General features: G+C 52.9%; 47 protein-coding genes, 1 tRNA gene and 1 pseudogene (2 of these 49 cut by a window edge). 26 read left to right on the forward strand and 23 right to left on the reverse strand.

All coding sequences use genetic code 11. The annotated features are described in order from the left end of the window. The 3 genes in view from KR51_RS08135 to hisD are tightly spaced (at most 32 nt apart) and all read right to left on the reverse strand, a layout consistent with a single transcriptional unit that may run on beyond the window. Positions 1 to 75 carry the 5' end (the start) of an HAD family hydrolase gene (locus KR51_RS08135; RefSeq protein WP_022606654.1) on the reverse strand. 1,056 nt of this gene lie to the left of the window's left edge, so the window shows 75 of its 1,131 coding nt (coding positions 1-75); it begins with the start codon at positions 73 to 75; the stop codon falls past the left edge of the window. 32 nt (positions 76 to 107) lie between these two features. Then, complete coding sequence (locus KR51_RS08140; RefSeq protein WP_022606656.1) at positions 108 to 1,355, reverse strand: phosphotransferase; 1,248 nt, start codon at positions 1,353 to 1,355, stop codon at positions 108 to 110. Between the two features lie 32 nt (positions 1,356 to 1,387). Continuing rightward, positions 1,388 to 2,716 carry a histidinol dehydrogenase gene (hisD, locus tag KR51_RS08145; protein WP_022606658.1) on the reverse strand — a complete coding sequence of 443 codons (1,329 nt, stop codon included), beginning with the start codon at positions 2,714 to 2,716 and terminating at the stop codon, positions 1,388 to 1,390. 271 nt (positions 2,717 to 2,987) lie between these two features. Here hisD and map point away from each other — a divergent pair, with 271 nt between their 5' ends. Together map and KR51_RS08155 are read left to right on the forward strand one after the other, a co-directional pair. Then, complete coding sequence (gene map, locus KR51_RS08150) at positions 2,988 to 3,773, forward strand: type I methionyl aminopeptidase (protein ID WP_022606660.1); 786 nt, start codon at positions 2,988 to 2,990, stop codon at positions 3,771 to 3,773. Between the two features lie 255 nt (positions 3,774 to 4,028). Further along, the gene (locus KR51_RS08155) at positions 4,029 to 4,268 is read left to right on the forward strand and encodes a hypothetical protein (protein WP_040655629.1); all 240 of its coding nucleotides are present in this window, start codon (positions 4,029 to 4,031) and stop codon (positions 4,266 to 4,268) included. Between the two features lie 77 nt (positions 4,269 to 4,345). Here the strand turns inward: KR51_RS08155 and KR51_RS08160 are convergent, their stop codons facing one another. After that, positions 4,346 to 5,335 carry an integron integrase gene (locus KR51_RS08160; RefSeq protein ID WP_040655666.1) on the reverse strand — a complete coding sequence of 330 codons (990 nt, stop codon included), beginning with the start codon at positions 5,333 to 5,335 and terminating at the stop codon, positions 4,346 to 4,348. A gap of 476 nt (positions 5,336 to 5,811) precedes the next feature. Between KR51_RS08160 and KR51_RS08165 the strand changes: the two genes are divergently transcribed. From KR51_RS08165 to KR51_RS20630, 13 genes and pseudogenes are all read left to right on the forward strand, one after another. Continuing rightward, positions 5,812 to 7,080 (forward strand): TIR domain-containing protein, encoded by a 1,269-nt coding sequence (locus tag KR51_RS08165; RefSeq protein WP_022606665.1) that lies wholly within the window; start codon positions 5,812 to 5,814, stop codon positions 7,078 to 7,080. A 756-nt stretch (positions 7,081 to 7,836) separates the two neighbouring features. Beyond that, entirely contained in the window at positions 7,837 to 8,811 is a 975-nt protein-coding gene (locus KR51_RS18235) for a caspase family protein (protein WP_022606667.1), read from the forward strand. Positions 8,812 to 9,123: 312 nt separating this feature from the next. Continuing rightward, positions 9,124 to 10,614, forward strand: a complete 1,491-nt coding sequence (locus KR51_RS08170; RefSeq protein ID WP_022606669.1) for a TIR domain-containing protein — start codon at positions 9,124 to 9,126, stop codon at positions 10,612 to 10,614. 435 nt (positions 10,615 to 11,049) lie between these two features. Continuing rightward, positions 11,050 to 14,121: a type I restriction endonuclease subunit R gene (locus KR51_RS08175; RefSeq protein ID WP_040655630.1), complete on the forward strand. Its 3,072-nt coding sequence runs from the start codon at positions 11,050 to 11,052 to the stop codon at positions 14,119 to 14,121. 130 nt (positions 14,122 to 14,251) lie between these two features. Then, positions 14,252 to 15,466, forward strand: a complete 1,215-nt coding sequence (locus tag KR51_RS08180; RefSeq protein WP_198016730.1) for a restriction endonuclease subunit S — start codon at positions 14,252 to 14,254, stop codon at positions 15,464 to 15,466. Further along, positions 15,463 to 16,710 carry an ATP-binding protein gene (locus KR51_RS08185; protein WP_022606675.1) on the forward strand — a complete coding sequence of 416 codons (1,248 nt, stop codon included), beginning with the start codon at positions 15,463 to 15,465 and terminating at the stop codon, positions 16,708 to 16,710. Before KR51_RS08180 ends, KR51_RS08185 begins: the two co-directional genes overlap by 4 nt. 8 nt (positions 16,711 to 16,718) lie before the next feature. Further along, positions 16,719 to 18,347, forward strand: a complete 1,629-nt coding sequence (locus KR51_RS08190; RefSeq protein ID WP_022606676.1) for a type I restriction-modification system subunit M — start codon at positions 16,719 to 16,721, stop codon at positions 18,345 to 18,347. Positions 18,348 to 18,693: 346 nt separating this feature from the next. Next, a complete protein-coding gene (locus KR51_RS08195) occupies positions 18,694 to 19,200 on the forward strand; it encodes a hypothetical protein (protein WP_022606678.1) in 507 nt (168 codons plus the stop codon). 218 nt (positions 19,201 to 19,418) lie between these two features. Then, positions 19,419 to 19,601, forward strand: a pseudogene (locus tag KR51_RS08200) (IS256 family transposase); the annotation flags it as partial. Positions 19,602 to 20,072: 471 nt separating this feature from the next. Continuing rightward, positions 20,073 to 21,002 (forward strand): endonuclease/exonuclease/phosphatase family protein, encoded by a 930-nt coding sequence (locus KR51_RS08205; RefSeq protein ID WP_040655632.1) that lies wholly within the window; start codon positions 20,073 to 20,075, stop codon positions 21,000 to 21,002. A 355-nt stretch (positions 21,003 to 21,357) separates the two neighbouring features. Continuing rightward, on the forward strand, positions 21,358 to 21,627 hold the full coding sequence (locus KR51_RS21245) for a DUF4236 domain-containing protein (RefSeq protein ID WP_084202427.1): 270 nt from the start codon (positions 21,358 to 21,360) through the stop codon (positions 21,625 to 21,627). 212 nt (positions 21,628 to 21,839) lie between these two features. Next, positions 21,840 to 23,087 (forward strand): hypothetical protein, encoded by a 1,248-nt coding sequence (locus tag KR51_RS08210; protein WP_156915031.1) that lies wholly within the window; start codon positions 21,840 to 21,842, stop codon positions 23,085 to 23,087. Between the two features lie 123 nt (positions 23,088 to 23,210). Continuing rightward, positions 23,211 to 23,558, forward strand: coding sequence for a hypothetical protein (locus tag KR51_RS20630; RefSeq protein WP_156915032.1), 348 nt, complete (start codon positions 23,211 to 23,213; stop codon positions 23,556 to 23,558). A 224-nt stretch (positions 23,559 to 23,782) separates the two neighbouring features. Here the strand turns inward: KR51_RS20630 and KR51_RS21250 are convergent, their stop codons facing one another. The 3 genes from KR51_RS21250 to KR51_RS08225 all read right to left on the reverse strand — a co-directional run bounded on the left by KR51_RS21250 (position 23,783) and on the right by KR51_RS08225 (position 25,654). Beyond that, on the reverse strand, positions 23,783 to 23,977 hold the full coding sequence (locus KR51_RS21250) for a nitrous oxide-stimulated promoter (RefSeq protein ID WP_022606686.1): 195 nt from the start codon (positions 23,975 to 23,977) through the stop codon (positions 23,783 to 23,785). Beyond that, positions 23,974 to 24,849, reverse strand: a complete 876-nt coding sequence (locus KR51_RS08220; protein ID WP_022606688.1) for a three-Cys-motif partner protein TcmP — start codon at positions 24,847 to 24,849, stop codon at positions 23,974 to 23,976. The genes KR51_RS21250 and KR51_RS08220 overlap by 4 nt, the downstream gene beginning before the upstream one ends. Positions 24,850 to 24,934: 85 nt before the next feature. Beyond that, entirely contained in the window at positions 24,935 to 25,654 is a 720-nt protein-coding gene (locus tag KR51_RS08225; RefSeq protein ID WP_022606690.1) for a DUF5131 family protein, read from the reverse strand. A gap of 494 nt (positions 25,655 to 26,148) precedes the next feature. On the opposite strand from KR51_RS08225, the gene KR51_RS08230 reads away from it, so the two are divergent. Further along, complete coding sequence (locus KR51_RS08230; RefSeq protein ID WP_156915033.1) at positions 26,149 to 26,568, forward strand: hypothetical protein; 420 nt, start codon at positions 26,149 to 26,151, stop codon at positions 26,566 to 26,568. A 605-nt stretch (positions 26,569 to 27,173) separates the two neighbouring features. Here the strand turns inward: KR51_RS08230 and KR51_RS08235 are convergent. Together KR51_RS08235 and KR51_RS08240 are read right to left on the reverse strand one after the other, a co-directional pair. Further along, positions 27,174 to 27,557, reverse strand: coding sequence for a hypothetical protein (locus KR51_RS08235; RefSeq protein WP_040655634.1), 384 nt, complete (start codon positions 27,555 to 27,557; stop codon positions 27,174 to 27,176). A 590-nt stretch (positions 27,558 to 28,147) separates the two neighbouring features. After that, complete coding sequence (locus tag KR51_RS08240) at positions 28,148 to 29,122, reverse strand: LysR family transcriptional regulator (protein ID WP_198016732.1); 975 nt, start codon at positions 29,120 to 29,122, stop codon at positions 28,148 to 28,150. A gap of 78 nt (positions 29,123 to 29,200) precedes the next feature. Here KR51_RS08240 and KR51_RS08245 point away from each other — a divergent pair, with 78 nt between their 5' ends. From KR51_RS08245 to KR51_RS08255, 4 genes are all read left to right on the forward strand, one after another. Then, the gene (locus KR51_RS08245) at positions 29,201 to 29,743 is read left to right on the forward strand and encodes a redoxin domain-containing protein (protein ID WP_022606704.1); all 543 of its coding nucleotides are present in this window, start codon (positions 29,201 to 29,203) and stop codon (positions 29,741 to 29,743) included. Positions 29,744 to 29,802: 59 nt separating this feature from the next. Continuing rightward, complete coding sequence (locus KR51_RS08250; RefSeq protein WP_022606707.1) at positions 29,803 to 30,183, forward strand: hypothetical protein; 381 nt, start codon at positions 29,803 to 29,805, stop codon at positions 30,181 to 30,183. Positions 30,184 to 30,262: 79 nt separating this feature from the next. After that, complete coding sequence (locus KR51_RS18245; RefSeq protein WP_022606709.1) at positions 30,263 to 30,673, forward strand: MAPEG family protein; 411 nt, start codon at positions 30,263 to 30,265, stop codon at positions 30,671 to 30,673. A gap of 221 nt (positions 30,674 to 30,894) precedes the next feature. Then, positions 30,895 to 31,245, forward strand: a complete 351-nt coding sequence (locus KR51_RS08255; RefSeq protein ID WP_051358124.1) for a GNAT family N-acetyltransferase — start codon at positions 30,895 to 30,897, stop codon at positions 31,243 to 31,245. Positions 31,246 to 32,476: 1,231 nt separating this feature from the next. Here KR51_RS08255 and KR51_RS19515 read toward each other — a convergent pair. Beyond that, complete coding sequence (locus KR51_RS19515; protein ID WP_040655670.1) at positions 32,477 to 32,674, reverse strand: hypothetical protein; 198 nt, start codon at positions 32,672 to 32,674, stop codon at positions 32,477 to 32,479. 860 nt (positions 32,675 to 33,534) lie between these two features. Then, entirely contained in the window at positions 33,535 to 33,774 is a 240-nt protein-coding gene (locus KR51_RS08270) for a hypothetical protein (protein WP_022606713.1), read from the reverse strand. A gap of 676 nt (positions 33,775 to 34,450) precedes the next feature. Between KR51_RS08270 and KR51_RS08275 the strand changes: the two genes are divergently transcribed. Beyond that, positions 34,451 to 34,849, forward strand: a complete 399-nt coding sequence (locus KR51_RS08275) for a hypothetical protein (RefSeq protein WP_022606715.1) — start codon at positions 34,451 to 34,453, stop codon at positions 34,847 to 34,849. Positions 34,850 to 34,907: 58 nt separating this feature from the next. Here the strand turns inward: KR51_RS08275 and gatB are convergent, their stop codons facing one another. The 4 genes from gatB to KR51_RS08290 form a co-directional block, all read right to left on the reverse strand. Continuing rightward, on the reverse strand, positions 34,908 to 36,401 hold the full coding sequence (gene gatB, locus KR51_RS08280) for an Asp-tRNA(Asn)/Glu-tRNA(Gln) amidotransferase subunit GatB (RefSeq protein ID WP_022606717.1): 1,494 nt from the start codon (positions 36,399 to 36,401) through the stop codon (positions 34,908 to 34,910). Between the two features lie 117 nt (positions 36,402 to 36,518). Beyond that, on the reverse strand, positions 36,519 to 36,665 hold the full coding sequence (locus KR51_RS19520; RefSeq protein WP_156915034.1) for a hypothetical protein: 147 nt from the start codon (positions 36,663 to 36,665) through the stop codon (positions 36,519 to 36,521). A 751-nt stretch (positions 36,666 to 37,416) separates the two neighbouring features. Further along, positions 37,417 to 40,353: an aminomethyl-transferring glycine dehydrogenase gene (gene gcvP, locus KR51_RS08285; RefSeq protein WP_022606719.1), complete on the reverse strand. Its 2,937-nt coding sequence runs from the start codon at positions 40,351 to 40,353 to the stop codon at positions 37,417 to 37,419. 412 nt (positions 40,354 to 40,765) lie between these two features. After that, complete coding sequence (locus KR51_RS08290) at positions 40,766 to 42,358, reverse strand: glycosyltransferase family 39 protein (protein ID WP_232214572.1); 1,593 nt, start codon at positions 42,356 to 42,358, stop codon at positions 40,766 to 40,768. A gap of 589 nt (positions 42,359 to 42,947) precedes the next feature. Between KR51_RS08290 and KR51_RS08300 the strand changes: the two genes are divergently transcribed. From KR51_RS08300 to glmU, 3 genes are all read left to right on the forward strand, one after another. Then, complete coding sequence (locus KR51_RS08300) at positions 42,948 to 45,290, forward strand: ATP-dependent helicase (RefSeq protein WP_040655673.1); 2,343 nt, start codon at positions 42,948 to 42,950, stop codon at positions 45,288 to 45,290. Between the two features lie 6 nt (positions 45,291 to 45,296). After that, positions 45,297 to 46,169 carry a tRNA (5-methylaminomethyl-2-thiouridine)(34)-methyltransferase MnmD gene (locus KR51_RS08305; protein WP_040655637.1) on the forward strand — a complete coding sequence of 291 codons (873 nt, stop codon included), beginning with the start codon at positions 45,297 to 45,299 and terminating at the stop codon, positions 46,167 to 46,169. 75 nt (positions 46,170 to 46,244) lie between these two features. Beyond that, positions 46,245 to 47,606 carry a bifunctional UDP-N-acetylglucosamine diphosphorylase/glucosamine-1-phosphate N-acetyltransferase GlmU gene (glmU, locus tag KR51_RS08310; RefSeq protein ID WP_022606729.1) on the forward strand — a complete coding sequence of 454 codons (1,362 nt, stop codon included), beginning with the start codon at positions 46,245 to 46,247 and terminating at the stop codon, positions 47,604 to 47,606. Between the two features lie 392 nt (positions 47,607 to 47,998). Here glmU and KR51_RS08315 read toward each other — a convergent pair whose 3' ends face one another. Beyond that, positions 47,999 to 48,979: a glycosyltransferase family 4 protein gene (locus KR51_RS08315; protein WP_040655639.1), complete on the reverse strand. Its 981-nt coding sequence runs from the start codon at positions 48,977 to 48,979 to the stop codon at positions 47,999 to 48,001. 1,789 nt (positions 48,980 to 50,768) lie between these two features. Beyond that, positions 50,769 to 51,869 (reverse strand): 3-isopropylmalate dehydrogenase, encoded by a 1,101-nt coding sequence (gene leuB, locus KR51_RS08325; protein WP_022606734.1) that lies wholly within the window; start codon positions 51,867 to 51,869, stop codon positions 50,769 to 50,771. Positions 51,870 to 52,173: 304 nt separating this feature from the next. Here leuB and KR51_RS19525 point away from each other — a divergent pair, with 304 nt between their 5' ends. Continuing rightward, a complete protein-coding gene (locus KR51_RS19525; protein WP_022606736.1) occupies positions 52,174 to 52,473 on the forward strand; it encodes a hypothetical protein in 300 nt (99 codons plus the stop codon). Positions 52,474 to 52,630: 157 nt separating this feature from the next. Here the strand turns inward: KR51_RS19525 and minE are convergent, their stop codons facing one another. The 5 genes from minE to KR51_RS08355 all read right to left on the reverse strand — a co-directional run bounded on the left by minE (position 52,631) and on the right by KR51_RS08355 (position 57,143). Continuing rightward, positions 52,631 to 52,891, reverse strand: coding sequence for a cell division topological specificity factor MinE (gene minE, locus KR51_RS08335; RefSeq protein ID WP_022606739.1), 261 nt, complete (start codon positions 52,889 to 52,891; stop codon positions 52,631 to 52,633). A 23-nt stretch (positions 52,892 to 52,914) separates the two neighbouring features. Beyond that, positions 52,915 to 53,709, reverse strand: coding sequence for a septum site-determining protein MinD (gene minD, locus KR51_RS08340; protein ID WP_022606741.1), 795 nt, complete (start codon positions 53,707 to 53,709; stop codon positions 52,915 to 52,917). Positions 53,710 to 53,948: 239 nt separating this feature from the next. After that, the gene (gene minC, locus KR51_RS08345; protein ID WP_022606743.1) at positions 53,949 to 54,743 is read right to left on the reverse strand and encodes a septum site-determining protein MinC; all 795 of its coding nucleotides are present in this window, start codon (positions 54,741 to 54,743) and stop codon (positions 53,949 to 53,951) included. 243 nt (positions 54,744 to 54,986) lie between these two features. After that, positions 54,987 to 56,435, reverse strand: a complete 1,449-nt coding sequence (locus KR51_RS08350; RefSeq protein ID WP_022606745.1) for a hemolysin family protein — start codon at positions 56,433 to 56,435, stop codon at positions 54,987 to 54,989. A gap of 24 nt (positions 56,436 to 56,459) precedes the next feature. Then, positions 56,460 to 57,143 carry a hypothetical protein gene (locus KR51_RS08355; protein ID WP_022606747.1) on the reverse strand — a complete coding sequence of 228 codons (684 nt, stop codon included), beginning with the start codon at positions 57,141 to 57,143 and terminating at the stop codon, positions 56,460 to 56,462. Between the two features lie 139 nt (positions 57,144 to 57,282). Here KR51_RS08355 and KR51_RS08360 point away from each other — a divergent pair. Further along, positions 57,283 to 57,355, forward strand: a tRNA-Ile gene (locus KR51_RS08360). A 220-nt stretch (positions 57,356 to 57,575) separates the two neighbouring features. On the opposite strand, the gene KR51_RS17475 is transcribed toward KR51_RS08360, so the two are convergent. Next, positions 57,576 to 57,671, reverse strand: the 3' end of a protein-coding gene (locus KR51_RS17475; protein ID WP_022606749.1) for a hypothetical protein. 342 nt of this gene lie beyond the right edge of the window; only the last 96 of its 438 coding nucleotides appear in the window; its start codon lies beyond the right edge, outside the window — the gene reads right to left on this strand; its stop codon occupies positions 57,576 to 57,578.

A 57,671-nucleotide genomic window follows, 5' to 3' on the forward strand; every position in this document is an offset into this window, starting at 1 on the left:
GTTCCAATACTTCTGCTCGCTCGTAATGACGCCGTCGAGGTCGAACACGAGCAGCTTTAACTTGTCCCGATTCATCGGAGGCTACCTGTCTGAGACTGACTGAACGGTTAGGACCGATTGTCCCCGATCCCGAGGCGATCGAGTTCGGTATCGAGCCGGCTCGGTGGCTCGCTTACAGCGGCCATTTCCATAGCGATCGCCAAACCGAGCAGTGCGATCTCCGGCGGAAACTTCTGCGAATCGGCGAGGTTCATGGTCAAAAACGGGCAACAGAATAGCGCGAGCTTCAAGTCATCGCGCCAGTTTGGATCGAGCCAGCCCCGCAATCGCAACTCAAATAGGAGCGGTTTGAGAACGTGCTCCAGCTTCGATCGCAGGAAACCGATACGCAGCTCGGACGGCACGAAGTCGTGCTCTACAACCAGCGTTTCGCCCTGTAGTTCCCACCGAATCTCGAGTTCGGCAGCGATTTCGCGCGGGAAGTACATCCAAATTGCAAAGACGTTGTGAAAAAGTGGTTTCGCGAGATCCAAAAACGGCGAGTGGCGCCCGGCAAAGGCGGGGTCGAAGTAGATCAACTCGCCCGATTCGCCCCGATCGCCGTCCCAAAAGACGTTGCCGTTGTGCGCGTCGCCATGCCCGATAATTGCCGGAACGTCAGCGCGGGTTGGGTTCAGCCGGGCGATCGCGCGATCGATGACGGCAGCTAGGGGTTCGGAGTAGGCGCGATCGTTGATGCGCCACTGCCAGCTGGCAATGCGCTCGAAGTCAAATTCCGCGCCGGGGAATGCAATCTGCTTGCCGCAGTAAAATTCTGCATAGCGTCCGCCTGTCAAACGATGGAAAAACAGCTGGTGAACGGGCGATCGCGCGTGCTCTTCTGCAGATAACCAGCTCAGGGTTTGTCGATAGATGTCCCACAAGCAATCGTCGGCGTGCTGCTGGGCGGCGAGGACGCGATCGGCGTCGTAGCGTTTGCCGAGTTCGATTTCCCGCGATACGTCAAACAAAGACGGCGCGCTGAAGTAATCGTAAATTAGCAGTTGTTTGCCCCATTCCGTCGAGCTGTAGATCGGTTGAATGACCGGATAGCCTGCTTCGGCCAGAATCGTCGAGTTGTAGTACTCGTGGATGATGCTCTGTGGCTCGACGTGGGTTTTAAAAAACTGCCGATCGCCATCCGCCGTCGTTAGGAACCCGTTGATCGAATTCAGCGAGACTGCTTGCGGGCGCACGGTCACGTCCGCGATCGCAAACGGCAGCGTTTCGTTCAGGAATTCCTTCAGCAACTGGCTGGCTCGGGCGCGATCGCGAAACTGCAGTTGCTGGATCTCAAATAATGTCCGATCCGACACGATCGCTACCTCACTGCGGCGTTTCGATACAGCTACTTGCTTTGTGCTCGATCTCGGGTCTGCAGCCAGGCATCGCGTTCGCGGATCGCCATCGCGTGGGCCGGGAAGCCTTCGTAATCGGCCAGGGTTTGGGTCGTGTGCTTGAGGCGATCGAAGCCCTCGCGGGTGAGGTAACCCAGGCTCGCCCGCTTGAGGAATTCGTGGACCGAGACAGCAGAATACGATCGCGCGAAGCCACCGGTTGGCAAGATGGCGTTGACGCCGATGCAGTAGTTTGCCGTGGGAATGGGCGTGTAGGGACCGAGCAAAATCTCGCCCGCGTGCTGAATTGCCCCGAGCAAGCTCATTGGATCGGCGGTCAAGATTTCCATGTGCTCGGGCGCATATTCGTTGACGAAGTCGATCGACTGCTGCAAACTCTCCGTCAGCAGGATGCCCCCGTGGGTCGAAAGTCCGGTGCTGCAGAACTGACGCCGCCATTCGGGCAGTTGTTTGAGATATTCCGAGGCGTTTTCGGCTGCCTTCAAGCCCACGGCTTCGCTGTGGGTGACCAGTAATGCTGCCGAATCGGGACCGTGCTCGGCTTCCACCAACAAGTCCAGCGCCGCCAAGCGCGGGTCGGTGGTTTCGTCAGCCAAAATAATCGATTCGCTAGGGCCGGCTGGCAACCCGACGTTCGTCGTGCCGTAGAGCAACCGCTTCGCTGCCGAGCCGTAAACGTTACACGGTCCGGTGATCTTGTCGATTTTCGGCACCGTCTCGGTCCCCAGTGCCATTGCCGCGATCGCCTGAATGCCCCCGAGCTTATAAATCTCCGAGACGCCGGCCATCTCTGCGGCTACCAGCGATGCGGGTTCGACCGAGCCGTCTTTCCCCGGCGGCGTGCAGACGATGATGCGCTTGACGCCGGCCACGACTGCCGGAACGGCGAGCATCAGCATGACCGATGGAAACGCACCTTTACCGCGCGGCACGTACAACCCGGCACTGGCGATTGGAGAAACTTTCTCGCCGGCAAACACGCCGGGAGCGATTTCGCCGAGCTGGATTTCCTCGGGAAGCTGCCGCTGGTGTACCTCACGAATGTTGGCGCAAGCATGGGCGATCGCCGCTTTCAACTCCGGCGCGATCGCCTCGCGAGCGAACGCAAACTCGGCTTCCGTAACCTTAAGATTGCCGGTCTCTGCACCCGGGAAGTCAAACTTGCGCGCGTATTCCAGCACGCCTTCATCTCCATGCTGCCGGATCTTGGCGATCGCCTCACCCGCCACCGAGAGTGCCTGCTCGATATCGACTTCAGCACGGCGCTTGAGCGCACTCAGCTCGTTTGCAGACAGCTCGGCTAGCCGGAGAATTCTCATTGCTTCCTTTTAAGGGTTTCCCGTATATCCAACTCTTGGGATCGCAAAGATTATGGTAGCAAGTTCGCCCGACTGCACGGGATGAAGCCTCAATGTTAATCTCCCCCCTGAAATTCTCCCGAGCGACTAGAACTTAAGCTTTCGTTCGCAGCCAAGCTGTCAGCATCTCGATTCCGGGCTCATCATTCGAACTCACTACAATAGTTTGAGCAGCTCTGCTGGATCGATCGAGCTGCCTAACCACCCGAGAGTACCTAGGAACGCGCGACGCATGGGCAGCGAAACTATTACCCTGCTTTCCAAACGCGAAATCGAGAAGATGCGCCAAGCCGGACGCATGGCTGCTGAGTTACTCGATACCCTTACGCCGCTGGTCAAGCCTGGCGTCAGTACTCTCGAGCTCAATGACATTGCCGAACAGTGGACGCGCGATCGCGGCTATGTCAGCGCGCCCCTGGGCTATCACGGCTTTCCTAAGTCAATTTGCACCAGCGTCAATGAGGTTATCTGCCACGGTATTCCCAACGCCAAGGAAATTCTCAGAGACGGCGACATCATTAACATCGATGTAACGCCGATCGTGGACGGCTACCACGGCGACACCTCGCGCATGTTCTGCGTTGGAACACCCTCTCCGGTCGCGCAGAAACTGGTTGACGTCACCGAGGAATGTTTGCGGCGCGGCATCATGGCTGTCAAGGCGGGCGCTCGTATCGGCGACATCGGAGCTGCCATTCAGGACTATGCCGAATCGATGGGATTTTCCGTCGTTCGTGACTTTGTCGGGCATGGTGTCAGCCGTACATTTCATACCGCCCCGCAAGTTCCTCACTACGGCACGCGCGGTAAGGGCAAGCGCCTGCGGCCGGGCATGGTGTTCACCATCGAGCCGATGATCAACGAAGGGACCTGGGAAGCTGAAATCCAGGACGACGGCTGGACGGCTTTAACCAAAGACCGCAAACTTTCGGCACAATTCGAGCACACGATCGCAGTGACCCCAGACGGAGCTGACATTCTTACGCTCAGCGATCGCAACCCGATCGCGATTCCATAGCTCTGGTAGCGTTTGCAACTCAGCTCCTCTGGCGCCGACCGTGTAGCTTTTTCGAAGCCTTTGTCACTCTGGTCGCTACCGACGAGCGCCTAGTAGTGTTAACAACAGGCGTTAGATCGCGTGCCACGCCAGCACGTCTCCGCATCCGCGTCGAGTTTCCTGTCGCCGGTCTGAACCTGGCAATCTTCTGCCAGAACGTCGAACCCCAACCCGAGTTTGCCAATTCGCGGGGCAGTGGACTGAGCCCGTGTTTGGATGTGCCCGACCTCGAAGCAGGCATCGCCCGACCTGGCTGCCTCGGTGATTCGGTACCGAACGAACCTCTCGACTGCGCGGTGTTATGCATTCGCGGCTGCAAGCTTGTGCGGTGTACTCAGCATCCGCGCGAACTGGGTCAAGGAGGAGGAGTATTTGCGATTTTTGGCCGAGAGCCAGCAACTGCAAGACGCCGAGCAGCCGGTCGTGCGCCAACGCGGCACCGACTCGGCCGGATAGGACGCCGGCGGCGGGGACTGGTCGGTATAAAAACGGTCGCACGTCGGGAATATATCCCCCGCTTATGTTCTGAGAGGTTAGAGGTCCAGCGGACTGCGTACGCCCATTCCCCCTCGGTTGAGGACGTGGGTGTAAATCATCGTGGTTTTGACATCTTTGTGACCGAGGAGTTCTTGGACCGTGCGGATGTCGTAGCCGGTCTGCAGCAGGTGGGTGGCAAAGCTGTGGCGTAAGGTGTGGCAGCTGACTCGCTTGGGGATTTCGGCTTGGCGGGCGGCAGTCTTGAGCGATCGCTGCAGGACACTGTCGTCGAGGTGGTGTCGCCGCACTTCGTTGCTGCGCGGGTCGATTGTCCGTCGCTTGGCGGGGAAGGCGTATTGCCAAATCCATGCCTGCGGAGCGTTTGGGTATTTGCGCGCCAGGGCGTGGGGCAAGTAGACAGCTCCGAAGCCTTGGGCGAGGTCGTCAGCATGCAGTTGCTTGACTTGGACCAGGTGCGCTTGCAGCAGCTCGGTCAGGCTGTCGGGCAGGATGGTGAGGCGATCGCGGTTGCCCTTGGCGTCGCGCACGACGATTTGCGTTTGGGCGAAGTCGATATCTTTCACGCGCAGGCGCAGGGCTTCTTTAACTCGCAAGCCGGAGCCATAAAGGAGCTTGGCAAGGAGTTGGTGAGTGCCGCTTAGGCACTGCAGCAAGCGTCGCGTTTCGTCGACCGACAGGACGGTGGGGAGGTGCTTGGATTGTCTGGCGCGAACGGAGTCAATGGCGTCGTCGGTCAGGGGTTGTTTGAGGACGTGGCGATAGAGAAAGAGCAGGGCGCTAAGGGCTTGATTCTGGGTCGAGGCGGAGACGTTACCTACGACGGCGAGGTGGGTCAGAAATGCTTCGACTTCGGGCGCGCCTATGTCTTTGGGATGGCGTTTGCCGTGGAAGATGATGAAGCGGCGAATCCACTGCAGGTATGTTTCTTCAGTGCGGTAGGCGTAGTGCTTGACGCGCCGGGTGTCGCGGAAGCGATCGAGCAGCTTGGGGGGCTTGGTGGCGGAGTCGGTCCTGGCTAGTGGCAAATGGCGATACCCCAAGTCTATACGGGATAAATGCAGCCTAAGTAACTCGCGATCGCGCAGCTAGAATGGTTGCGAAATCTATGCTGTAGGGGGCTCGCGCTTGGCGAAGTTAGTTTCTAAATCCGCTATTGGTGAAGGGTGGTGACCAGAGTCTATACGGAGCAAATGCAGCCTAAGTACAGCGAAATCGGGCTGCTAGAAGGCTAGAGTTCATATCCCACAAAGGATTTGCAGTTTACGATATCGGTTTCTATATCCGCATCATGCAGGAATTGACATCTAGACATGTGCATGCTAAATTCTAAATAATATTAGTATCTTTGGCTCACAGCGATGGGGAAACTCTTGCTCAGGAGAGGCTTTAGGCTCCGGAATGAGCACTAATTATATTTATCATGGTATCTTATCTGGCATATATATCTCGTGATAGTATCCTCAGTTTTAGAGCAGCAATAAAATTTTCTTACAGTTAGGCTATGAGAGTTTTTGTAAGCTACTCCTCATCCGATCAAAGTCACGTCAATGATGTTGAGCAAGTCTTGAAGACTGTTGGAGTTGAATATTTTCTTGACAAGCGAGATATGCACTGGGGAGATGATATTTCTGCAAGAATAGTGACAGAAATATTGTCCTCTGATGCGTTGCTTGTCTTAGTTTCTCAGTCTAGCTTAAAATCACCTTGGGTACAATTTGAAATTGGTGCTGCTTCCGGGATGGACAAACAGATTCTTCCTTTTCTTGCTGAAGGAGATCTGGATGTTCCCGATTACATTCGGCAATATCACTATGCAACTAACCTCGACGATATAGCCAAATATTTCTCGGATCTAAAAGACGATGAGTCTAACTCCGATGGATGGACAGAGGAACAATTTTCGCGCTTCCAAGAGATCAAAGAACAAATAAAGTTCACAGATAAGTGGAGATTTACATTCTTAATGACTGGAAGGACGGGAGTAGGGAAATCTAGTACTATCAATTCTCTAATGGGTGAAGAAGTGTCACCGAGAGGGCGATATAAAAGAACAACAACTAACGTTTTGTGCCATGAAGGTATCATTGATGAGGTGCCTTACACAATTTATGATTCTCCTGGTCTTGCAGACACAGATAAAAGTAAGCAGACAGATTATTCATACTTACGGCAAATTCAGCGTGTTGTAAAGAAAATAGATTGCATGTTGTTTGTTACAAAATTGAATGACACCCGCCCAGAACAAGGTGATCTGAAAACTATCAGGCGTATCACCAAGTACTTTGGTGCTGACATATGGAAGCACGCAGTTATTGTCCTTACATTTGCAGATAAAGTTCACCCAAAACTCTTCCAAGAAACTTATAATAATCGATCAAATTTAATACGAGCAGCAATCAATAATAATACGGAAGGAAAGTATGCCGCTGATATTCCATTTGTCGCAGCAGCAAACGATGAAATTTCCGGGCAACCTATTCCTCTTCCTGATGGAAACATCTGGCTAGGTGAATTATACACAGAAGTATTTTGTCGCATTAAAGAGGAGAATGCAGCCCCTTTTTTCTTCGCAACTCTTAAAAGATTAAAGAAGAAAAATAAAAAGCATGGGAGTAATAGAAGGGACTCCAATAACAATATTGAAATTGATAAAAATCAAGGTAAACGTATTGGAGATCACTTCTCATCTGCATCAGAGGCATGGGAGGCCACTAAGAAGCTGGGTAGAACTATATACCAAGGTTTTCTATCATTCTTTACAGGGGAATGAGAAAAGATAGAATGCACTTCAATACAGCCTTTACCAGGGTAGTGAGGTACTCATATTTTTTTAGATCGATTGAATAGCAAGGGTTTGAGATGTGAGATTGTACCTCACGAGATTGAGAAATGCTGTAATATAATTTAGGCTATGAGATTGATCAAAAATTTTTTACTAAGCTTGAGATATTAATCCTGAAGTCAGAATTTCCTATCAACATATTGCACACGGATGCTCTATGAACACTACTTCTGCTTCTTTTTTAGCTTTTGCTCGTACCGGTGATTGCGAACGTTAGGCAGCAAAAGAAAATAAACACACATAGAAAATAATGTGATACTATGCCATTACTAAAAACATACCATCTCTTTATTAGCTACTCAAGTAGATATGGAGATGCTTATGATAAGCTTGTCAAATTTTTCAATGAACATCCTAACTTTAAACGAATAGATTATTCTGTGTCCAAACTTGACCCAAATCATAACGCACTAAATCAAACAGAACGTTATAACGCGATTAAAAATCAAATATAACCAGTTAATTGTGTGATCGTGCTTGCTGGAGTGTAGAGTACTTATTCAAAGTGGATTAAAAGGAAATTTAGATATCTAAAAAAGTGTTTAATAAACCAATAGTAGCTGTTGAACCATAGGGCTCCGAAAAAACATCTAGTGTGGTTAAAGAAAGCGAAGATATAAACGTAAAATGGCAGAGTTCTTCTATCGTAAATGTTATTCGTAATCACTCTTTTTAGGTGGAATTGTGAAAAAAGCATTGGTCATTGGAATAAACTACTACGAACACAGCTCTTCTCTATCTGGCTGCGCTAATGATGCCCATGCTGTAAAGTCTGTCTTAGAGAGGCATGGCGATGGTTCCGTAAATTTTGATGTTCAATTATTTACAGGGACAGATTCATCTAATGCTGTTACGAGAAGGCAAGTAAAAGACTATATTGGAAGGTTGTTTTCAGATGATAGTGAAATTGCTCTATTTTACTTCGCAGGACACGGACATATTGAGTCCATTGGAGGATATCTTTTAACTAGCGACTCTCGTAGTGGAGATGAAGGAGTTTCGCTTACAGAAATACTAGCACTTGCAAACGAATCAAGAGCTAGAAACAAGATCATAATTTTGGATAGTTGTCATTCTGGTATTGCAGGAATTCCACCGACTTCAGGAAACAACGCAGTGCTTGCGGAGGGTATTACTATCTTAACTGCATCAACTCAGGACCAATATGCGACTGAAGAAAACGGTCGAGGTGTTTTTACGACACTACTAGTCGATGCTTTAAATGGCGTTGCCTCAAATCTAGTGGGAGACGTTACTCCTGGCAGTATATATGCGTATATAGATCAATCACTTGGTGCTTGGGAGCAACGACCTGTATTCAAAACAAATGTAAAAAGTTTCGTGTCCTTGCGCAAAATGCCTCCCACTGTTCACTTGGAAGATTTAAGAAGAATTTTAGAATTTTTCCCTGAACCAGGTTTTCAGTTTTCTCTTGATCCGACATTTGAGCCTGAAATGAAAGGTCGTAGCGTGGATATGCCAAATCCAATTACAGAAAACACCGAAAAATTTGCCGTATTACAAAAGCTTAATCGCGTCAATTTAGTTGTCCCTGTAGATGCCTCCCATATGTGGCATGCAGCTATGGAGAGAAAGACCTGTAGATTAACTGTGCTCGGCGAGCATTACAGGCGGTTAGTAAAACGTGGGAGGATATAGATGAGTGTTACCTAACCCACGCTTGCACACTGACACTCGGCGATCACTTACCTGTTGTGTGTTTTAGTTTATTGCTCGCGCCGGTGAAGCAACCCGTCAGGCTTCCGCCCGTTCTCCTCAGTTACCGTCTCGGTTGAAGGTTTGTTTCAAGGGTTGGCTTGTTGAGAGGCGATTGGTTATGCTTTCAAAAAGCAAGTCACTGCAAACCTAACTCGGCGCCGGAGCCGACAGTCGGAACTCAATCCGCTCGGCCTTCTGCCCCTGCTGCGGCTCACCTTCTGGACGTTATACGGCTGAAACGAAGGCTAGCGAATGGAAACGATCACGAAGCGTAAACTGCTAGAGGATGTCTTTAAGACCGGCGGCTTACCAACATACACATTTGTAAAACCCGTCGAGTATGCCTCGTTATTGATCGCCCTTCGGACTCCTGGTCGAGGTGTCGTCGTTGAAGGCCCATCCGGTATCGGGAAAACCACAGCCGTCACCCAGATCCTCAACGAACTTGGTATTAGCGACTCTGTAATGTCGCTGTCCGCTCGAAAACGCGACGACGTTGCCCAGATCAAGGCCATTCTGAGTGGTGCAGATCTTGGAACTGTCATCATTGACGATTTTCACAAGCTTGATGATGCGACGACGCAAGAAATCGCAGACTTCATGAAGGTGATTGCCGACGAAGAACGCCAAGACGCGAAAATCGTCATCCTTGGTATCAATCGCGCTGGAGAATCACTCGTTCGCTTTGCTCACGACCTCAACAACCGAATCGAGGTTGTAAAATTTGAAGCGAATCCACCTGAAAAGATTGAAGAACTGCTACGTTTGGGTGAAGACGCGCTCAACATCACGATTAATGTCAAGTCAGATGTCATCGAAGCATCCAACGGTGGATTTTACATCGCGCAGGTGCTTGCCCACGAAGTTTGTATCAATGCAGAAATCTTCGAGGAACAGGCAGACCGCACGGAAGTGAATACCAGCTTTGAACTAATCAGAGGTAAAGTATTTGAACGACTAGCCCGAACATTTCGTCAAAGGGCCGAACGTTTCGCTCGTGGCACTCGGTTTCGGCGAGAGGGCCGTGCACCATATCTGCACTTGTTGCATTGGCTTGGGATCTCTGACGATTGGTCGTTGTCGATTGACAAGGCGATTCGAGAGCATCCGCAACATCGTGGAAGCATCGGCCAGATTGCGGATAAGGGCTACCTGAACGATCTGATCTCGGGGGACGAGGAAATCGCAGCCGTCTTGCACTATGACGAGCGTGCGAGACTTTTAACGGTCGAAGATCCTCAGTTTATTTACTTTGCCCGCAACATTTTTTGGGCAAAGTTCGCGTCAGAAATTGGATTTCTTGGAATCAACTTTCCGTCTCGCTACGACATTGCATTGTCGTTTGCGGGTACCGATCGTGCTGTAGCTGAGGGGCTTAACCAGTCTCTTCAAGAAATGGAATTCGAGGTCTTTTACGATAGGAACGAGCAACATCGAATCTTAGCTGAGGATGTCGAGGACTATTTGCGTCCCATTTATCAGTCTGATGCTCAGTACGTCGTAGTCCTACTTGGTCCAGACTTTCCAAAACGTATCTGGACGAAGTTTGAGTCAGAACAATTCCGTGAAAGATTCGGTACTGGTGCAGTGATACCGATATGGTTCAAAAATGCACCACCCGGCATGTTCGACGAAAGCACGCGCGTTGGCGGTCTAGAATACGATCCAGAGAGTGATCTTAACGATCAAATCTCGCATTTCGCCGACACACTTCGGAAGAAAATAGGTGAGTCAAGGGAGTAGGTCGCCCCGCCGTATAACCACTGGGTTGAACCGGAGCCCTCAAACACGTCTTTTTTGTACACAATGTCTTTCGTTCGGGCCCGGTTAACCCGCGCGTTAGGCTTTCGCCCTTTCTCGTCAGTTTCAGTCTCAGTTGAAGAGTTATTTCAGGGGTTGGCTTGTTGGGAAGCGATCGGTTTTTTCTTCAGCAAGCAAGTCACTGCAAACCTGACTCGGCGCCGGAGCCGACAGTCGGAACTCAATCCTCTCGGCCTTCTGCCCTTGCTGCGGCTCACCTTCTGGACGTTAGGCCGATATACAAAAAGCGAGCTGAGTACTGATGGACTAGACGCCCCCACCGAAAAAAGTCGATGTCGCAGCGCTCGAAAAGTGTCTGTAGGATGGGGTTGCTCAATTCCGCATCCCGTTCAACGCTCATCTTCGCAACTGACCACTATGCCAACTGACTCAAATAGCAACGACCCACCATCCCAGACCCCGCCCTCCGTCCTCCGAGAGGGCGGCATCGAATACGGCTTCATCGGCACGCTCCAAAAGCTCAAATACGAATATCGCCTAGACATCACCGATCGCGCCTCCCTGGAAAGAAACTTCCGCAAGAAATTCGAGTCTCTCAACCGTTGTCGCCTTACCGATTCCGAGTTTGCCCGCCTGCTGGATGAAATCGTCAGCCCAGATGTCTTCAGCGCGGCTAAGACTCTGCGCGAAATCAATGCCTTCACCCGTGACGATGGCACCCCGCTCAACTACACCCTGGTGAACCTCAAAGACTGGTGCAAAAACACCTTTGAGGTTGTTAACCAACTGCGCATCAACACCGACAACAGCCACCACCGCTACGATGTGCTGATTTTGATCAATGGTGTGCCCGCTGTGCAGATCGAGCTGAAGACCCTCGGCATCAGCCCGCGTCGGGCGATGGAGCAGATTGTCGAATACAAAAACGACGCGGGCAACGGTTACACCAAGACCCTGCTTTGTTTTCTCCAGCTCTTTATTGTCAGCAATCGCGATCGCACCTATTACTTCGCTAACAACAACACCCGCCACTTCGCTTTCAATGCCGAGGAGCGTTTCCTGCCCATCTATGAGTTCGCGGACGAGGCGAACCAGAAAATCACCCACCTGAACGACTTTGCCGCTCGCTTTTTGCAAAAGTGCGCCTTGGGCAAGACTGTCAGCCGCTACATGGTGCTGATCCAGAGCGAGCAAAAGCTGATGATCATGCGGCCCTACCAGGTCTATGCCGTGCAGCGGATCGTGCAGTGCATTGAGGACGATGGGGGGAACGGCTACATCTGGCACACCACCGGCAGCGGCAAAACGCTGACATCCTTCAAAGCCTCTACCCTGCTCAAGCTCAATGACCATATCCACAAATGCCTGTTCGTGGTGGATCGAAAAGACCTCGATCGCCAGACCCGCGAGGAATTTAACAAGTTCCAAGCGGGCTGCGTGGAGGAAAACACCAACACCGCCGCCCTCGTGCGCCGACTACTCTCGGAGGACTATGCGGACAAGGTGATCGTCACCACGATCCAGAAGCTCGGCCTGGCGCTGGATGAAAACAGCAAGCGTAACAAGCACCGCCGCAAAAGGGGCCAAGCCACCTACAAGGATCAGCTTGAGGCGCTGAAAGACAAACGCATTGTCTTGATTTTCGATGAATGCCACCGATCGCAGTTCGGCGAGAATCACAAGGCCATCAAAGAGTTTTTTCCCAAGGCTCAACTTTTTGGCTTCACGGGCACGCCGATCTTTGAGGCCAATGCCACCCTAAAACAGATCGAGGGCACCCAGGCATCGATGCGCACCACGGAAGACCTCTTCCAGAAGCCGCTCCACGCTTACACCATCACCCACGCGATCGAAGACGGTAACGTGCTCCGCTTCCATGTGGACTACTTCAAGCCCAAGGAAGAAAAGGGCAAAAAGCCGCCTAAGCCCGGTGAAGCGATCGCCAAGCGCGCTGTAATTGAGGCCATCCTGGCCAAGCATGATGCGGCCACCGCTGGCCGCCGGTTCAATGCCATCCTGGCCACCGCCTCGATTAATGATGCGATCGAATACTACGGTCTGTTCAAGACAATGCAGGCCGAGAAGCAGGCCGCCGATCCGGAGTTCAGGCCGCTGAATATCGCCTGTGTGTTTTCGCCGCCCGCTGAGGGTGACAAGGACGTACGCCAGATCCAGGAAGACCTGCCCCAGGAAAAGGCCGATAACGAAGAAGACCCTGAGGGCAAAAAAGCTGCGCTCAAGGCTATCCTGTCAGACTACAACCGCCGCTATGGTGGCAATCACAAGCTCAGTGAGTTTGACCTTTACTATCAGGACGTGCAGAAGCGCATTAAGGATCAGCAGTGGCCCAATGCCGACTTCCCCCCGGCGCAGAAGATCGACATCACGATCGTGGTGGATATGCTGCTCACGGGTTTTGATTCCAAATACCTGAATACGCTCTATGTGGATAAGAATCTAAAGTACCACGGCTTGATCCAGGCATTTTCTCGCACGAATCGCGTGCTCAATGGCACGAAGCCCTACGGCAATATCCTCGACTTTCGTCAGCAGCAGGAGGCTGTGGATGCAGCGATCGCCCTCTTCTCTGGGGAAAAGACCAGCGAGCAGGCGCGGGAAATTTGGCTGGTGGACAAGGCTCCGGTGGTGATCCAGCAGTTGGAGGCGGCTGTGCAGCGGCTCGACAGCTTCATGCAATCTCAGGGGCTTACCACCGCACCGGAGGCTGTGCCGAACCTGAAGGGTGATGAGGCCCGCGCTGCTTTCTGCACCCAATACAAGGAAGTCCAGCGGCTCAAGACGCAGCTCGACCAATACACTGACCTCACCGAGGAAAATAAAGCCGCGATCGCAAAAGTGCTGCCAGAGGAGCGGCATCGGGGCTTTAAGGGGGCGTATTTGGAGACGGCTCAGCGGCTGAAGGCGCAGCAGGGTAAGGGCAAGGGTGCTGCTCAGCCGGTGCCAGACGATGTGGATCAGCTCGATTTTGAGTTTGTGCTCTTTGCCTCGGCGGTGATTGATTACGACTACATCATGGGGCTGATTGCTAAGTTCTCGGCTCCAGGTTCGGGCAAGGCGAAGATGAGCCGGGAGGCGCTGATCGGCTTGATCAGTGCTGATGCTAAGTTTGTGAATGAGCGTGAGGATATTGCGGCTTACATTGGCACGCTGAAGGCGGGGGAGGGGTTGAGCGAAACGGCTATCCGTGAGGGCTATGCCCGCTTTAAGGCAGAGAAGGATGGGCAGGAACTGGCTGCGATCGCGGGTAAGCACGGTATTCCCACTGCGGCGCTGCAAGCTTTTGTGGATAGCATTCTGGAGCGGATGATTTTTGATGGGGAGCAGCTTGGTGACCTGATGGCTCCGCTGGATCTGGGTTGGAAGGCGCGCACTCAGGCTGAGCTTGCGCTGATGGATGACCTTGTGCCGCTGCTGACTAAACGGGCACAGGGGCGGGAGATTTCGGGGTTGAGTGCGTATGAGGAGTAAAAAGAAAGGTGAGAAGTTAGAAGTTAGAAGTGGGAAAGGGCGTCAGGATGAGTCTTTCTCAGTTCAAAATTCTCAATGCTTAATTCCCCGGCTGCGGTTTCCGGAGTTTCGGGGGAAGGAGGGGTGGAAGATGACCCCACTTGGGCAACTTTCCAAATTGGTTCGTGGGCCATTTGGGGGAAGTCTAAAAAAAGAGATATTCGTCTCCACCGGCTATGCTGTCTACGAGCAGCAACACGCTATCTACTCTGACTTCCGAACCTTTAGATACTTCATCACCGAAGAGAAGTTTCGTGAGCTGAGGCGATTCGCAATTGCTGCGAACGACATCATCATGAGCTGCTCAGGAACGATGGGGAAATTCGCGATAATCCCAGACGGCGCAGCGGATGGCGTGATCAATCAAGCGCTACTGAAACTGACACCGAATGGCTACTGCGACATAAGATTTCTCAAAGAGGTTCTCGAACTACCAAGCGTTCAAGAGAAGCTGCTTTCACAATCAGCAGGCGGCGCAATTAAAAATGTTGTCTCCGTGAAGCAAATCAAAGCATTACCTCTGCGACTACCCGGCACTGATGAACAACAAAAAATCGCGGAGTGCCTGAGTTCGGTGGACATGGCGATCGCCGCCCAAGCCCGAAAACTGGACGCGCTCAAGACCCATAAAAAAGGGCTGATGCAGCAGCTTTTCCCCCGCGAAGGCGAAACCCAACCTCGCCTGCGATTTCCCGAGTTTCGGGGGAAGGAGGAGTGGGAGGTGAAGATGCTCGATGAGCTTGTCGATTTTCAATCGGGAGGCACCCCCTCGAAGGCAAATGCTGAATACTGGAATGGCTCGGTTCCTTGGGTGTCTGCAAAAGACATGAAGCAGTTGTTTTTAGCAGATTCAGAAGATCACATCTCGGCATCAGCGGTCGATAATGGCGCGAAACTAGTTCCATCGGGCGCTTTATTGATGCTTGTCCGTGGAATGACTTTACTCAAAGATGTTCCAATCTGCGTTTTGCGCCGCGAGATGAGCTTCAACCAAGATGTCAAAGCGCTTCGCCCCAAGAATAACGTCGATGGTCTGTTTTTGGCATTGTTACTGACGGGTAACAAAAACCGGTTGCTCGAAATGGTCACTATAGCTGGGCACGGCACAGGAAAGCTCGATACCGACGAGTTAAAGACAATGGTGCTAACGCTACCGCGTTCTGCCGAACAACAACACATCGCCAACTGCCTGAGCACCCTCGACGACCTGATCAACGCCGCCACCCAAAAGCTCGAAGCCCTCAAAACCCACAAGCGCGGACTGATGCAGCAGCTTTTCCCATCTCCAGAGGAGGTTAAAGCATGAGCCGTATTCACACCTATCAGAGCTTGCGCACCTTAGTCACCCGCCTGCGCGATGACTTGAACAATCCTAGGAAGCCGACGCAGCTCATCCTCCTCTATGCCTACAACCGCACAGGCAAGACTCGCCTCTCCATGGAGTTCAAGGACGCAGGCAAACGCCGAAACAACGGCGCCGCCGACACCCTCTACTTCAACGCTTTCACCGAAGACCTGTTCACCTGGGAAAACGATCTCGATGGAGACTCCGCCCGCCATCTCCGGCTCAATCCCAACTCCACCTTCTTCAATGGTCTGAGAGACCTTACCCTCGACGAAACGATCGCGGGCTATCTCTACAGCTACGCCGACTTCGATTTCGATATCGATTACACCGAGTGGAAAGTCAGTTTTTCCAAAGAAGTTCTACGGAAGCGACGGGGCGCGGAGCCTGAGCGCGTCCTGGAAACGAACATCAAGATTTCCCGGGGCGAACAGAACATCTTCATCTGGTGCCTCTTCATGGCCATCTGCGAGCGCATGCTCGACGGCCACATCTCCTACCAGTCGAACAAATTCCTCTACATCGACGACCCCATCTCCTCGCTCGATGACAACAACGCCATCGCTGTGGCCTGCGACCTCGCCCAACTGCTGCGCCGCGCCGCCTGCCGCCAAGACCACAATGGCGATCCCGCGCCCATCAAGATCGTCTTCTCCTCACACCACGCCCTTTTCTTCAACGTGATGTGCAATGAGATCGGCAGACCCAAAGCCGGGGAGCCAAAGGTCACTCACAAACGCTACTTCCTCCACCGCCCGAATGGCGACGGTGCCTATACCCTACGCGCCACCGACGACACACCGTATTTTCATCACGTCGCCACGCTCGCAGAACTTCAGCGCGCCGCCCATCCAAGAACGGGCACGCTCTACACATTCCATTTCAACGCGCTGCGGAGCATCATGGAAAAAACCGCCGCCTTTTTCGGCCACCCAGACATCTCTTTTTGCCTCAAAGCCCTAAATAAGGAGGACGATCGAGCGCTCTACAACCGCGCGCTCAACCTCCTGAGCCACGGCAAATACGCCATCCACGAACCCACCGAAATGGGCGACGACAACAAAGACCTGTTCCGGCGCCTACTCACAGACTTTGTGACGACATTCCAATTCGCCCTGCCGGAAATAGTCGAAAATCCACAAGCCGCCGCACCCGCGCCTGCACCCGCTGCATCGCCTCCCGCAGCAACCGTCCCAACCCCATGAGCAACCCCATGAACGACACAAACCAAAAACAACTGGGCAGTATTCTCTGGGGCATCGCCGACCAACTGCGCGGAGCCATGAACGCGGACGACTTCCGCGACTACATGCTCTCCTTCCTCTTCCTGCGCTACCTCTCCGACAACTACGAGACAGCCGCAAAAAAAGAACTAGGACGCGACTATCCTGATTTCCCCTTGGATATTTTGCTCGAACCTGGTGCCGCTACTCCGCTCCAGGCTTGGTATGACGAGAACGAAGCGGATGTCGCGGAATTTGAGAAACAGATGCGCCGCAAGGTGCATTACGTCATCCAGCCAACGCACCTCTGGAACAGCATCGCCCAGCTGGCCCGCACCCAAAACGACGAGCTGCTCAACATTTTGCAGACAGGCTTCAAATACATCGAAGAAGAATCCTTTGAAAGCACCTTCAAGGGACTCTTCTCCGAAATCAATCTTGCCTCCGACAAATTGGGTAAAACCTATGCCGATCGCAACGCCAAACTCTGCACCATCATCCAGAAAATTGCCGAAGGACTAAACGAATTCTCCACCGACATTGATGCCCTGGGCGATGCCTACGAATACCTGATCGGCCAGTTCGCCGCTGGTTCCGGCAAAAAAGCAGGCGAATTCTACACCCCGCAGCAGATTTCCGACATCCTCTCCGCGATCGTCATCCTCGACAGCCAAGAACCCAAAACCGGATCAAAGCAACGCCTCGAAAGACTACTAGACTTCGCCTGCGGCTCCGGCTCCCTGCTGCTCAACGTGCGCAAACGCCTCAAGCACGCAGGCGGCACCATCGGCAAAATCTACGGACAGGAAAAGAACATCACCACCTACAACCTCGCCCGCATGAACATGCTCCTGCATGGCGTCAAGGATACAGAGTTCGAGATCTACCACGGCGACACCCTCACCAACGACTGGGAGATTCTGCGCGAACTCAACCCCGCCAAGCAGCCTGCCTTTGATGCGATTGTCGCCAACCCACCCTTCAGCTACCGCTGGAGCCCCACCGCAAGTATGGGCGACGACGTGCGCTTCAAAAGCCACGGTCTTGCTCCCAAATCCGCCGCCGACTTCGCCTTCCTACTGCATGGCTTCCACTTCCTCAAAGACGAAGGCGTTATGGCCATCATCCTGCCCCACGGTGTACTCTTCCGGGGCGGTGCCGAGCAACGCATCCGCACTAAGCTGCTCAAAGACGGCCACATCGACACCGTAATCGGCCTGCCCGCCAACCTGTTCTACTCCACCGGCATCCCCGTCTGCATCCTCGTGCTCAAACGGTGCAAGAAGCCAGACGACCTGCTCTTCATCAACGCCGCCCAACAGTTCGAGAAAGGCAAACGCCAGAACCAGCTCAAGCCCGAGCACATCACCAAAATCATCGAGACCTACCAATTCCGCAAAGAGGAACCACGCTACGCCCGCCGGGTGGATATGACGGAGATCGAAAAGAACGACTTCAACCTGAACATTTCCCGCTATGTCAGCACGGCGCTCCCCGAAGAGGAGATTGATTTGACTGCAATTCATGCCGAGCTGACGGAAATCGAGGGCACGATTCAAACGGCAACGGCCCAGCACAATGCGTTCCTGAAAGAGCTGGGACTGCCTCTGCTGCCCTGAAGTGCAGATGACCCGTCCAACCATCAACTCGCCGCTTAAGAGACCTGATCTGCCAGCCGCCTAACAACACCCACGCACACCGACCACTCAGCGTTGATTAGTTGTCATGCAAAAGTGATCTGCGGCGGGTGATGGGCACCGTTAGGCTTTCGCCCGTTCTCCCCAGTTACTATCTCGTCTAAAGAGTTGTTTCAGGGGTTGGCTTGTTGAGAAGCGATCGGTTATTTTTTAGCAAGCAAGTCACTGCAAACCTAACTCGGCGCCGGAGCCGACAGTCGGAACTCAATCCTCTCGGTCTTCTGCCCCGGCTGCGGCTCACCTTCTGGACGTTAGGCGACCTTGGCTAGTGAGAAGCGAGATACGAAACGAGATCTGGTCCCTGGCTGCCTCGAGCTTCCAGCACGATGACGGATCTCTGCCGGGCATAGAGCTGGCTAATTTGCTGCCAGGCGAGGTGCCCGCCCTCTATGAGTTCCTTCGCGACAGGTCCCAGATCGAGGGTGAGATGCCGACATTCTGGGATCACGAGCTGGAGCAGAACAGGCCCATATCCTCAGTGGAGAATCCAGCAAGCCTGGTGGTCTCGGGGCGCGCTGACTGCTTTCATTACTGCATCTCCGGAGTGTCCGTTGCCGGGACGGAGTTGCCAGTACTGGGAGTCTTCGTATTCCCAGATTCGGTCGAACTCGACTACAGAATGGGCGAAAATTGGAGGCAGGCCCAGGTTCTCGGCCTGTTCTCGCTTCTCAAGGAACTCCTATCGCTGACACACTCGGCTACGCTGAGGCCGACTTACGACGGCCCACCGGACCCCGGGTCATTCATGGCCGCCTGGAAACTGTTCAACGCCTGAGGACAGCAGAAGAATGCCTCCAGTACCATTGTGGGAGAGGTCGCCTAACAAATCATTGCAGCGGACCCAACCGTCCGCTTCGCGGCCGGCTGGGCCGCTGAATTCAGGCCGTTAGGCTTTCGCCCGGTCTCCTCAGTTTCAATCTCAGTTGAAGAGTTATTTCAGGGGTTGGCTTGTTGGGAGGCGATCGGTTATTCTTCTTGCAAGCAAGCCACTGCGGCTGTATTTCTAAGGAAACTAACCTGGCACTGGTGTTCAAACTGGTCAAGAGCACTCAGAAGAGTTGGCTCAGGATTCGAGGCTTTAAACACCTAGCTGACGTGATTGAAGGAGTTCCATTCAAAGATGGATGTCGAGTCGATGACAACACCGATGTGACCCAGATGCAGGATGCCGCCTAGCTTTTAGCCATACACCAGATTTGACAATATCTCTGTTCGTCCCCCTGCTCGCTGAAGTTGTAGCGATATACCATCTAACTTCGGCTTTCAACGAACTCGCCGGGGAGGACACCGCTCTCCCTGAAGCGCTCACTCCACATCTACTCCTGTCTGGCCGCGCATCCGGAATCGCTCTGCTATAAGCATGCGTGGCCTGTTATGCTGTGGTTGCGCACGGTTTGAATGGGATGCCTCGTACGAGTTGATTTATGACCGTCGCCAGCATTGCGTTCTTCGGGTGGCTTGGGCTAGCTGTGGAGTGGCTTTGGCGGCGACCCCCGATTGTGTCTACTGTAGGCGTCGCACTTTACTCGAAACGGAGCGCCCCAGAAGAAACCTAACAAGAGGTGCAGCCAACCCTTAACCCCTCAGTCACGGATCCTGCGGAACAGGATCGGCGCCTTCGGGCAGGTGGCCGACCCTGGAAGTTAGTTGATTTTAGAGAAAGAGTTGTTCGTAATGGTCAATATGCTGAAAAAAACTCTTACATCTGTTTGCTTGGGACTTTCCCTATTCGTGGGGCTTGTTTTCATAAATATTACTCCTGCCTTAGCCCAAACTAACCAGGAAGCCATTAATGTCCTTTTTTGGAATGTAGAAAGTGGTGGTAGCGATTCAGCTGTAATTGAGGATGAGATTGCTGACCTGGAGGACCAAGAGGGTCCATTTGATTTGATCGGTTTGACAGAGGTTCGTGAAGCCGATGCTACTGGTTATGTTCTTGCATTTGGAAGTAACTACACGGGAATTACCAGTGAGTCGGGTGGTGGTGACCGAATGGTTATCGTCTTCAACCGGGATCGTTTTGCCTTAAAACAAACCACAGAATTAGTTGAGCATAAAGGTGTAGCTCTAAATTTCATCAATAGAGGTGGCAATTTGCGTTTCCGTTCACCATTTGTTGCAACGTTGAACGATCGGTTAACTGGACGGAATCTATTACTTATGGTGAATCATTTAGCTCGTAACAATGGCAGTAATAGCCAAGGTGGTTTTAGAGCACAACAAGCTGAAGGCCTTGTAGCCTGGGCAGAGGACCAGGCTTTACCCATCATTATGGGCGGCGATCTGAATTTGGACTTTAACCTTGACAGTGGTGAGGGTAACGAATCATTTCAGATTCTTTTTGGAGAGGATGATTCGGATAATGAAGAGTACCGATGGATTCGTCCTCAGCCTCTGGTACAAACCAACTTTAGCAATAACCGTTTCCCTGACAGTATTCTGGACTTTGTAACAGTAGCAAGCCAATCTGAAAACTTTCAGGTCATTGAGTCCCGAGTAATTGTTCGTCCTGGGGACTTTCCTGATGACAGCAGAACAAGTGATCATCGTCCTGTTTTTGCAGTTTTGAAACCGTAGATATTGCTACCACTTCAGCCCTCTGGGCTCCAGCAAGGTCGCATGCGGCAGACTTCTTCTCCCACGTATCTCGTCAGGCTCACTTGGTCGATCGCTTTTTTTGCATAGGATTGGAGGGCAGTCGACTTCGTCAAATTAAAGGACTAGCGAGGGGTTGCTTGCCTAACTCTTCGCTGGAGTCGAACGCTCAGGTATACACGATGTCTGTGGGATTTATAGTCCCTTTGGCGCCGCTCAGCTCAAGAACGTTGGTCTTTTCACTATCTCATTTTTTGAGTTTTTCGCGCATAAGTATGGATATCATATAGACCGTAAACTACTTTAGGCGAGTTATGGGATTTCGGTTTAGAAAAAAATAAAGCTCCTGCCTGGTGTATCTATTAATTTGTCCAAATCTGGTATTTCGACGAGTGTAAAAGTTGGTCCATTTAGTTGGAACTCCAGGACTCAAAAGACTTCGGTCAACTTACCCGGACCTTTTTCATGTCAATCATCATTGGGAAAATCGAAGGGTTTGACGAAAGCGAATTTAGTCACCCTGGCGAAACAGGCAGGGATCAAGGGTTACTCTAAACTTAAAAAACAAGAGCTGCAAGTACTCCTTCAAAAGCATGGTATTTTGTAAATCAGAAATGACTTAACCGAGAATATCTTTTCACTGAATATCGGGCGATCGACTCGAGCGTAAACCCCAACTAATTCTTGTCTCCAGTCTAATTACCCCATGTAGCGGGGCGCTCAGGCATAGGCGGCTTGTTATTTATTCAACTATCGTTCGCGCCCCATATGGCAACCCGTTAGGAGCCTGCCTGTTTACCAATATCTGAGTTAAGCTACTTGGAATATTTGGCTTTAGTGATGATTATGAATGCTCCATATATTCGCATCAAACTCAAAAGTGTTCAATATCTCAGGGGATTCATTGGCTATGATTTCACAGTTGCTTTAACTCCCGTATCAGTGTCTTCTATCTCGGTTGCACTAAACGTCAGATTGAAGCGGGGAGAAACTAAGTCTTTAGATCTGGAAGTTCTCGAACTATCGTCTAATACAACTTTTAACCCTTTTACTGATAAGTTTAAGCTTGAATCTCGAGTGACGGAATCAGGGTCTGACGAAACTTTTCCAGATAATTCCCTGACAGCCTTTGAGTTGTCACCACCCACTAAAAGCCAGGAAGATCTTTCCCCTAACCAGAAAACTTGGACTCATGAACGAGAACAAATTATTGAAGAAACAGGGGGCAATCAGTATACTACGCCAAGTGTCACGCTCAAGTTTGTCTTTGAGATCGAAATAAAACAATCGGCAGATCTAACTTCCGATGAGCGAGATGATTTTCCTTTTGGTATAGATGGGGGATTTGATAGTCTCCTTCAAAGTAAAATGATGGCCTCTCGTATTACAGAATTGAGAGAATATGCTAGAGATCGGGCTGCTGGAGTTAGTAATTTCTGTGATTTTCGTAATCTACTGACCTCCATAGATAATATCAACAGCAGTGAACGAGATACAATTCTAAATGATTTTGAGAAGATGGTTGTGTGGCTTGAGATATTTCAAGACCACACTGACAGAGCTGTTCTAACAACAATACCTGTGATAAATAGAACTATTATTTCGTTTAGGCATCTTGACCTTCGAGGGCTTGGCTCAGGCTTTACTTCCTTGCAAGATAGAGCAGTTGCAAATGTTCCTGCTCATATTGTCATTCCGGTAGAAGATGGGCATCATGGTCTTGCTAGCCATATTAGCCACGATCTCAAAGTCCCCGTACCCACAGATCTGCCTAGTTGGGCAAAATTTGAGTCAATACCGCTTATCGGTGGGTTTACTGAAGGGAGTATGGAGAGGAATGAATGGTGGCACTCTTGGCCAACTCTCGATAGTGCTATAACTGATAATGACCCAAGATTCATTTCTGAAGGTTATATACGTATATATACTGCCGAGCGTGAAGGTACTATTTCAGATGCAAGAGCATCATTGGGGACGATCGAAGCTTTCCGAGCCTATAGAAAATCCGGATTCAGTAACTATGCCGCTAAGTGGATTAGCACATTTATAGATCTACAAGAATGTTGAACTATTTATCTATATCTATCATGCTAGGATCTAAGCTGTCAGATGATTATTAGGAAAAGATCTTCTTACTCAATAAAGCTTTGGTACTTACTCTGGACAACATGGGCATTATCACTCTTACTAGTGATTACACTACTATGTGGAATGGCAATATATGATCCGTATTTTCATCCACCCCATATTTATATTTTTCTCGCACTTGTTTTCTTTAATGGTTTAGTGTTTTCTTCTATAATAGGTATGCCCTCATTATTGGTTGGGGTAAGCGTTGAGTCTGCTGCCAATCTAGCAATCGCAGTTCTAGTTGGGTTGGTTCAGTGGTTTTTTATTCATCAAGTTGGTAGGTTCTGGTTACTGAATTGGCAAAATCATAAATGGTATTGGAAGCCACTATTCCCAATATTGCTTGTTGGTTATTATGTAATTACTGGATCGCTATCTATATCTTTACTTGCCTTAGCCGTGGATTGATTCTAGAGAAAATAATCCTCCTTTCTGCATATGGTTTAACGGCTATTTTTGAGTTACATATTTTTCGATTCTATATTTTTAGGTGTTTTTTTCCTAACATACTCTTGCAGTGGACGCGAAGGCGTAGGGATCGGTGTTTTCCGAAAGATGGTCTCACGCCGCTGAAGGCAACCGTTAGGCTTTCGCCCATTCTCCTCAGTTTCAGTCTCAGTTGAAGAGTTATTTCAGGTGTTGGCTTGTTGGGAAGCGATCTGTTGCTCTTCCACCAAGTAAGCCACCGCTAGCTTAACTCGGCGCAGGAGCAGACGGTCGGTACTGAACCTATAAGGCCTTCTGAACCTGCCGCGGCTTGCCTTCTGGACGTTATGCGTGGGGACATGGTTGCAGGTTGTCTGTTGAAGTCGAAAGACTATCTTCATAGGTCTCTCAATCTTTCGTATCGATTAAAGATCTCATTGGTGATTTTGATAGCTATCTGATTGTGACTCGCTAAACATAAAGCATACAACACAGAGTTTGTCGAGTTTCGCATGAGTACAGGTCTACTAACATGAGGGAAGAGTGATCGCAGCTGTTCTGCATACAAACTTGCAAGCCATACAGCCTGAATTGTGTCACGACTCAATGTAGGCTCCATTGGATTTCCAAAGATGTCTAATTGGACCCCCGGAGGCTCACGGTAGATTTGGGCAATCCAGTTTGTACTACCCATAACATTACTCAATTGCTCTATCACTTCTGGATCAGGGTTTTGATCTTTGGGGAGAAGGCGGGTAACACCCATGACTGAGAAATTTACAAAAATATCGCATGTTTTAGTATTTGCCAGTTTCCTCACTGTTTTCCAATCCACTTGCAAACCATAAGGATCTAGAAAAACAAATGCTCGTTGCTTCGATTCGTAGGGAAGTTGCGGAACGATTTCATTACGCAAAACTTCATTGCAGTTGCCCAGGCGTACATCAATTACACAATCTGGAAATTCCTTGCGCAGCCCTTGCACACGCTCTATGCGTCGAGGGGAAACATCTACGAACCAGTAACCATCAAATTGAGGCTCTGTTTGCAAGGCACGTAAGGGAGAGCCATCAATATAGCGTTGCTCATCCTCTTTTGCCCTGGGTCTAACGGAGCCTGCAAAAGCATCTATATAGTAGTAAGCTCTAAGCCAACTTTTCTTCTGTTCATTCATTATGACAGAGTAAGCCTTGAGGTACTTCGCTAGTAGATCTAACTTTTCCTCCGACCACTGTCCAATAAAATCCTCACCTTCGTTCGCAAGTCGACTCATGGTTAGGCTCTCTTTATTTAGAAGAAATTAAATATTTCTTTTCTAACCTATCAGACTTTCGATATCTAGAAATCTTCTGTTTTTGTCACTTATTGATATGGTCATACCAAACGGATGGCATTTCATCCCAGATTTTATCATCAAGTATCCTGCCACCAGCTTTTGAGTGATGTCCTCCCCACTGTTTGAAGAAGAAGGCAACCTGGGCTTTTCGTGTTTGACACAAAATATTTTTAACCCACTCTGGATTCATAGAACGATGTTGGTACCCAGACTCACCGCCAACAATTACCCAATCAATTCCCTCTAAGTTTAGGTTCAGTGAACCTAAAAGAGGTTCGCATGAAAGAAAGCGGACTTTTGCTGGCACTTGTCTCAACGCATCAATTCTGTGAGTATATTGCTGACTCTCTACAGATACACCAACCCAGATGTTCTCAGACCATTCAAGCTCAGACGCTAATTCTGCCATGTTCTTATCACGCTTAGTCAGAACCTGATATATGTGCCAGGGCGTCTCTCGCATTACCGCGAAAATCTTTTGCAAATATGCAAAAGGCACATCTTTATGAAAAAGGTCACTCATGGAATTAACAAAAATACGACTAGGAGTTCGCCACTTCCTTGGCTGCTCCAATCGCTCTGGATGTAGTGTCAGCTTAAAACCTTGTGGAAAGCTCTTAGGAAACCGCTCTGTCAGGGCTTCAGCGTAGCAGTGCCGACAACCCGGGCTCACCTTATTACAACCAGTGGTGGGATTCCAGGTTTTATCAGTCCATTCAATACCAGTGTTAGTACTTGACATTTTTCTAGTAAATACCTTCTAGAACTGATTGTAAACATTATAGTACAAATATTCTGGTCGGACTCCAAGTTCTACACAATTCTTTGGTTGCATTCATATTTCAAGCAGTAGCGACATCGCATAACACTGCGTTGGTGCGGATATAATGGAGGTTGTTGGCGAGGGTTAAGATCTTGCCTCCCGCCGCGCAACTTCCCGTTATGTTACCTGAAGCATCATTGCAGCTCGATCGCGAAACTATTGTCAAGTTCATCGACGCCAGCGTGAATGACCACGCTGAGGCTGAATGACTACTGGAACCGAATTGGGCGAAACCATCTTTGACAATTAGCCACCACGGACAGAAAGTGAATTGGCATCTGTAATCAAAAAACACAACGTCATCCGAATGTCCACATACCAAAAAAAGCACCGGACCGGAAAATCCGGGCGTGTTGAAGCGGATAATCACTTGTAGCTGCCCGGTCATTTTGGGAGTTATGTGGTGGACAGTAGTGCGTGATCTATGGACACAATTGGGCTGCCTATTCAACGATGTCGATGACCACGACAACGGCACACTTTCAGATATCTTCATTGAAGACCTATCTGGATCTGAAGTCGGTGAAATTTACGGATGGCTTCGTTCTCACTCCGAAATCTACTCAGAAAAAGGTCCTCCAACCCTTTGGCATCGGGAACGGCAATGTGATGTACCAATCACTGAACTCGACGCACCAGCACAATTAGTCGTAAACGGGGTTGCGGAGTCATTCCGACATGGGTTGGTGAATCTTGCGTTCGCTGGTACCCACATTCCAGATCTCACCGTTGCAGTGTACCCAGATGAAATCCAGCTTGACTATCAAATGGGGCTCTACTGGGGGCCGTCGCAACTTTCTGCTTTGTTCGAATTCCTCTGGGCCATCCAATAGATGGCTCCGTCTGCTACACTGTCTCAAGCTGCTGAAGGTGACACAGTACGGTCACAACTATTCTCGGATGTTTGGCGTCAATTCAGACTGCACAGAACAGCCACATAACAATCAGTTGCACCGGAGTCGCGGGCCGCGCGGCTTTTGCATATGAACGTTGTTCGCCGAGACCCGGTGAACAGAGATGTTAGGCTTTCGCCTGTTCTCCTCAGTTTCAGTCTGAGTTGAAGAGTTATTTAAGGGGTTGGCTTTTTGGGAAGCGATCGGTTATTCTCCCAGCAAATGAGCCCCTGCTAACCCTAATTGGGCGGTGGAGCCGAGGGTCGAAACTCAATCATCTTGGTTTTCTGAAACTGCCGGGGCTCACCTCCAAAACGTTAGGTTGTGGCTTTGTGCTCAGGACACTTCACCGAATTGACGGAAAGTAATTGCTACTGCACGCAACTCTCCAACTTGTTCTTCCAGATTGTTAATTGCGTTTCTAAGCCTTTCCTTTTAACCCATCTGGCCAATAGACGCACTCCAGGAATATCAATCCCTTCTCCAAGTCCAAGAAGTAAATTCACGAGAGTTTGAAAAATAAGTTTGAGAGGTGTCCTGGAAGTTTATTTAGCAATTTCATATTCATCGAGGATGGCACCAATTTTGACCACAAATAGACCGAGCAGTCGCTGGCATTTTACAAACTCTGCCCCTGGAACAGGTATGCGGCTAAATCCTGGAATAGTCCTATCCTTCAGAGAAAGTCTTTCACACTGACTTTTGAATTCTCTCAATGCTCCACAATGTCCTCCAGTTGAAGCATTCTGAACAAGTCTGGCAGCTTCTTCTACGTCAGCATCTCCTCTTTCTGCTACTCTCAGGATGTTAGTGAGAGAAGCCGCCTCCTCAACTACTTTTTCGAGAAAATCAGCCTTTTCGGCTTTTGACTTTCTCATATAGCTCCACACATCAACAAGTGCAGATATAGCCTCTGTTAATATGCTCACAGTACTTGTTTCCTTTGATATCCAGGATTGGCCTTTCTTTCTCTCAAATATATTACCTTTCCTTAGCTCAGACAGTTTAAGGGCTTCAGGAGCTTTGGTGTCGGATCAGCACTGCCTAACCCTCAGCGCAGCGGATGTGATGGTTAATGCAGTGGATTTCTTCAAGTTCCCAGCAACGCCGCTGGCTTCAAAGACGTTAGGCTTTCGCTCGTTCTCCTCAGTTTCAGTCTCAGTTGAAGAGTTTTTTTAGGGGTTGGCTTGTTGGGAAGCGATCGGTTATGTTTCTGTTTGTGCACCAGTGTGTACCTAACTCAGCGCTGGAGGCGACAGTAGGAACTCATTTCCCTGGATCTAAAGCCCCTGCAGCAGCTCGGCTTCTGAACATTAGCTGTCTATTGCAGCATGCTGGGGTAACACACTAAAAACCTTATCGGACGAAGGTTTGTCACTTAGAGCTTTAATGGCTGCAATGCTCATCATGTCTTACTTTCAGCTGATTTTTTCCAAAGCATGTCAGGCAGACTTACCCTTTCGCGTCGGGAAGAGAGTTTTGAGAAATATGATGGCAGCTGTGTTCATGATAACCGACATCATTCTTTCATTGACTCCCAATTGTGACTGCTAGCAAAGCGGCAAAACTGTTCGATGAGATCTGAATTTTGGTGTTTGCGCCACTTAATTCCGATCGTCCGCTGAAAATCCAAATCTACAATGGGAAGATATGTAATCTCAGTGAGTCTGCGCCAATAGGGCATAATGCTGATGCCTAATCCCGCTCTCACCAAAGAGATAACCCATTCTTCATGACTAGCACGATAGACAACTTTAGGGTGGACATTTGCAGCACTCAAAATTTGGCATTCCTGCTGGAAAAATTCACAATTGACGCGATCGATAAAGGGCTGTCCATCTAGTTCAGCGAGCCGAATAGAAGCTCGTTGAGCAAAGGAATGGCTGGGTGGTACAGCTAACCATAAGGGCTGCCGGAACAGCGTTGTTGAGGTCTGGGACTCGTCCTGAACGGCTGAGTTGCTGCTGGGGCGAAGGCTTAAGACAGTGATTGCCACATCAATGTCTCCCTGCTCCAACCCTTCCCGCAGGGTATCCAAGGTGCCGTCGTGCAGTTCGATCGCCACATTCGGGTGGTAGTGCTGGAACCCGCAGACGAAATCGGCTAGATCGGCAACCCGCATCGTTCCCAGAACGCCCACTCGCAAGATTGGCTGGTTATGAAATCCCTTCATTTCATGCAAGGCCGCATGGTACTGCTCCACGATCGCCGTTGCCCTCTCTAGGAACGATCGCCCTGCGGCTGTTAAGACCGTGCGTCGCCCTCCTCGCTCAAAGAGCGTCACGCCTAATTCTTGCTCCAGCTTCTTAATGCCTGTTGATAAAGAAGGTTGAGAAAGGTAAAGCCGCTCGGCTGCGCGTGAAAAATTACCTGTTTCCGCAATCGTCAAAAAATAGCGCACTTGATAGAGATCCATAATATTGACGTTGCCTATAGCTTCTATTGTGATTATAGCCTTGCTCAATAGTTTAGCGTACAACATCATAAGTGACATGGAAGTCAGAGACGGGTTTAATCAATCCCTACTCTCGCTAATAACACGAAAGGTTTTAATCATTGGAGGCAGCACGCAATGACCGCTAAAGCTCACAAAAAAACCATAACCAGGCCGATCGTGGGCAAACCGTCTCCGCCGCTGGAGGTGAACGCATTGGGCGGAGGGGTTTGGAAATTAGGTGAGCAAAGGCCTGGACATTACACAATGGTTGTCTTCTATCGAGGTTCGCATTGTCCCATTTGCCAACAATACATTACCGACCTGGATCGAAAGCTAGATGTCTTTGTAAGGTTGGGCGTAAGCGCGATCGCCATCAGTGGTGATACGGAAGAAAGAGCCAAACACTTCCAAGAAAAAGGCCATCTTCAACAGGTCACGATCGGCTATGGCTTACCCCCTGAAGTAATGTGTCGTTGGGGACTCTATTTGAGCCGGAGACATTTTGAGGATGAACCGACATTGTTCTGTGAACCTGCTTTGTTTCTAGTCAAACCCGATACCTGCTTGTATTTCGCCAATATTGGCACACATCCCTTCTCACGAGTCAGTTTTGATTTCCTACAGCAAGGACTGGAGTACATCATTCCCCGCAACTATCCCTTTCGTGGCACCGAATGAGAATAAAAAATGGTTTCGCAACATCCTTAGATCGGTTAATCACTCATTGGAAGTCTATCATGAGCAACATCCGTTTTGTTACAGGTTTCACGCACGGATTCATTGACTACGCAGGTGCCTTTATCTTAGTCACAGTTCCTGTGATTGCCAATTTTCAAGCAACCTCACCGGTGGCATTTTGGCTGTCCATTGGAGCAGGTTTGGCGTTGTCAACTTACAGCCTTTTAACTGATTATGCCCTCAGTCTGAAGAAATTAATCCCACTGAAATTGCATCTTTTTTTAGACATGTTTGCCAGTGTAATGTTTTTGATTGTGCCGTTCTTATTCGGATTTGAAGGACTGGTGAAATGGTTTTTCCTAGCCAATGGCGTTTTAGTTTTAGTTGCGGTTATTTTGACAGATGACCGTCCTGTCAATCGTTCGGTCTCACTGAATTGAGATGAGGCGATCGCCAAAGATAGATCATGGCGATCGCCTGTAGAAAAGTCACCCTTTAAGTTGAACAAGGAGAAAATCGATGAATGGACCCCTATTTTACTTAGCTGCCAGTGGAATACTTTGCGTATTACTATGGACTCCCTATATCCTGAACCGAGTTTTTGTCTGGGGGATTCCAGCCTTTGCCAGTAACTATCCCAGCAAAAAATTTCCAGCTGAAGTACCCGCCATTCCGGTTTGGGCAGAGCGTGCTCGACGCGCCCATCTCAATATGGTAGAGACCCTGCCAGCCTTTGCGTCTGTGGTGCTAGCTGCATATCTGACTGATGCCAACAACAGTTCCGTTGCTAGTTGGGCGGCAGTCTTCTTCTGGGCACGGATATTCCATGCCAGTGTCTATATACTTGGTGTGCCTTACTTGCGGACACCAATCTATCTGATCTCTTGGGCGGCTGTGCTGATGATTGGTGCTACGGTTATTTTAAGGTAGTTGAACTAAATAGTTGAGATCGTCATGGATGCGATCGTCGAAGATGCCCCTTGGGCGATCGCACTAGGTTTTATAAACCTCCGTTTAAAAGGTTTGTCAGACAGTAATACATGAATCGTATTGAATACATAAAGCTTGATAAAATCAATCCCAAAGAGTTTGTAGAATTACTCAATAAGTAAAAGGTTAGAGAACATTTAATAGCTCATCAGTTGTTTGACATGGAGACAGTAAAAGCGTGGATAGAGACAAAAATTGAGGCCGATTCCTCTCCGGGGTGTAAAGTGCGGGCTGTTGTTGTAAATCAGCAACTTGCTGGTTGGTGTGGAATACAACTTGAAGGCGAAAAATATGAAATTGCAATTGTCATTGATAATAGCTATTGGGGTCTGGGACGAAAAATATTTCGTGAAATAATGGTCTGGGCAAAAGATTTTGGTCATACAACGGTTTTTATACACTTACTTTATTCACGACAAGAATATAAGTTTTTACGAAAAATCTCTAAAAATGTGTATGAAAGCAAGCTTTTTGGTAACAAATTCAGAACTTATGAGATATCAATATCATAGAATTGCTTGGTGAGAATAGACACTACGGATCAATACCTGCTGCTGAGCTCATCGCGATGTACATATAGAGGGAAAACGAAATATATGGAGTTTGTCATATCGGAGCCTTGACAATAGCTAGATAAAATAGTTGGTCTTTAGATGGTTGTGGTTAGAGGTTTCGGGACGGTGTTATTGGGATTTTTCGATTGCTAAGCTAATCGTTTCGAGCTTGGCGAGATCGCAGCCCATACAATCTTGGCAGGTTTCAAGAAAAATCGAAAAGCACCCCAAGGTTTTGCATTAGAGGCGAAACCTCTCTACCCAATTCACTGCAAGGGACATCCGACGATTTTGTAATTAAAGCTGGATTTGCGATCGGCACTGAGTTCTGACCCTTAAACTTTCGGCCGTTTTCCTCAGCTTTCGTCTCGACAAATTGTTTGTTTAAGAGTTGGCTTATTGGGAAGCGATCGGTTATCCTTGCGATACGCGAACCACTGCGAACCTATCTGGGAACTGGAGCCAAAAGTAGATCTCAATCCTCTCGGCTTTTGCCCTGTCTGCGGCTCAGTTTCTGAACGTTCGGAGGTCATACAGAGCCTTTGCTCTTAAACTATGGAGAAACCAAATGATCTGATACACAATTCTCGGCACTAACGATCTCGAGCGAGCCGCGAGGTTTTACGATGAATTGCTCAAGGTTTGTGGCGCATCGCGATTAATGGAACTAGATGGATTTATATTGTGGGGCACATCGTTAGATCGAGCGTGCGTCGCCTTAGTTAAACCATTCGATGGAGAAGCAGCTTCTGTTGGCAATGGCGTGATGGTAGCTATTCGGTCGTCCTCGCGGGACGAAGTCAATGCACTTTACAACAAGGCGATAGATCTGGGCGCTGCAGACGAGGGTGCTCCGGGTGAACGCATGGAAGGTTTTATGCAGGATACTTTCGCGACCTCGACGGAAATAAGCTGAACGCTTTTGTATCGGGCTAGCAGCACGACTACGGTAAATGCAGCGTAGCCTAAGAGACCATTTGAAAATCCTCATTACATGTAAGAAAACCCACACCGTCTAAGCTCTTGCTACTGAAACGACAGCACCGTGTGAGCCATCCCTCGGCATTGACGGCGATCGCTTCACTCAGTTTGACCGAGGAAATAAGGTCTCAATATGGCAACCGCCGAGGGAGTTGCTACTGCAACCCCACGCAAAAAACCTATGGGTTATCGTTCGCGCATGTGGTTGCTAATCGATAACCCAAGAACCGTGATCGCGCCAATGTTGTTCGCAGAGGGCGTGCTGGAGGTCGGTCGAGCTGATGTAACCGTTGGCGATCGCCAGCGCTCCCAAATGCAGGCGAGTGCGAGATTGTTGCTCGATAAGGTCCTGCAACTGCTCGGCGGTAAGAACTTTGCGGCGCAGAAGAATCTGTCCTAACTTCATGAGCGGTGCAATGCCCAAAACACTACCTAAACGCGTCTGAGTGGAGTTCCTGCAAGCGGTTGCTGGAGTATCTTTGACTCGTTTTCGATTGTGCGAGCGGTAAACTTTCGACGAAACTCCTGCAAACATATCGCCCCGATCGCGTTACGTTATGCCGATTGCCGTTTCATACCAGCTCGAAGAGGGTCGGTCTAGTCGGTATTTGCTAGTCGGTATCTACAGGGCGTTGCCGGATGTAGCCTGCGTGCGCCTCCATCTCAGGCGAGGCGCACGCGTGCTCTAGCGATAAAATCGCCTGCTGCTTGGAGCGAGGGTGTTGCCGAGACGCACCGTGGGACGACTGCCCGTCCTCAAGACTGGAGTCGCGACCTTCTAAATTCCAGTAAAGTCATTAGGCCGCAGTAGGTTTGGTGTAGGGGTCGAAGCGAAACGGTAACGCCACGAATACACCCCCTTTAATAGCTCGGTATGCTAGACATCTGGCGTGTCAATGTATCGGCGCTAGAACTCACCGCGCTTCATGCGATCGCTGTTCTTGAAAGGAGAACAATAGGTGTAGTACATCCTCGGAATCGCATGGGTGCACTACCTCGTAGCCAGATGCGAGGTAAATGCGAAGCAGCAGCCTACCAAGATTGGTGTTTAACTGCTTGAAGCTCGCGACCTGAGGACAGACACTAGTGCTTCAAACTACGCACGCTAGTGGATAGTTTACAGGAGTTTCAGGAGATGTGTCAGCCAGTCAGGCTCGCGCCTGCTTTGACTAAAGCAAGTCAATAGACTTTGAGTTCTATTCCTGCAGGCGTAACGACCTCGGTCGGCAGGAAACTACTGCGATGAATTCGGTGGGTTAATCCCGGTTAATCCCAGTCAAACTCTAAGAGAGCACCACCAAGCAGTTCGCGGATAGTTCTGCGCAGGGTCAGGATTTCTGCTTGGCTGACTTCGCCGTCGGCTTGGATGAAGCTGCGGATGGCTTGCAGTTCGCCTGCAGAGAGCTTGCCGTCAGCGAGGGAGCGTTCGATAAGCTTTTTAAGTCGATCTAAGTGTTCGCGCTCTTCCGGACTAATCTCCTGGTTTTTCTCGCTTCCAATCTCCACAGATCGACTCCTTTGTCGTTGGTTTTCTTGTTGAGTTGGGTGGCTGCTGCGAGCAGGGGTCTTGCTACCATTTAAAGCGATGTTGCAGAGCGCTGTCCAGCCTTCCGTTACAAAAGGTCGTGGAAGCTATCGAGCGCAGTTTGGGGCTTGCTATCGCTGCCTCCCACCAGATCGGCAACCTGGCATCAAGGAGCGATCGCCTTTCGATGGCGACGATAAAGTCTATCGCAGCAGTTGCCACAAAGTTTCGCAGTGACAGCATCCATTTTTCAGCACCTTGCCAGATTGTGGTTTCCCCCCGCACGACAGCCGATTTGCACTGAAGATATCGAGCAATCGACCTACCAGTAGTATTTCTACTCATTGTTCTGACAATCCCTTTGGAAGGCTCGACAAATTACAGTTGAGTATCAAGGTTTCCCGACTGGTTTGTACGATTCCCCACATAGGTTCCAGACGAATGTCTGCAGGTACTCGACGATCGAGCTGACGAATTTTCTGCGATCGAATGGTCCAATAATGGCTCGTCAACGCGGACGAATTTTATTTATTCTCCCAAATAGTAAGGGCGCGATTGTTCGTGCACCCGAACTGACGTGAGGGAAGTGGACTCCATATGAGGTTGCGCCGGTCGCTAAGATGGACTTGCAAAGGAATGGATGCCCCGGTCTGGCGCATGTTTGGAACCTTTCAGCAAAGTCACATCCGCATCGAAATCGAGGCGACCGCAGCGGCAATCCGCGACAGCCTAACGCGTCCGAGCTGTCTGCAAGAATGGCTGTGGCCCCAGCGCTTGCAAGCCGACCTGCCCGAACGGCTTCATCCCGGGCTGCACTTCACCAGTTGGTTAGGCCCCGTCGCGATCGAACACGATGTCGAAGTCGTGACCGATCTCGCCCTCCGCATGTTGCTCAACAAAGGCATCGACGGCTTTCACGAATGGCATTGGGGCGACGGTTGGGTGCAGTCGCGCCTCGAAGGCATCTCGCTGCTGCCCCTCAATCTCGGGCAGACCCTATCGCTTATGAAGCTGCGGGAATACATCACCCAAGGCGATGGCGACCTCGCCGCTTGAGCGCGCGGCTGCAACGCATCGCCGCGCGACTTACAAAAGGGCCGCGATCGGCGAATGGCTAGCCGTTGCCCTTCAGCTTGGCGGTCAGGATTTTATTGGCTAGCTTCGGGTCTGCCCGACCGCCCGTTGCCTTCATCATCTGTCCCACGAAGAATCCCTGCAGCTTCGTTTTGCCATTGCGGAACTGCTCGACTTTGTCCGGATTCGCCGCCAGCAACTCGTCCACGACTCGCTCCAACTCAGATGGGTCCGAGATCTGGGTTAGCCCCTTGCTCTCGACCAGCTTCTCGGCCGAACCGCCTTCAGTTAACAACTCTGGCAAGATCTCTTTTGCGATCTTCCCGCTGATCGTGCCCTTGGCAATCAGTTGTACCAACTCTGCCAGCGTCGCCGGCGTCAGCGCGATATCCGCGATCGCCAGCTTGTTGTTGTTGAGGTATGCTGCCACATCCTGAGTTACCCAATTGGCCGCTTGCTTGGCGTCTGCTCCGGCTGCCACCGCTGTCTCGAAGTACTCTGCCACCAAGCGATCGTCCGTCAGCACCCGCGCGTCATACACCGACAGCCCCAAAGACTTGGCATAGCGATCGCGCTTCTTTGCAGGCAGTTCGGGCAACTCGGCTGTCCAGGTATCCAGTTGCTCGGTAGTAATTTCCAGCGGCGGAATGTCTGGCTCTGGAAAGTAACGGTAGTCACTCGAACCTTCCTTCTTGCGCATGCTCGTCGTGCGTTGCTTGCCCTCATCCCACAGGCGCGTCTCTTGCACGATGTCCTCGCCGCTTTCGATTGCCTTGACTTGGCGCGCGATTTCGTAGTCGATCGCCTTTTGGATCGCGCTAAACGAGTTCATGTTCTTGATTTCCACTTTCGTGCCGAACTTGCTCGCTCCTTTGGGGCGCACCGACACGTTCACGTCGCAGCGCAGCGATCCTTCTTGCATATTGCCGTCACCCACGCCGAGGTAGCGGACCGTCCGTTGAAGCTCCTGGGCGTACTCCGCTGCTTCTTCCCCGGTGCGAATATCCGGCTCCGAGACAATCTCCATCAGCGGCACACCGCCACGGTTGTAGTCCACCAGTGAGTGGGTCGAGCCCGACAGGCGATCGCTTCCCACGTGCACCAACTTCCCCGCATCTTCTTCCATATGCAAGCGCGCGATCTCGATGCGTTTGGAGGTTGCCTTCCCTGACTGCTTGTCGTACAGCTCGATCGTCAAATGCCCGTGCTCGGCGATCGGCATGTCGTATTGAGAAATCTGATAGCTTTTCGGCAAATCGGGGTAGAAGTATTGTTTGCGATCGAACTTGCTGTACCGTGCGATCTCGCAATTTAGCGCCAAGCCCATCTTCACCGAGGACTCGTAGACGCTCCGATTGAGCACCGGCAAAACTCCGGGGTAGCCCAAACATACCGGACAAACATTGGTATTAGGAGGTGCTCCGAATTCGGTAGAGCAACTGCAAAAAATCTTTGATGCGGTGTTGAGTTGGCAGTGGGTCTCCAACCCAATGACGGCCTCGTACTCGGTCTTAACAGGTGCAGCAGCAGTCATAGTCGCAACGGAGTGTGCTGAGAATGCCCTCATTGTATCGCCGCGATTCTGCCCGAGCTGTGCAACAATCCGGTGTCGCCGTTGGGCGATCGCGCCTGGTTACCTTCCCGGGCATCTTCAACCGCCGCGCCCGACAACCTGCTTGTCGGAGAGGGTGGTGTCGGCGATGAAAACTCTAGCCTTGCGATCGCCCGTTGCGGAACCTGCGTCCCGAAGTTCCCGGATTCCCCCATCTGTGTATTCACCTATAAGAGGTTTAGGCATTAAATTTAAAAACTTTGTTTGTTAAGCTTGTCTGGCTGGGGGAGAGAGACCCGGTAAATTGGGAGAATGAGGATGCAACTTTATGGAAGTCGAACATCAATGTTTTTGAATGGAGGAGGGGATTGTTAAAAACTCCCACTGTTCTATCTTCAACCCTTCTGGCTGAAAAGCGATCGCCCCATGCTATAAGACTCGGCGATTGCTATGGTTTACTGCCCGCGAATTTGGATGATTTCGTTCAAGATACTATCCAAACTGCCATTGGCATCCCAGTCGGGCATTCAGAACGTAAACCGCTGCCTCAATACAAGTTCCTCATCCCAACGTTCGTTGTGTTTCGTCAACACTAGCCGGAGCAGTCGAATACAGCTGTAATACAGCCTTTTACGATATCTTTTTATGGACATGGATGGAACCGCTCCCCTCCAGCTCGAGATGGTGCCGTTGAGGGTTCTCGCCTTAGGTGGCGCAGAGTCCTCCCGCGCGCGAGCTGCTTGAGATCTGGCTGCAGGTAAACATTAGGCAGCCTTACCAAACCCCCCGACCTTCATTCCGACTACTCCCGACCGGCTTCCCATCCTCCTCCTGTGCCCAGTCTGTTGTAATGTACTGCCCCAAAGATGCGACTCGCATACTACAGATTTGCATCCTACAGAACCAATTGCCATCAAGTAGCTCGGGACAACTTCCGTACCCCGCGCGTAGCGCTTTTCGGACCTAGTGAATGCCCGGTTTCGTTCCCGAACTTGGCTCAGTCATCTTTGTATGCGTCCATGCCGATGCAAGAGCAGATCAAGTTGCGATCGCCATAGGCATTGTCGACGCGTCCGACTGAAGGCCAGAACTTGCGATCGCGAACCCACTCTGCCGGGTAGGCCGCCTGCTCGCGGGTGTACGGCCGCTCCCACGCATCGGCTACAACCACAGCCGCCGGATGGGGCGCGTGCTTGAGAACGTTGTCGTTTGGGTCGGCCCGACCGTTTTCGATCGCCTCTACTTCTTTGCGAATGGCAATCATCGCCTCGCAGAAGCGATCGAGCTCGGCCTTCGTCTCGCTTTCGGTTGGCTCAACCATCATCGTGCCCGGTACCGGCCACGACACCGTCGGCGCGTGATACCCGAAATCCATCAGGCGCTTCGCCACGTCATCGACTTCGATACCCGCGCGCTTCTTCAGCGGGCGCAAATCCACCACGCACTCGTGGGCTACTAACCCTTTGTCACCGCGGAACAGTACCGGGTAATAGGTGTCGAGACGGCGCGCGACATAATTGGCGCTGAGAATGGCAACTTTCGTGGCTTGCGTTAAACCTTCGGCACCCATCATCGCGATGTACATCCAGGAAATGGGAAGGATGCTGGCACTGCCCCACGGAGCTGCCGAAATTGCGCCGATACTGTCGGCACTGCCCGTGCCTACGACACCGTGACCGGGTAGATATGGCACCAAATGGGCCGCCACGCCAATCGGTCCCATGCCGGGACCGCCGCCGCCGTGGGGAATGCAGAAGGTCTTGTGCAGGTTCAAATGGCAGACGTCGGCTCCAAAGTCGCCGGGACGGCACAACCCGACTTGGGCATTGGTGTTGGCGCCGTCCATGTAAACCTGACCGCCGCGCGCATGGACGACCTTGCAAATGTCGCGGATGTGTACCTCGAAGACACCGTGCGTCGACGGGTAAGTTACCATCAGCGCTGCCAAGTTATCTTTGTGCTTCTCGGCCTTCGCTGTTAGATCGTCGAGGTCCACGTCGCCGCGCTCGTCACAGGCGATCGCCACTACCTTCATGCCGCACATCACCGCACTCGCAGGGTTCGTGCCGTGAGCAGATTCTGGGATCAGACAAATGATTCGCTGGGATTCGCCGCGCGCTTCGTGATACTTGCGAATCACCTGCAGTCCGGCATATTCCCCTTGCGACCCGGCGTTCGGCTGCAACGAGATTGCAGCGAAGCCGGTAATTTCTGCCAACCAGGCTTCTAGCTGCTCGAACAGGATTTGATAACCTCGCGTCTGGGACTTGGGTGCAAACGGATGGAGCTTGCCGAACTCCGCCCAGCTAACCGGCAACATTTCCGCCGTCGCATTGAGCTTCATCGTACAGGAGCCGAGCGGAATCATCGATGTTGCTAGGGTGATGTCCTTGCCTTGTAAGTGGAAGATGTACCTTAGCAGCTCGGTTTCAGAGTGATAGCTGTTGAAGACCGGTGCGCTCAGGTACTCGCTCGTACGTGCAAAGGGCGCGGTGTATTCGTATTCGGCATTGGCCCTCAAGTCGGCGATCGCGAAGGGCAAGTTGTCGGTGCCAGCAAAGATTTGCAGCAAATGGATCGCGTCTTCCATAGTCGCGGTTTCGTCCAGGGCAACGCCGATTGCCTTGTCGTTGTAATGGCGTAGGTTGATGCGGCGCTCGCTTGCAGTGGCATGCACGGCCTCGGCGCTGGACTGTGGGGAATCGGGAGCAATTGTCACGCAAAGCGTGTCGAAGAACGGCTCGTTACCGAGGTCGTAGCCCAAGCGACGCAGCCCGGACGCAAGCAGTGCGGTTAGGCGATGCACGCGCGCAGCAATGCGCTTGATGCCCTCGGGTCCGTGATAGACAGCGTACATCGACGCCATTACGGCAAGGAGAACCTGTGCGGTACAGATGTTGCTGGTGGCCTTATCGCGGCGGATGTGCTGTTCGCGAGTTTGCAAGGCCAAGCGCAGAGCGGGGCGACCTTGGGCATCGTGAGAGACGCCGACAACGCGGCCGGGGATGCGCCGCTGGTATAGATTACGCGTAGCAAAATAGGCTGCGTGAGGGCCGCCGTAACCCATGGGTACCCCGAAGCGCTGCAGGCTGCCTACTGCAATGTCGGCCCCGAACTCTCCGGGCGGCGTTAGCAGCGCCAGACTCAGCGGGTCGGCCGCAACCGTCACGATCGCTTTGATGGCATGGGCTTGCTCGACAAAAGCGCGATAGTCGCAGACTTTACCGTCGGTAGTGGGATATTGCAGCAGCGCGCCAAAGATCGGGGTGGAGAAATCGCAGGCGCGCCAGTCGCCGACAACGACCTCAATGCCAAGGGGCAAGGCGCGGGTACGCACAACTTCGATGGTCTGGGGATGACAGTCGGCCGCGACGAAGTAGGTGTTGGCTTTGCTCTTTGCAACGCCAAGGCTGAGGCTCATAGCTTCGGCAGCGGCAGTTCCTTCGTCGAGCAAGGAAGCATTCGCAATTTCCATGCCCGTGAGATCCATCACTAAGGTCTGGAAGTTCAGTAGTGCTTCCAGGCGACCCTGAGCGATTTCGGCTTGGTACGGCGTGTAAGCAGTGTACCAACCGGGGTTTTCTAAGATGTTGCGCAGGATGACGCCCGGCGTGATGCAGTCGTAATAGCCCATCCCGATGTACGACCGGAAGACCTGGTTCTGCTGCGCGATCGTCTGCAGGTCATTCAGAGCAGCGCGCTCGCTGCGAGCCGGCGGCAGCTTGAGCGGGCGCGGCATCCGGATTGCAGCCGGGACAGCGTCGTCGATCAAGGCGTCGAGGGCTGAATAGCCCAGCGCTTTGAGCATTTCCTCAACTGCTCCGGTGTCCGGACCAACGTGACGGGGGACGAAGGAGTCACCAAGCCCGAGCAGTGCGTTGATATCGGACGACTGCGGAGCGTTTGCTGCAGGAGCCGGAGTCAGATTTAGCATGGACAACCGCTAGTTGGGTAATCGGCAGTAGGCGCATTTGCGTAACGCCTACTTGTATTTAACAAAAAGATACATAAATCGGGCAATTTGCTCGCTTGGCTGCAGCTCTCCCTAAGACGATTCCCAGGGGCATAACGAGGGGGGTCAGTCGATTGGCGATCGAAACTCGACCGAAAAGCCCTGGCTTTAGACGGTGTCGGTCCTTACTTATATCGGCATTTTCTATCTATCAAGCAACTAGTTCCGCCCGAACGGAAGTGATTGGACAACGACCGAGGCGATACCTTGGATTGAAATCGAGAGATCGGTGTACGCGTGACTTGCAGGGTTTAAAACGCGAATGGAGGAGATTTTCACAGGACATGCCGCGATTTTCGCGCCAAGACTGGATGTTCGACCACTATCCAGCGGGTTAGCGCGAGCTTGCTGCTAATTTCAGCACATTCCCTATATCAGCCCCATCAACTGCTCTGGGCAGTCGGCAATCGTAACGCTGATAGGGGATGCCAATTCGGTAGTAATTCTCGGGGTCGCGCTGGCAGGCGCGATCGCCCAGCTGCAGACTATCCGGGAATGACCGTCGCCTTAACCCAGGACCTACCATCCATAAATCGTCAGCGGCAATTGCGACATTGGCAAGGTCTTGCCACACGCGTCCGTAGCCGCTGGAGCGATCTAAAAAGACGAAGTATGCGGGCTCCAGCAGCGGTCGCGACTTACTCAACTCCAAGGCGTAGCTCAAACCCAACGCCAGGTTAAGCGAATCGCTGTAGCCAACTGCGATGAGAACGGGTTGCGGCGAGCGATTGAAGCGCTCGGCAGCAAATCCAGGCAGGTACGGCTTCATGAATGCCAAGCTGCCAATAACACAAAAGCTGCCTGCAAGCCCCGCTGCGATCGCGATCCAAACGCGCACGGGCTGCTTGCCCGCCGCCCGCGCTGCCCAGATGCTTGCCGCCAGTAACCCGATTGCCATTGGAAAGAAGGCGTAGTTATACCGCGGTGCCACGGAAATATCTTTCTGCAACACGAAGATCAAACCGAGGAACTCTACCAAAACAACGGCGAGCGTACCACCGAGAATGACGAGCGATTGCCGCTGCGCCTGCCACAAGACCCGCAAACCGCGCCCGACGTGCCAGCCCAACCACAAAGCGAACGCCAGCAAAATCGTTCCTGCGATCGCTTGCAGCCAACCCGGCTGTTTTTCAACTGGCAGCGCAATCGCCATTGACAGCGACCCGACGAGCAATTGGACCAGCGGCGCTGCTCCGGCCGGGTCTGGCAGCCAATCGACCTTATTGCTGCTGAAATGCCGTGTCGCGATCGGCAGCCACGGTAGGTAGCTCGTTGCAATGCCGAGGGCACCCCCCACAAGCGCCCACCAGCGACGCGGTTGTTTCCGAAAAACCCACCCTAAGACCAGTAGCTGTGCGGTGAAAACCAATAAAAAAAAGTAGTGCAGATAGCAGCCGAACGCGTTTAGCGCCCCCCACGCTACCCATATCCAAACCCGCGATCGCCGTGCGAGCGCAACCGCACAGTTCAGCGCGAGCGCGAGCACCAACACCAGCAGCGAGTACTGTCGCGCTTCTTGGGATAAATACACTCCAAACGGCGACACTGCCATTAGCGCAGCTCCCAATAGCCCTGTCTGAGGTGAGAACGCCGTGCGATTGAGCCAGTACATCGCGGCAATTGCCCCCACCCCAAACAGTGCGGGGAGAGAGCGCAGGACCCACGCTAGGGGCAAATTTAAGGGCGCGAGCGCGCTCAGCCAGCCGTGCATCAGGCAAAAAAACAGCGGTGGATGGGTCGATTGCGTTGCGAGTAGCTGCGCGATCGCCGCGCAAGTTGTGGGTTGCACGGCAAAAAAATCTGGCAACTGTGCGGGCGCGATCGCCACGCCCACCGGCACGGCTCCATAGCCGCGTCCGCTTGCAAACAGGGCTGTGACAATTTCGTCCAACCACAACGGCTTGCCTGCCAAGTTTGCGAAGCGCAATAGTGTTCCAACGACAAGAATCGCAGTAAGTTGCAAACCATGTGTCGATTGCTTAAATCCGAACACTTACCGCCTCATCATCTAAGTCTTCAACATCTAACTCGGGGACTGGACCGAAGTTGCAGTGGCTGCGATCCACCAAAACGGCTTTCTTAACAAGGGAGTGAACATGGGCGATCGGCGCAAACTGCCAGTCAAACTTTCCTACTCTCCTACCTCCGCGACGCCGATGTCTTTGCAAGTAGCGATCGGTAGCGGCACAGTTTTGCCGATTCGACATGGCAATGGATTGGTTGGTGGTCCTCATCAACAGGCGTATGCTCGCATCCGAAAGGTTGGCTTGCCCTGAGATTGGTTCTCAGCTCGCTCAACCCGGCCGATCGTCCCTTCTATTGTTTCACCGACCGCTCTGTATCTAACGTGCTTCTTCAGACTGCTTGGGGCTCCGATACAGTTTCAAAACGAACGCTGAATGCAACCGGCCCACCTCAGAGCATTGCCCCTCTCGTGAGGACAGTTGCTCCCCATCGCCTGCGGATAGATCGCCTCCAGCCCGGTTATCCTGATGGGGAATAACGGTGTTGCAACGATGACCGACTCGACCTCCCTGCCCTCTGCGATCTCTTTGCAACAGCTGCGCGAGCGCCATCTCGAACGCCTTCGCGAGCGCATGCGGCCGGGGCAGCGGGAGATTGCCGCCTGGCAGGGGGGGAGATTGGCCGTGTCGGCGGTGCCGGGGGCCGGGAAGTCGACGGGGATGGCAGTTGGGGCAGCGATCGCGATCGCGCGGCATCGCTTGCACCCCAAGCACCAGCTAGTTGTGGTGACGTTTACGCGATCGGCAGCGGCGGCACTGAAGGCGAAGATTCGCGCGTATCTGCAGGAGTTGAATTTGCCGCCGGGTGGGTTTGTCGTGCAGACGCTACACGGGCTTGCCCTGAACATTGCCACGCGTCACCCGGAGCTGTCGGGGCTGAATTTGGAGACGGCAACGGTGGTGACGCCCGACCGCGGGCACCGGTTGATGAAGACCGCGGTAGAGCGATGGATTGCGAGCGCCCCGCGGACCTTTCAGTGCCTGTTGGAAGGGCAGCAGTTTGACGGGGAGGATACCGAGCGCCTGCGGCGGGACCAGGTGCTGCGGACGGAGATCCTGCCGGGACTGGCGAGGACGGCGGTGCGGGAGGCGAAAAGTTCGGGATTGCGGCCGCAGGACTTGCTCGCGCTGGCGCAAGAGACCCAGGACGACTATCAAGTCCTGACGGTGGCGGCGGGGCTTTACGAGCAGTTCGAACGGGCGATGCGGTCGCGCGAGTTCGTCGACTACGACGACATGATCTTGGGAGCGCTGCGGGCGCTCGCGAATGAAGAGGTCCGGCACGTGTGGCAGCAACAGACGTTTGCGGTGTTTGAAGATGAAGCACAGGATTCGAGCCCGCTGCAGGCAGAGTTGTTAAACGTGCTGGCGGCGACGGGCGATCGCGGGGGGGACATCAACCTTGTGCGAGTAGGCGACCCAAATCAAGCAATTAACTCGACATTTACGCCGGCGGACCCACTTTATTTCAACTGGTTTTGCGAGCGCTGTCGGCAAGACGGGCGGTTGGCGACGATCGCGCAAGCAGGGCGCAGTACGCCGATTTTGATCGAGGCGGCGAATTTTGCCCTGAGTTGGGTGAATCGGTTTGCCCAGCCTCGGGTGCCGGCGGACCGGGATATGCTGGCGTTGCCGTTTCGCCCGCAGCAGATTCAGCCGGTGGCACCAGAGGACCCGCAGCCGGATGCCAACCCCGCGCCGGCGGGCAAGGGGTTGGAGATTTACGCGCCGGAGGACGTCTTTCAAACGGCACAGTGGATTGGGGCCCGGGTGCGGGATTTGCTGACGGGCGATCGCGAGCGCAGTGTAGCAGTATTGGTGCGGGAGAATCGCCAGGGGCGCTTTGTAGCCCGGGCACTAGTCAATCTGCAGCGCGATTACGACATTCGGGTCTACGAAGTGAGCGAAGTGGAGCGATACTCCGAGATCCCGGTGGAGATGCTGAAGCTGTTGCGGTTCCTCGATCGCCCGCATTCGGTGGATAACTTGAAGGCGGCACTGGAAGTGCTAGCGAAACGCAATACGATCCCCACGCAGGACTTGAACGCACTGGCGATCGCGCCGGAGCAGTTTCTGTATCCAGGACCGCTGGACCAGCTGCCGAATGCATCGGTGCAGCGGGCAAGCAAGCGCTGCCGTCAGTTGCTGCAGGCGCGGACGGAGCTGCCTCACTACCAACTGATTGCCTTCTTGGGGCTGGCGCTGCAGTATGCGGGGTCCGAGCTGGCAACGGTGCAGAAGCTGGCGGACCGGGTAGCGCGGCAGACGCTGGGGAGCAATTCCCTCAAGCAGACGTTGAATGCCTTAGAAGAGATCGTCAGCTCGGAGCGGTTTGAGGGCGTTGATGACGAGAGCGACGACGCTTACGCGCGCCCCAATCAAGTGACAATTTTGACAATGCATAAGGCGAAGGGGCTGGATTGGGATTACGTATTTCTACCGTTTCTGCACGCGGACTCGATTCCGGGAGAGCCCTGGGTGCCGACGGCGGCGCGCTTTTTGGGTGACTTCACGCTAGCGGAGGTGGCGCGGGCGCAGATCCGGGCGGCGGTTCACGCGCGGCATTTGGACGCAGCGGTGCGGTTGCCGGAACCGGGGGAGGCGTGGCAGCAGGCAGGCTATTTGAAGCAGGCGGAAGAATTTCGGTTGTTGTACGTGGCGATGACGCGGGCGAAGCGGCTTTTGTGGATGTCGGCGGCGAAGCGCGGGCCGTTCCGATGGAACCTGTTTGACGTTCAGAGCCCCGATCGCCTGCGGGACAAGGTACCGTGTCCGGTCGTGACGGCACTGCGGGATCGGTTTCCCGAGGCTATTGAAGACGAGTTGCCGTTCTAGGTAAGCATGAGGGCACCGATGTTCGTTCCCGAGCCGACGGCAGATGGGTCGTACACCTTCTTTTCGGAGGCGTTTGGCGAGGCGTTTCACTCGCGGCAGGGTGCGCGACAGGAGGCAATAAATAAGTTTGCTTTGCCCTGTTTGTTGGACCGGCGCGCGCGCGCGTTAGAAGTGGTGCGGGTCCTAGATGTATGCTACGGGTTGGGTTACAACACGGCGGCGGCGATCGCAACGGTGTGGGAGGCAAATCCGCGCTGTCGGGTCGAGGTCGTGGGGTTGGAGGCCGATCTCAGGGTGCCCCAGCAGGCCGTTGCACAGGACCTTCTGCGGGATTGGATGCCGCCGGTGCCGGAGTTGATGGCAGCGATCGCTGTGGAAGGGGCGGTGCGAACTCCACAGGTGGCGGCGCGGTTGCTGGTGGGGGACGCACGGGAGACGCTGCAGCAGGTGGCAGCAGAAGGTTTCCAGGCAGATGCGGTGTTGCTGGATCCGTTCTCGCCGCGGCGATGTCCGCAGTTGTGGACGGTGGAGTTTTTGGGGGCGATCGCGCGCTGCTTGGCTCCGGGGGGGCGGGTGGCGACCTATTCCTGCTCGGCGGCGGTCCGAACGGCACTGTTGATGGCAGGGTTGCGGTTCGGATCGATTGCGTGGGGGTCCCGATCGCCGGGAACGATTGCCTGTTTCGACGGCATGGAAGTACCGCCGCTGACGCTACCAGAACGGGAGCACTTGCAGACGCGAGCAGCGGTGCCTTATCGGGACCCAAGGCTGGCGGATGACTCGGAGGCGATTCGGCAGCGGCGGGAGCGGGAGCAGGAAACCTGCGCGCTGGAAGCAACCTCACAATGGCGGCGACGGTGGCGGGAGGTGCTGCTTTGAAGGGAGCGATCGCCGGGCTTGGTATTGGTGCGGGTCGGGTAATAGGCTTGAAATCGTTTAGTTTGAGGTGCGGTTATGGTTGCGTTGGCTATTCTGGCGGCGGGACGCGGAACGCGGATGAAGTCGAGCTTGCCGAAGGTATTGCACGAGTTGGGCGGGCGCACGATGCTAGAGCGAGTGTTGGATAGTTGTGCGCCTATCGACCCGGTGCGCCAGGTTGTCATCGTAGGATATGAGGCGGACCGCGTGCGGGCGGCGTTAAGCCATCGCGAGGAGGTGGAGTTCGTGGAGCAGCGAGAGCAACTCGGGACGGGGCATGCGGTGCAGCAGTTGTTGGGAGCCCTGGAAGACTATGCCGGCGAGCTGCTGGTGTTGAATGGAGACCTGCCGTTGGTGCGTTCGGAGACGCTGGCGTATTTGTTGGAGACGCATCAGACCCATCGCAATGCGGCGACGTTGCTGACAGCACAGTTGGACGACCCGACGGGCTACGGACGGGTGTTTTGCGATTTGCGCGATCGGGTGGAGTGTATTATCGAGCACCGCGATTGCACGCCCGAGCAGCGGCGCCATCGGCGGATCAATGCAGGAGCGTATTGCTTTGACTGGCTGGAGTTATCGCGAATTTTGCCGCGCCTGTCCAACGACAACCAGCAGCAAGAATATTACTTGACGGACGTGTTCCCATTGCTAAAACCCGTGATGGCAGTGGATGTTGCAGACGCGCGCGAGATTAATGGCATCAACAACCGCCTGCAGATGTCTGCAGCCTACGACATCCTGCAAGAGCGGATTAAGGCGCACTGGATGCTGGCGGGGGTGACGATGATCGACCCGAGCAGTATCACGATTGACGACTCGGTGGTGTTGCATCCGGACGTGGTCATCGAGCCGCAGACGCATTTGCGAGGAACGACGGAGATTGGATCGGGATGTCGGATCGGGCCGGGGTCATATATCGAAAACAGTCGCCTGGGTGAGGGCGTACAAGTGCTGTATTCGGTGATAACGGATAGCGAAATCGAGACGGGGACGCGGGTCGGTCCTTACGCGCACCTGCGCGGCCAGGCGAAGGTGGGGGCGGGGTGCCGCATCGGCAACTTTGTTGAAGTGAAGAATTCTGAGATTGGAGATAAGACGAATGCAGCGCACTTGTCTTACTTGGGCGATGCAACGTTGGGGACACAGGTGAATATCGGGGCGGGGACGGTAACGGCAAATTACAATGGCGTTCGCAAGCACCGCACGACGATTGGCGATCGCAGCAAGACGGGATCGAATTGCGTGCTGGTGGCCCCGATCCATTTGGGGGCGGATGTGACGGTCGCGGCGGGTTCGACGGTAACGGAGGACGTGCCAGACGATGCGCTGGTGGTCGCGCGGCAGCGGCAGGTCGTGAAGCCGGGTTGGCGGCAGAAGACTGAGCAGGAGGAGTAGGGTTGGGGCGCTCGGGGAGCGATCGCTGGCGTCTGCTGTCCGATGAGGAGCGCGATCGCCTCTCCGATAACAACAGTCGCCCCGCCCGATAGCGCGATCGCCTTTCCGCCCTCGATTGTTACCCGACTTGTCGATCTGTGCTTGCAATCTAGCAGCTTGGTTGGCGCGATCGAGAGGTCAGCTATATGTTTCCGGATTGTTTTGCCGTAGCGATCGATTGAAAGCGGTATCGCTTGGGCTTGATTTGCAATCTGGGCCAAGTGTGAGACTGTCCCAGCCCCTTCTGACTAAGGAGTGGGTTGGTGGGTTGGTGCCGCAGCTGAATTGTTCGGAACGGAGACCTATCGAGGGAAAATCTCGCATCTCAATTGTAGTTTCAACTCGACAGAGCCCTAGTGCTTATCTACAAGGTCGAGAATGGCTTCCCAGAATATGGCTGCTGCATCTTCCCAAGACGGGTATTGCGATGTTACTAATTGTATTCCATTGTAATAAAACCTTTCCCTCATTAGCCGATCGTCGAGCAGTTTTAAGATATTCTCAGCAAGAGCTTCCGGGTTGCGAGGAGGTGATACTAGTGCAGTTTCTCGGTGAATGGCATAATCACGACCACCCTTAGTGTCTGTAGTAACAAGGGCTGAACCGCATGCGATTGCTTCAAGTCCTGGCATGCCAAAACCCTCTTCCCAACTGGAACACACAAAAATAGTTGCCTTTCTCATTATTGCTCCTACTACCGACCGACTGGGCGCCTCGACAAACTCGGTGGAGAAGCCAGTATCAAGGGTTCCAAATAATTGGACTTCGACCTGAGGAAATTGGTGACGTACTTGAGATAGTGCTTGGACTCCGTCTGCAGTTCCTTTCCAGTCAACTGGGTGAGTCATCATGACAACTCTGTAGTCACGTCTTATTACGTTGGGATCTACATAGAAAATCTTCCGATCCAAGCCGTGCCCGACATACCTAGCAGGCGATCCATATTTCTGAGCCTCAGCGGCCAACCAGCGAGAACAAGCGATGACTGGCTTTCTTCGCTTGAGATTAGAGATGACCATGGGAGAGTTGGGCACTCCATATCCTTGAAAATAGAAGATTGGCTTACCTTTAGTCTCAGGCAATGAAGTAACTCGTTCGCCAAGGACTGTATCTATATTGATGATGATAACATCGGCATCTGGAAGTTCTTCGGGATCGAGAGATTTGCATAAACGAGCAGAGGCATTGCCAACAGAATGCGGTTTCCCTTTGTTGGTAACCAAATGAATTTCATGGTGAAGAGAAAGTGCGCGAACAAGTTCGCTCATTGCATAAACGCCACCTGATGTGGGTCTTTGATGAGGCAAAATGAACGTGACAACTTTGGGGATCATATTGCTATGTCGGTTCGATTGAATGCGATTGTTTACTTTTTGGGGACGTCAACAGACAAGTGTGATGTATTTAGGGGCTGTTTGAAAAGGGTATTGCGCTGGGCACATTTCCCTTTATACACCGAGTCAAATCGATCTACGATTGCAGCTTTTATCACCTCGGTACAAGGTCACCTCAATAAATTCGCTCAAGCCCGACGATCGCAAGAGCAGCACGGGCAACTTAGCAGCCGGGAAGCCACAATCCGGCAATTTTTTGAGATGCAAAAAAAACAAAATGACTCGGGGAGCTTTGCAGAATGTGTAGGCATGGCATGGGAGTAAGGGATCTTGATGTTAATCTCCTTTGGCTTAGAAGCGGCAATTTCATAAATGTCTGATTTATGCCGCAAGGGTCTCCCGCCAAACCGCTTAGGGATTTGCGGCGAGGGGAATTGCCGGGCAGAATCGATCGGCTCAAGCCGGTCAGTCTTCAACTCGTTGTTAGCAACACTTTATGTAACTCACGAACCTATACAGAATTCTGCCTTCCCTCGAGCAAATAGCCTGAATCAATAGGCGGCTGGAATTGCTGCGCGGTAACTAGAACTTTTCGCTGGGTCAACGCTATGACTATTTGCAGCGGACCCGTTGTCAGATTGACCGCTGCAACATTATCTCCAAGCCGATTGGCAGGCTGCCCGAGCAGGTCAACTCCTTCGCCCAGCAATCCGCGCTGAAGGAGACGCAGCGGCTATTCCTAGGATATAAAAACATCTATCCCGATACACAGCAAATGAATCTGCAACGTCTCGTCTAAGCCTAGAAGCGCTGACGCACTCCTGACAAGACTGGAAGGAGCGGTGGTCGTCCTCGATTCAAGAAAGCAGGCAAGCTATGGTCCTTCTCGTTCTCACGGGTCAATGCCGAGAAAGTGGTATGCCATCAGGTAACCCATGACCGCGGTCAAGCCCTGAAGATTTCTCGATTCGGGCTGATGCCTTTCCTGATGCACCGAACTTTGCCCGATTGCTGCGACCTCAAGCAAGCAACCATCGTGAAGAAAGCCGATGTGTATTATGTTTTCTGAGCTTGCAGGATGACTCGTTACCCCTACCAATGCCTATCTCATAGATTGATATGACTACCGGCATTGATGTCGGTCTAAAAATATTTTTGGTGACGGCTGATGGCAAGGCTATCCGCCTGCCATTAGCCGTCAAGCGCAGTCATTGTTAGCCAGGCCGCAGCATAAGTTGGCGCGGAGGGGGAAACGTTCGGTCAATTGGCATCGACATTAGCAGCGTATCGTTAGCCTGCATTTGCGAGTTGCTCGTTGCCGCCAGCATTTTCACTATCAATTAGCGAACTCAATTAGAGCACTGTTTGTGCGCGTATACTACCCGACAAGGTTCGAAAATCTCAATATTCTCGGACTGACCCGCACTCCTCTAGTAAAGTCCATGTTGGTTGAAGACCTGGGGAGCATTCTCGAACATCCTGCAAGCAAAGGCGACCAAACTCTGTAACTGTGCAGTGGAATTCAACGCGGATGGCCCCAGGATCGAGTGCTATGGCTTTGGTGCGCGGGTGGAAAACCTCTTTCGGGGAGGGTTCACGACAGCAATTGTGGGTTGGTTATCGACCGGGATTGGAATTCGGCAAGAGTCAATGAGAGCATTGCTCTCCAGGCGGTAGGGCAACCGCTTGCTGGCTGTGGAGGATGCCGGGACACCGGTCCCGTGAATAAGTAACCTTTGATCGTGGGGTTAGAAGCCCTGTCAGAGAGTCAGCTTGACGGGGGGAGTTGTCACCCTAATGCGCTGGTGTCCTCAAGCCGAGCCAATAATGACTCGCCCATCGCCTTACAACCCAGCAAAGTCTTGCCCTCTGCCATGATGTCGCCCGTCCGCTCGCCGCGATCGAGGACTGCCGTCACCGCGCGTTCGAGGCGATCGGCCGCGTCACGCTCGTCCAGACCGTAGCGCAGCATCATTGCCGCACTGAGCACCATCGCCAGTGGATTGGCTTTATCTTGACCGGCAATGTCGGGAGCAGAGCCGTGAACGGGTTCGAAAACGCCAGGACCGCTAGCACCCAGGCTCGCAGAAGGCAACATGCCAATGCTGCCGGTCAGCATCGCCGCAATGTCGGAGAGGATGTCGCCGAACAGGTTGCCCGTTACAATCGTGTCGAATTGTTTGGGGGCGCGAACGAGCTGCATCGCAGCGTTATCTACATAAAGATGCGACAGTTCCACGTCCGGGTACTCAGATGCCAAAGCCGCGACGCGATCGCGCCAGAGCTGCGAGACATCCAATACGTTTGCTTTGTCCACGGAACAAAGTCGGTTGCCGCGCTTGCTAGCAATTTCAAGGGCAACGCGGGCAATGCGATCGATCTCGGCGTCGGTGTAAGCCATCGTGTTCACGCCGCGCTGCTCTCCGGTTTCGGTTTTGAAGATGCCTTTAGGCATTCCGAAATAAACGCCGCCGGTCAACTCGCGCACGACCATCATGTCAACGCCCTCAACCACCTCGCGTTTGAGCGACGAGGCATCGACCAACTGCGGCAAGATCTGCGCCGGGCGCAGGTTGGCAAATAGCTGCAGTCCGGCCCGCAAGCCCAGCAAGCCGGTTTCCGGACGCTGCGATCGCGGCAGGTTATCCCACTTGTAGCCGCCGATCGCAGCAAGCAACACAGCATCGCTGCTGCGGCAAAGGTCGAGCGTTACCTCTGGCAGCGGGCTGCCCGTCTCGTCAATCGCGATGCCCCCGATAAGTCCTGTGGAAAACTCAAAGTTCAGGTCGCACCGAATACCCACAGCCTGCAGTACCTGTACGGTAACTGCAGTAATCTCGGGACCGATTCCGTCACCGGGCAGCAAAGCAATGCGATAGGTTTTGGACATGAGAGGGCATTGGAAAAGTACGCGGACGACCCCCAATCATACCGGAGCGGTTTCCCCGGGGGCAATTGGAAAGATGGAGTGCTTGTGCGAACAGCTTCCCAGCTCGGTTGTAGGCGAATAGTAACAATTGGGGCGCACTCGCGCGTTCGAGGGGACTACCTAGGGCCTCTGACTGTGGGGTATGAGGTTTTTATTACCCGTAAATACCTTCTATTTCGAGGAAGGCGGGCCGGACATCTCCTTGACAGAATGGGTCGATTTCCTTAGGGCACATTGATTAATGCGCTCAAGCACGAGGGTCGGCATGACATCACGGGTGTTTCAACCGCTGGCACGCCACAATCCGTCAATTTTTCTAAGTTCCTATATCGGGAAAACCGAGTTTCGCTTGGCTGGATTTGTCGGAACCGTGACACCAGAGAAGTTTTGTTCCGTGGCGAAGCCACCTGACTCGCCGCCTGGAACGAATACTCCCAAAATGGTTGCGATGCGCGGGAGCAACCTAGCTTGGTTCTCCGACTCGGAAGGCTCGATCGCGGTCAAAAACCCGGATCGCGAGCCGGCGGGTCATGATGCACGAAGTTGTCCCCCTGCTTGCTGCTAAGGTTCAGGGCGAGCAAGGGAAGCTCCATGACCGATACGGAAAGCAGTTTGTGGAGTCACTCTGAGTAAAGATCATCCCAGCAGCACTCTTTCACCAAGTAGCTAGCTATCCGCTCTACTTGCTGCAACCGTCCCGAGACATAACGGTTAACCCTTCGCTATTTGACTCGACGAATGGGTAAATTGGCAATCAACGCCGTTACACCATCCTCGCTGGCAATGGAAAACTCCATGCCGTCATCGTCAATGTCCACGTAGCGCTTGACCACTTCCAAAATTTCGCGCCGCATAGCATCCACTGCATCCGTACTCAGTCCAGCACGATCGTGCGCGATTACAAGCTTCAAACGCTGTTTGGCAGCATCGCGGCTAGTGGAAGTATCTTTACGGTCGAATAAACGTTCGAGCAGGTCGAGCATAGGACGTAGCGATCGGAGGAAAGTCAGCCCAGCCAGCGGCGGAGGCGGTTGATCAAGTTATCTTGAGCGGCCATCAAGTCTAGATAAGGCACGGTTTGGCCGTCTAGACGGCGTGCGAGGTTGCGCAGGGCAATACCCGGCAGCGAAAGCTTCGGGTCGTTAACTAGAGGCTCGCCCCGATTGCTGGAGACGATCACGCGCTGATCGTCTGGAATGATACCGATGGGTTCTACTGCCAAGATCTCGTGGATGTCTTCAACGCTCATCATTTCGTTGACCTGCACCATTTCCGGACGTACTCGATTGACGATCAGACGAATGGTTTTGATGCTATTGGCTTCCAGCAAACCCACCACCCGATCGGCATCGCGGACGGCAGCCACTTCTGGTGTTGTCACGATCAGCGCTTCGCTTGCCGCCGCGATCGCGTTTTGGAAACCCGACTCGATACCTGCCGGACAGTCGATCAGCACGTAGTCTTGATCTGCAGCAACTTTGAGCACCAGCTGCTTCATCTCGTCGGTCGGAATAGCAGACTTCAGGCGACTTTGGGCAGCGGGCAGCAGAGCCAGTCCCGGTTGGCGTTTATCCTTGACAAGGGCTTGGTCGAGGCGGCAGTCGCCCGCAATCACATCAGCAGCCGTGTAAACGATGCGGTTTTCCAACCCCAAGAGCAGGTCCAAATTTCGCAGCCCGAAGTCTGCGTCCACTAGCGCTACGCGGCGTCCCATGCGTGCGAGTGCCGAACCTAGATTGGCAGAAACGGTTGTTTTGCCGACACCTCCTTTCCCAGAGGTGATAACGATAATCCGACTCATAGAGCTGCGTTCTGTTGCCCGCCTGTTGCACGGGCGCGTGAAGCTGATAAGTAATACTAGCGCGGACCAATACAGAGATGCTCTTAAATTCTTTAGCCCTGATTGTCAGGGTGTCGCGCGGATGGAACGGCGGTTGAGGAGCCGGTTCGGACCCCTCGAGCCTGAAACGATAGTTTATCGGAACTTTCTTCATAGAGACTGCTCGAACTCTCCCTTCTGATGTAAGAGCACCGCCCGACCTAACGCTCCTCCCAACAACGCTTGGCAGGGACATAAGCGTAAGTACGATGAAAATTCCGCCCGAGGGCAATGCGAATTCCCTGAGGCGATACATACGCCACTTCTGGGGCATCCGGTGGGGTTTGAGGCGGTCGTGCTAGCAGATCGGCTACGCGCAGTTGCGTTGGCTCAAGGTACAGGGCGGCAATTGTGCATTGGCGATCGCCTTGAGCTCCGGCATGGGCGATGCCGCGCACGCGCCCCCACACGAGAATATCTCCGGTCGCGATCGCTGCACCGCCAGGATTCACGTCGCCCCAAACGATCAAGCTGCCAGAATGGCGCACTTCCATTCCCGAGCGGATGGTGGTCCGCACGTACAGTGGTTCGGCGCGGCGCGGTTCGCCCGTGACGTCCGCTGCTGCAGCAAACAAAGAATTTGGCGAACGCTGCTCGACGGAATAACCGGCCGTAGCCGCTGCAACCGCTGTTTGGCGGCGGCTGGTATCTACCCGTCGGAGTAGGAGTTCCGATTTCTGCAAGAGTGAGGAGACTGCTTGTAATTGACGGCTGTCGAGCAAGCGATCGCGTGCGTACAGTACGACGGTGGTGTTGGGTTGCCAGAAAACTTCACTGGCTTGGAGGCAGGAAGCAAACTGCTGCCAAACGTCTGGCCAATCAGCACTACCGGTATCCGTGCACGCTGTGGGTAAATAAACCGCAACGCGATCGCCATCGCGCCGGAGGGAAACGCGAGTGTCGTCGCTGCCGATAGCAGGCGAAGAGTCGGGTTCGGGGGCGGGGTCGGAAATCATGCAGGCGCGAGCAACGGGCGAAGATTGTTGATTTTATTCGCCATCCTAACCAACTGTGCGTGCTACTCGAGCGAATTCTCGACTCCGACCTGGAGGTGGGGCACTATGACCTTCGCTGCATGACTCAAGAGCCCGTTCGCATCGGTCTGATGCTCTTGCTCCATCGCAACAGCACGTTCTGCTTGCCTTCTGCTAACTGTCTCAAGGGGCAGGGGTTAGCTACTTAGGGGTACTTAAGGCAACTCAGTACTCGGGCAACTCGCCACCCGCACCCACCTCGTGCCCTCCGCTCGCTTTGATTGCGGACACGGGCGGTGTGGCTTCGCGGCGGTGGATGCGAATTTGCTGCAAGCGCGGCCCCTCAGCTGCTACGACGGTGAATTCCAAAGCATCGTGCTCGAATTGCTCTCCCTGGACGGGGATTTTCTGAAACTGGTACTGCAAGAACCCCCCGAGCGTTTGGTACTCGTCGGCCAGCGGTAGGTCCAAGTCGAGCAGTTCGTTTACCTCTTCCAAGTTCATGTGTGCTTGCACCAAAAACGTTTGCTCGTCTAGCATCTGCAGCGCGACTGCCTCGGAGCGCTCGGCTTCGCCTTCATCGCCAATAATTTCATCGACCAAATCCCGCAGCGCGATCAGTCCCGCCGTGCCGCCAAACTCATCTACCACGATCGCAATTTCCAAACGCGATCGTTGCATTTGCGATAGTAGTTCACTCAGGGGCGTGAATTCTGGAAAGAACCGCGCCGGTCGCATCCAAGGCGTTACAAGCGTATCTGGCTGTAGGTAGCCTCGCACGAGCGGCTCGGCCAGTTCTTTAAAGTCGATAATGCCGCGGATGTCGTCGAGAGATTCGCCGGCGACGGGAAAGCGCGAATGTCCCGAATCCGCCACCGCCCCAAGCAGCTCGGCAAAGGTTGCCGTCCGCGGTAGGAAGGCAATTTGCGTGCGCGGCACCATCACGGCTGCTGCTTCTACTTCGCCGAATTCAAGAATGTTGGTAAGCAGTTCGCGCTCGTCATTTTCCAGACCCGTCGATTCCCGCTCGGTGTTGATAATAAGTTGTAGTTCTTCGGAAGTGACGCGATCGTGCCAGGCCCGCGTGCTCGTCCGGATACCGAAAGCCCGCAAAAGACGCTGCGTCGAGCGATTTAACACCCACGCCAACGGTGCAAATAATTTCGCGATCGCCAAACTCGGCGGTCCTAGTACTCGTGCCAGTTCCTCGGCGTACCGCAGTGCCAGCGACTTCGGCACGAGTTCGCCCAGAACGATCTGCAGATACACCAGCAGGATAAAAGCCAGCGGGATCGAGATGCTGTGCGCGATGCTGGCACGTAAGTCCGGAGCTAGCGGGAGCTGGACTAATCCTGCCGCGATCGCCACGGCCATAGTCCGCTCGCCAACCCAGCCAAGTGCCAAACTCGAGAGCGTGATCCCAAGTTGAGTGGTAGACAGCAGGCGGTCGATCCCCCGTTGGAGCGACTGTACGGTCTTCGCGCGTGCGTCTCCAGCTTCCACTAGCTGGCTAATGCGCGATCGCCGTACCGAGACGATTGCAAACTCTGCTGTCACGAAAAACGCGTTAATTGCAATCAGTACCAAGACAGCTAACAGCCGCAGGACGACGTCGCGTGCTGTCAGGGGTGGAATATCTACCAGGGCACCGAGTAAGGCAGAAGAAGCGAACATGCACTAGCATTCAGCAAACAGACGCTACCGGGCAACTGGAACGGACGCGAGTTCGAGCAGCAGTGCCCGATCGGGGTAGCTGCCCAAAACTAGCGAGATCGCCCTCGCGTCGTCGAGCAACAACGTGGGAATTTCTAGCGTACCGGAATAAGTTTCGCCCGTTGGCGGCAACGTACTTGGCAGTCCCGACGTCACAGCGCTCAAGGCACGGCCGTCTGACGTCCGTACGTCGAGAGTGCTGTAAGCAAAATCCACCTCCCGATCGCTCGTGTTGGTTAGCTGCACGGTTAGGAAGAGCGTATCGCCGCGTCGTTCAGTGCCGGTGACGGCTAAAGTGATGCCTGCTGCGTCGGCACTGACCGGAAAGACAGGTTGTGCTGTTATCGCATCGGGCTTGAGGGAGGTGTCTGACGCAGCAATTGATTTTACCTCGGTTGCCGTCGGAGCAGCGGGCGCGGGTTTTGGTGACGCCGTCATTGCGGCAACGCGCTCGAGGATTTCATTCTCCGACACGACCGTCATAGCTCGATCGCTGCGCACGGTTTCCTGGCGATCGAGCAAGCGCTTGGTCGGGCGCTGCTCCGGCTGACGGACGCCGCTGAGAGCTTGGAAGCCCATTTTGTAACCCTGCAGGCCGCACGCGATTCCCAACCCGAGAGCCGTTGCCAGTAGCAATAGCGTAAATGCGAATGTTGAGGTTAGTCTCATGCAGGGTGCCCTCCGTTGATTCCCTTAGACGAGCGGACTTCACCGGGTACTCAAGTTAAACAAGATATAATTTTCAAGATCTGATTGCCGAGCTGAGCTCCCCTCAATCGATGGAGCCTTTGAAGCAGAACGCGATCGCCCAGGGTTGGCCGAGCGGTTGAGGCAGCGAACTCATAATTCGCGTCAGGCAGGTTCGACTCCTGCACCCTGGATTACATATGGGAACCGACCCGAAGTTTCTACTGCACGGGACAGACACGTTTAACCCGATACTTACCGGTGCATATCGCATCGAGTTAACCAGACAGCTCAATTCCCTGTATCTTAAAGTCTGTCGCCCGGCGAGCACCTGAGTAATTTAAAAAGGACGCCAGTGTCGAGAACTCGACGTAGAGAACTCGACACTCTGTCACCGCGATCGCACCGATTGGATTAGAAGCTGACGTCTTCTTCTCCAGCTGGGGCAAAGATTACCGACGCGCGCTCGGTAACAAGTGAAGAGTCGTAGGGGTTCGGCAAATCGCGGGT

Origin of the sequence: Rubidibacter lacunae KORDI 51-2 (assembly GCF_000473895.1) — a bacterium.
GTDB classification, from domain to species: Bacteria; Cyanobacteriota; Cyanobacteriia; order Cyanobacteriales; family Rubidibacteraceae; genus Rubidibacter; species Rubidibacter lacunae.

What these genes read in the sequence shown, in the direction of transcription:
- KR51_RS08170 (WP_022606669.1), top strand. Translation starts at nt 9,124, where the DNA reads ATGGAAACGATCACGAAGCGTAAACTGCTAGAGGATGTCTTTAAGACC.
- KR51_RS08275 (WP_022606715.1), top strand. Translation starts at nt 34,451, where the DNA reads ATGTTTGGAACCTTTCAGCAAAGTCACATCCGCATCGAAATCGAGGCG.
- KR51_RS08180 (WP_198016730.1), top strand. Translation starts at nt 14,252, where the DNA reads ATGACCCCACTTGGGCAACTTTCCAAATTGGTTCGTGGGCCATTTGGG.
- minE (WP_022606739.1), bottom strand. Translation starts at nt 52,891, where the DNA reads ATGCTCGACCTGCTCGAACGTTTATTCGACCGTAAAGATACTTCCACT.
- minC (WP_022606743.1), bottom strand. Translation starts at nt 54,743, where the DNA reads ATGATTTCCGACCCCGCCCCCGAACCCGACTCTTCGCCTGCTATCGGC.
- KR51_RS08175 (WP_040655630.1), top strand. Translation starts at nt 11,050, where the DNA reads ATGCCAACTGACTCAAATAGCAACGACCCACCATCCCAGACCCCGCCC.
- KR51_RS08300 (WP_040655673.1), top strand. Translation starts at nt 42,948, where the DNA reads ATGACCGACTCGACCTCCCTGCCCTCTGCGATCTCTTTGCAACAGCTG.
- KR51_RS08185 (WP_022606675.1), top strand. Translation starts at nt 15,463, where the DNA reads ATGAGCCGTATTCACACCTATCAGAGCTTGCGCACCTTAGTCACCCGC.
- glmU (WP_022606729.1), top strand. Translation starts at nt 46,245, where the DNA reads ATGGTTGCGTTGGCTATTCTGGCGGCGGGACGCGGAACGCGGATGAAG.
- KR51_RS08305 (WP_040655637.1), top strand. Translation starts at nt 45,297, where the DNA reads ATGAGGGCACCGATGTTCGTTCCCGAGCCGACGGCAGATGGGTCGTAC.
- KR51_RS08190 (WP_022606676.1), top strand. Translation starts at nt 16,719, where the DNA reads ATGAACGACACAAACCAAAAACAACTGGGCAGTATTCTCTGGGGCATC.
- map (WP_022606660.1), top strand. Translation starts at nt 2,988, where the DNA reads ATGGGCAGCGAAACTATTACCCTGCTTTCCAAACGCGAAATCGAGAAG.
- KR51_RS19520 (WP_156915034.1), bottom strand. Translation starts at nt 36,665, where the DNA reads ATGCCTAAACCTCTTATAGGTGAATACACAGATGGGGGAATCCGGGAA.
- KR51_RS08315 (WP_040655639.1), bottom strand. Translation starts at nt 48,979, where the DNA reads ATGATCCCCAAAGTTGTCACGTTCATTTTGCCTCATCAAAGACCCACA.
- KR51_RS08255 (WP_051358124.1), top strand. Translation starts at nt 30,895, where the DNA reads ATGGAGACAGTAAAAGCGTGGATAGAGACAAAAATTGAGGCCGATTCC.
- leuB (WP_022606734.1), bottom strand. Translation starts at nt 51,869, where the DNA reads ATGTCCAAAACCTATCGCATTGCTTTGCTGCCCGGTGACGGAATCGGT.
- KR51_RS08220 (WP_022606688.1), bottom strand. Translation starts at nt 24,849, where the DNA reads ATGAGTCGACTTGCGAACGAAGGTGAGGATTTTATTGGACAGTGGTCG.
- KR51_RS21250 (WP_022606686.1), bottom strand. Translation starts at nt 23,977, where the DNA reads ATGAAGATAGTCTTTCGACTTCAACAGACAACCTGCAACCATGTCCCC.
- minD (WP_022606741.1), bottom strand. Translation starts at nt 53,709, where the DNA reads ATGAGTCGGATTATCGTTATCACCTCTGGGAAAGGAGGTGTCGGCAAA.
- KR51_RS08250 (WP_022606707.1), top strand. Translation starts at nt 29,803, where the DNA reads ATGAGCAACATCCGTTTTGTTACAGGTTTCACGCACGGATTCATTGAC.
- KR51_RS08165 (WP_022606665.1), top strand. Translation starts at nt 5,812, where the DNA reads ATGAGAGTTTTTGTAAGCTACTCCTCATCCGATCAAAGTCACGTCAAT.
- KR51_RS08355 (WP_022606747.1), bottom strand. Translation starts at nt 57,143, where the DNA reads ATGAGACTAACCTCAACATTCGCATTTACGCTATTGCTACTGGCAACG.
- KR51_RS08350 (WP_022606745.1), bottom strand. Translation starts at nt 56,435, where the DNA reads ATGTTCGCTTCTTCTGCCTTACTCGGTGCCCTGGTAGATATTCCACCC.
- KR51_RS19515 (WP_040655670.1), bottom strand. Translation starts at nt 32,674, where the DNA reads ATGAAGTTAGGACAGATTCTTCTGCGCCGCAAAGTTCTTACCGCCGAG.
- KR51_RS08245 (WP_022606704.1), top strand. Translation starts at nt 29,201, where the DNA reads ATGACCGCTAAAGCTCACAAAAAAACCATAACCAGGCCGATCGTGGGC.
- KR51_RS18245 (WP_022606709.1), top strand. Translation starts at nt 30,263, where the DNA reads ATGAATGGACCCCTATTTTACTTAGCTGCCAGTGGAATACTTTGCGTA.
- gcvP (WP_022606719.1), bottom strand. Translation starts at nt 40,353, where the DNA reads ATGCTAAATCTGACTCCGGCTCCTGCAGCAAACGCTCCGCAGTCGTCC.
- KR51_RS08155 (WP_040655629.1), top strand. Translation starts at nt 4,029, where the DNA reads ATGTGCCCGACCTCGAAGCAGGCATCGCCCGACCTGGCTGCCTCGGTG.
- gatB (WP_022606717.1), bottom strand. Translation starts at nt 36,401, where the DNA reads ATGACTGCTGCTGCACCTGTTAAGACCGAGTACGAGGCCGTCATTGGG.
- hisD (WP_022606658.1), bottom strand. Translation starts at nt 2,716, where the DNA reads ATGAGAATTCTCCGGCTAGCCGAGCTGTCTGCAAACGAGCTGAGTGCG.
- KR51_RS08240 (WP_198016732.1), bottom strand. Translation starts at nt 29,122, where the DNA reads ATGTCACTTATGATGTTGTACGCTAAACTATTGAGCAAGGCTATAATC.
- KR51_RS19525 (WP_022606736.1), top strand. Translation starts at nt 52,174, where the DNA reads ATGACATCACGGGTGTTTCAACCGCTGGCACGCCACAATCCGTCAATT.
- KR51_RS08225 (WP_022606690.1), bottom strand. Translation starts at nt 25,654, where the DNA reads ATGTCAAGTACTAACACTGGTATTGAATGGACTGATAAAACCTGGAAT.